This is a genomic window from Mangrovibacter sp. MFB070 (assembly GCF_000705335.1).
Taxonomy (GTDB): domain Bacteria; phylum Pseudomonadota; class Gammaproteobacteria; order Enterobacterales; family Enterobacteriaceae; genus Mangrovibacter; species Mangrovibacter plantisponsor.
Genome location: NZ_JJMI01000039.1, coordinates 1 through 57,671, shown reverse-complemented (window position 1 = coordinate 57,671; position 57,671 = coordinate 1). Strand labels below are relative to the sequence as shown.

Below are 57,671 nucleotides of genomic sequence, written 5' to 3'. Positions count from 1 at the left end.
TTCTCTTTTCCCGGCACCGGAATCAGACTATTTCACCAGGCTGTGATTAAACGCGCAGTTTTACCCAGCGGGCGCTGAGGAGTTTCAGAAAAAGAGTGAACTTTTAAAGTGTAGACAGGGAGTTAGCAGTTGTTGGTAAAAAACAGCCGGTATTGAAATTTCCTATGAAGCTGCGCTGAGCGCCTGCTGCAACAGCCGGGCAAGTGTTTGTACAGCCTGAATCTCCCGTTCCTGCCAGGGGAAAGAAGCATTAACGCGAAAACCATTAAGCCCAGCCTGGCCCACGGTAAACATACTCACAGGAGCAAGGCTAATTTGTTCACGAATTGCCGCGGTATTCAGTGCCCGGGTATCAATACCATCAGGTAAAGAAACCCATAAGAAATACCCTCCATCGTGGCGGGTGATAACACAATTTTCTGGTAAGTGCTGGCGCAAAATTTGCCATGCTTTGTGCTTACGCTCTGCAAGAACCCGCCGTAAACGGCGCAGGTGGGTGTCATAACTGCGGGTCGTCAGGTAATCAGCCAGCGCCATTTGCACCGGAGCGCTGCCAGACAGCGTGCTCATCAGTTGCAACTGTTGAATACGCCGCGCATGCCTGCCTGCGGCCACCCAACCAACACGGAACCCGGCCACCAGAGATTTAGAGAACGAAGCACAATGCAGTGTGATGCCGCCAGTATCAAAAGCCCGGAACGGGGCTGGGCGTGTGTTTCCCTGGTAGAGTTCACCATAAACATCATCTTCAATTAATGACACCTGATGCTGTGCCAGCAACGCGATTATCTGTTGTTTGCGTTCATCAGGTAATGTGAACCCCAGTGGGTTTTGGTGATTCCCCATCAGCCAGCAGGCTTTTACTGGCCAGTTATTCAGGGCCTGTTCCAGGGCTGCGAGATCAATTCCGTGGTGGGGAGAACTGGGGATAGCAATCATTTTAAGTTTGAGGCGCTCAATGGCTTGCAGAGCGCCATAGAAACAGGGTGTCTCCACCACAACCCAGTCTCCCGGTTCGGTGACTGCCTGCAAACTCAGGTTCAGGGCTTCAAGCGCACCGGTCGTAATCACTATTTCGTCCGGGGAAATTGTTAACCCATGTTGGGCGTAACGACGGGCAATGGCCTGGCGTAATGCACGGTGACCCGGCGGCAGGTTTTCCGTCATACTCACCGCACTGGTGTTACGCGCCACATGTGCAAGGGAGCGGTTAAGTTGGGCGAGCGGGAATAATCTTGGGTCGGGGAACGCGGAGCCAAAAGGCACTACACCCGGGCGGCTACTGGCCTGCAATACATCAAAAATATAACTGTTGATGTCTACGTTTTCCTGGTGAACCAGGGATGCTGGTACACCAGGCGTGGTTGCAGACGCAGGGGGCGAGACATAATAGCCTGATTGCGGGCGTGCAGTGATTAACCCCCGGCTTTCCAGCAACTGGTAAGCGTGAGTGACAGTCATAAAACTCATGCCACTATGGCCTGTTTGTTCACGTATTGATGGCAGCCTGTCGCCAGGATGCCAGACACCCAACTCAATCTGATGTGCAATACGCTCAGCCAGTTGCTGGTATTTTTTCACAGGCTAGGGTGTCTCGTCGAACAACGGTGTTGATTTGCCACTATCATCGACGGCGACAAAGTTAAACTCGCCGTGAATCACTTCTTCCCTGCCATCGGAATACATCTGCTCAAGGTAGATAGTCACAGTGACAGTGAGGCTGGTATTACCCACCCGGGTCACCCTGCCAACCAGTTCAACAATCGAACCCGAAGGGATCGGGTGTTTAAAATTGATCTTTTCGGTTGAGACTGTAACCAGGCGTTTGCGACAAAAACGGGTGGCGGCAATAAATGAAACTTCATCCATCCAGGCCAGGGCAGTACCACCGAACAGCGTTGAATGGTGGTTAATGGTGGTCGGGAACACAACTTTGGCAACACTGGTCTGTGAAAAGCGAATCTTTTCTTCTATCCAGGCCGCATCTTTTTGGTTCATCGCAAGACTTCCTGTTAACAAAAAAATCACCCACCTGGTTAATCTTCCCCGACTAAAAACGGTACAGACAGCAGGCACACTGGATTAAGGCACACAATGCACATAGCAACAGGCAGGTTCAGTGAGGCGCTATAATAACACTTTTTTAACTAACGGAAGCCACAGCTACCGCTTATATATAACAATTTTCTTTATTCTGGCATTTTTTGTGAAACTGTTATAGGAAAATACCCGTTAACTGTGGCTGCCATGTAACAACATGGCTACTTAAGATAACGCCACCACTCGGTAATTATGAGGTTTTTATCGTGGCGTTTGATGCCTTTCATCTGGCGAGGATCCAGTTCGCCTTTACGGTCTCGTTTCATATTATTTTCCCGGCTATCACCATTGGTCTTGCCAGCTACCTGGCGGTGCTTGAAGGGTTATGGCTGAAAACTCAGCACCTTCATTACCGCACGCTGTTCCATTTCTGGAGTAAAATTTTCGCGGTTAACTTTGGTATGGGTGTTGTGTCTGGACTGGTGATGGCATACCAGTTTGGCACTAACTGGAAAATTTTCTCTCAATTTGCCGGAAGTGTTACTGGCCCCCTGCTCACTTATGAAGTGCTGACCGCTTTTTTCCTGGAGGCTGGCTTTCTTGGCGTAATGTTATTTGGCTGGAATAAAGTGGGCCCGCGTTTGCATTTTTTCGCAACCTGCATGGTGGCGCTGGGGACACTAATATCCACTTTCTGGATCCTGGCATCCAACAGCTGGATGCAAACCCCGCAGGGTTATCGCATCGAACAAGGCCATGTTGTACCTGTTGACTGGTTTGCGGTTATTTTCAATCCGTCGTTCCCTTACCGCCTGATGCATATGACTGTTGCTGCGTTTGTCAGTACCGCACTGTTTGTGGGTGCAACGGCCGCCTGGCACCTGCTACGTGGGCGCAAAGATGCAACCGTACGCACCATGTTTTCCATGGCAATGTGGATGTTACTTGTATCCGCGCCACTACAGGCATTTTTGGGCGATATGCATGGGCTTAATACCCTGAAATACCAACCTGCCAAAATCGCCGCTATTGAAGGGCACTGGAAAAACACCCCAGGTGAACCGACTCCACTGTTACTGTTTGGCCTGCCCGATATGCAACGGGAAACAACGCGTTACGCTGTGGGAATTCCGGCATTAGGCAGCCTGATCCTGACACACTCGTTAACCAAACAAGTACCCGCACTAAGCGAGTTTCCTGCGGTTGACCGCCCCTGGTCGCCCCTGGTTTTCTGGTCATTTCGTGTCATGGTTGGGCTGGGTATTTTAATGATCCTGCTCAGTGTTTGGGCCTTAGTGAACCGCAGAAATAACCGGTTGTTCGCTCATACCTGGTTGCTGCGTTTTGCAGTTGCTATGGGGCCTTCAGGGCTGATAGCGCTTCTGGCCGGCTGGGTAACAACTGAAGTGGGCCGCCAACCCTGGGTGGTTTATGGCCTGCTGCGCACCAAAGATGCCGTTTCTGCCCACAGTACCCTGCATATGAGCCTTAGCCTGTTGACCTTTATTGTCGTTTACTGTGCTGTTTTTGGCGTGGGTTATCACTATATGCTGCGTTTGATGTGTAAGGGGCCGGAACAGACAGGCACAGCGGACACCGGCTCTCAGATGCATGGTACTCCTGCCCGCCCACTTTCAGCCGCAATAAGTGATAAGGAGTAATCACAATGGATTTATCACTTTTCTGGTTTGCACTGATTATTTTTGCCACGCTGATGTACATCATTATGGATGGTTTTGACCTGGGGGTGGGTATGCTGTTTGCCGTTGAGCATACGCGTTCCCGGCGTGATGTGATGGTCAACACGGTAGCACCTGTTTGGGATGGCAATGAAACCTGGCTGGTTCTGGGGGGCGCAGCCTTGTTTGGTGCCTTCCCGCAGGCTTACGCAGCAATTACTGATTACCTGGCGGTACCACTGACACTAATGCTCCTGGGGCTGATTTTCCGCGGTGTGGCCTTTGAGTTCCGGGTTAACGCAACGCACAGCCACCGAGCGTTCTGGGATAAAAGCTTTATGCTGGGTTCTTTTGTGGCAACGTTTACCCAGGGGATGGTCGCAGGCGCTCTTGTTCAGGGCTTTTCCGGGAGCAGTACGTCATTGTTCCCATGGCTAACGCCATTCACTGTGTTTTGTGGTGTTGGTCTGGTTGTAGCCTGGAGTCTGCTTGGCTCCACCTGGCTGGTCTTGAAGTGTGATGGTGAGCTGGCGTTACGTATGCGCCACATTTCAATATTGCTGCTGGGGTTATTTCTGGTCATTCTGCTGGGCGTTAGCGTTTTTTGCCCACTAACTCAGCCATTTATTGCCAGGCGCTGGTTTAGCCTGCCGGGTTTCTGGTACCTGTTGCCGGTGCCTTTACTGGTTGGCGTTTGTAGTTTTCAGTTGGCCCGGACTTTGCGGCAGAATAATACCCACCGGAATCCTTTTATTATGGCAATTATGCTCGTTTTTCTTGGGTTTGCCGGGCTTGGGGTTAGCCTGTGGCCTTTTCTGCTACCACCATCGATGACTTTATGGGATGCGGCAGCACCTGCGGCCAGCCAGCGCTTTATGTTGCCCGGAGCGTTGTTTATTTTGCCCGTTATTCTTGGCTACACCTGGTGGAGTTACCATGTGTTTCGTGGAAAAGTGACTGCTGATGGAGGGTATCACTAATGAACCCCGCTCCAGTATGGCGCAAACTTAGCTGGTTGTTGCTCATTTGGGCTGCCAGTGTTCTGGCATTGGGGGTTGTCAGTTTCCTGTTCCGGTTGCTGATGCAACTGGCCGGGCTGCATTCCCACTAAACCACACCCGCCAGGCAGGCCTGGCGGGGAACTATATTGTTATGTTACCCGGCAATACCCAGATAACCATGAACTCCCATATACACCCCAACCAGTGCAATCAGCACGCTGGAGAAGTAAGGTGCCCGACGCGCCAGCGTATTGAAACCCTGCCAGCGTTTTGCCACCTGCCGCACACTGATTGCCGCACCAACACCAACAGTTACCAGTGTCAGCGCCAGGCCAATACTAAAACAGACAACCAGAGTTGCCCCCAGCGCCAGCGCTTTTAACTGAATGCAAATCAGTAGCACGGTAATTGCGGCAGGGCATGGCAACAAACCACCGGTCAGGCCAAACAACAGAATTTGCCAGTTGGTAACTTCTTTGCCATGAAAGCGGTGGCGAATATCGTTGGCATGGGCTAATTCATGTGCGTCCTGGTACTCTTTTGAATTCACATCCAGCCCTGCAAGCATTCCATGATTATGCCCATGGTCATCTTCAGTAAATACTAATTCATACTTATGCGCATGGCTATTGTGGCCAAGTGACAGTTGCACGGTAAATTCATGGGGTTCCGGCACTGCCGCTGTCGATTCAAGATAACTGCCTTTGTTGACAAAGTTAAACACCTCCACTGTACCACCTGGTTCACGCACGGTTTCCAGCGAGACTTGTTCCGCGGACCACGCATGCCCGCTCAGCATGGCTAACCGCCAGTGCGCAGGCTGGCCTTCTTCAAAAATCGACAACCCCACCACCCCATGCCCGGTATCAATTTGCTGAATATCAGCGTGGTGATGGTGCTCGTGCTCGTGCTCGTGCTCGTGGGAATGTTCGTGCTCCTGCATAGCTTCAAGCCAGTTTTTTTCGCCCTGCCAGGTTCGCCAAAACATCCACCACGCAGTGCCCAGAATAATGGCAGCAGACACTATCTGCAGCCATGGCTCAGCCGACTCCGCAGTAAATCTATTACTGATATACATACCACCAAAGGCAATCAGCCACACCACTGCCGTATGAGATACAGTTGCAGCAAGCCCGAGCATGGCGGCCTGGCGCACAGTACCTTTGATGGCGATAATAAATGCCGCCATCATAGTTTTAGAATGCCCGGGTTCCAGACCATGCAGAACACCGAGTAATATTGCACTGGGAATAAAGAACCAGGCATTTGCTTGCTGAAGAAGTACTGTGAACTCATTCATGATAATAATTCTTAGTTAACTTATGATGGTTCGAGGATTGTACTCCCCCCCAGTAAAAAATACTACCACCCAGTATAATTGCAATGTTATAATGTACTAATGTCTGCTATTCAGGATCGCTTTATGCCCCATACCATTCGTGACAGAAAGAAACTTAAAGCCCGCACCAGCAAGATTCAGGGGCAGGTTGTTGCGCTGAATAAAATGCTTGATGAACCCCATGAGTGTGCCGCCGTGCTACAACAAATTGCGGCAATACGAGGCGCGGTAAATGGCTTACTGCGCGAGGTTATCAAGGGCCACCTGACCGAGCATATTGTCCACCAGGGTGAAGAGCTCAAGCGTGAAGAAGACCTGGAAGTTGTGCTGAAAGTGCTGGATTCCTACATCAAATAGCCCTTTCCATTCAGTAAATATTTACTGGCTGCAAACTTGCTGCTGGTTTTCTCTTGTGGCAAAATCAAAACAATCCGTATAGATTGATTGTTCAGTAAAGGAATGCCAATGGCCCGCTCCCGCAATAAAGATCCCCAGGCTTTGCGCCAGTCACTGCTGGAATTCGCCACCCACTTGATTATTACGCAAGGCCTGCATGGGCTGACTATGGATAAAGTGGTTAAAGGCACCGGTATCAGTAAAGGCGGGCTTCAGTACCACTTTCCTACCCGCCAGGCACTGGTAGATGCCGTTTTTGACACGACGATGCAACAATTTCTTGCTGAAGTAGAAGCCGAAATGGCGGCTGATACCCGGCCGGGTTTACGTGCAACACGCGCCTATATTCGCGCTTGTTGCAGGGAGATGAGTGAACAGGAAGTTGCTCTTAATCAAGGGATTATGGCTGCATTATTTGCAGACCCGGTATTGCGTGAGCGCTGGGCTGATTTTATCAACACCCGTATGCCTGCCGATGATAAAGGCAGTGATGATGGCACTACTGCCCTGTTCTGCCGCATGGCAGCAGATGGCCTGTGTTATGCCAGTTTATGTAATGTGCACCCTATGACAGCCACACAACGTGAAACCCTTGTTCAGCGCCTGTTAGCGCTGACGGAGTAATTTCTATGACCTGGTTTTATCTGAGTATTGCGATTATCAGCGAAGTTATCGCCACTTCCGCCCTGAAATTGTCCGACAGTTTTACTCGCCTGTGGCCTTCACTGGTGACGGTACTGGGATATGGCGTGGCTTTCTATTTTCTTGCCGTATCCATGCGAACCTTACCCATCGGCATTATTTATGCCATCTGGTCGGGTACCGGTATTGTGCTGATTGGCATTGTTGGCTGGTTGTATATGGGGCAAAAACTTGATTTGCCAGCAATGCTGGGAATGGGGCTAATCATCGCCGGTGTTATGGTGATCAACCTGTTTTCTCATACTGTTTCTCATTAATGCTCAGGGCTGTGCTCTGGCCTTTATTTCTGCCAGAGCCGCCATCAGCTTTTTCTGCATTTACTTTTCTTACACTCCCTTTGCAAGGTTTTGCAAAACTCCTGACAGATTGATTTTTTCTCTGCAATAGTGAGCGGGTCAGCCAGAGGGAATGTAGCAATGTGCCATGCAGCCGTTTGTTTAATCTTAATCTTTTGTTCACTGGCGACCGACCAGGTCACCGCCTGGACGCTGACACCTGAGCAGGTTGGGTTGCGCAGCCTGGATTACCAGTTGCTGCATGAAGCAGACACCGATGAGCTCCGCGCAGTAGCAGAAGAAGCGGCTCATGATTCCCGCGAACAACTCCATGAAGTGACTCACCGTAAACCAATACGTTACCAGTTTTGAGCAAAACCCCGCATATAAATGGGGTTTGCGGGTTGTTTATTTTGTTTATCACTATTTCTGGCAAATATTCCCCAGCATACCTGTTGCCCCGATATTCGGGGCAACAGATATCAAAAGCGTGAAAATTACCGCCCTTTCCGCCCTGGCAGAGTTTTCATTAACTCTTCCGGTGTCACTGATGCCACCACACTGCCCGGCAACGGCATTTTCATAATGTGGTTTTTCATTTTGCCAATGACATGCATTTCACAGGGTTTACAGTCAAATTTCAGGGTCAGCACTTCATCCTGATGCACCAGTTGCATGGGGGTGGCCCGCCCTTTAACACCCTGCACGCCTTTGGCCTGTTTTGGGCACAAGTTAAACGCAAAACGCAGGCAGTGTTTGGTGATCATTACCGGTACATCACCTTTCTCTTCGTGGGCCTCGTACGCCGCATCAATCAGTTTAACCCCGTAGCGGTGGTAAAAATCCCGGGCTTTATGGTTGTACACGTTGGCAAGAAAAGTCAGGTGTGATTCAGGATAAACTGGTGGTGGAACGCTCACCGGTTTACGGCTGCCGCGCGGGTAATTTGCCATGCGGGCATCGGTTAACATGCAGATGGTTTCACGGCGTAACTGGTTCAGTACGCTGTTGGGTACAAACAATGGGGCCGCTAAAGCCAGGTTCACTTCCCGTGGGTAATAACACGTCTGCCCCAGTTTCGCCACGCCATCATGAAGCTGGCTTTGCGCTTTTTCCGGGTTATTTGCAATATCAAACTGACCATCCAGGGTATGCGTTACACTTACGCCATCTTCGCTGGTTGCGGTTAGTACCAGTTGTTCCTGCCAGCCACTTAATTCCAGGTCTACTGCAATACGCCGTTCGCTGGAAGTTTTAAGTAAAGCCTGTTGCCAGTTGTGGTCCAGGTTGCGATTAAGCGGATGATGAGGGCGGATTTTATGTAAATCAGCAGGCATTTCATTCGGCCAGACCCGGTAACGCCCTTCTCCCGTTTTCTCAACGGTATTCACCCGGAAACCCACTACCTCGCGTTTGATCATGACATTCAGGCCATCGCCGTTAGCCAGAGGTTCACTGGTTTCCACATCGAGGTGTTTGGCCGCTACACCCAGCACTTCACCAACAGGCAAGCCAATAAATTTGGGTGAATCAAAAGCGCCAATATCCTGTTTACGTTGGTTCACAAAATAGTCTGTGCTGCCGCGGTGAAAAGTTTTATCTGGAGACGGAATAAAAAAGTGTTCAGTGCGCCCGGCAGAAGCACGAGCGAGATCGCTGCGCGCCTCAATAATGTTATCCAGCAACTGGCGATAATAAGCGGTTATGTTTTTCACATAACTCATGTCTTTATAACGCCCTTCGATTTTAAAAGAGCGCACACCAGCATTGATCAGTGCTTCCAGGTTGGCGCTTTGGTCGTTATCTTTCATCGAAAGCAGGTGTTTTTCATAAGCAACTACCCGGCCCTGGTCGTCTTTCAGGGTATAAGGCAGGCGGCAGGCCTGGGAACAGTCCCCGCGGTTAGCACTGCGCCCGGTTTGCGCATGAGAAATGTTGCACTGCCCGGAGTACGCTACGCACAACGCGCCATGAATAAAAAACTCAATGGTGGCATCGGTATTTTCATGAATATCGGCAATCTGGTTGAGATTCAGTTCACGCGCCAGAACGATTTGTGAGAAACCGGCATTACCTAAAAAGCGGGCTTTATCCACACTGCGAATATCGCACTGAGTGCTGGCATGCAGCTCAATGGGGGGAATATCCAGCTCAAGGATCCCCATATCCTGAACAATGAGTGCGTCCACCCCGGCCTGATACAGGTCAGTAATCAGCTTTTGTGCGCCAGCCAACTCATTGTCATGCAGAATAGTATTCAGTGTCACAAACACTTTGGCACCAAACTGGTGGGCAAAAGGAACCAGTTCAGCAATATCTTTCAGGCTGTTAGATGCGTTATGGCGTGCCCCGAAGTCCGGGCCGCCAATATAGACCGCATCAGCGCCATGCAGAATGGCTTCGCGGGCTATTTCGGCATCACGTGCCGGGCTGAGCAGTTCAAGTTTATGAGTTTGCAGGCGCATAATTGTCTTATTCAGGTTTATTGAAAGGCGGCTATTGTAGTCAGATTCGGGTACGAGCAAAACCGCTTTTCACGGGAAAGTCGCTCTGTTTTAAACCGTAGACGATGGATAGTGAATCAGCGACTGAAATACCGTGGTTATAGCACTATGGTTAGCATAACTGTGGGGAACATCTGCAATAAAGCGCCATGCCTCACCGGCGGAAAGTGTGTGCCATTGCCCATCAACACACAACGATAATTCGCCTGTAAGAACAACCACATGTTCAATAACACCCTGTTCATGGGGGCTGGAGTCACTTTGTGCTCCTGGTGCCAGTGTAATGCTGAACATATCGAAACGTAATACCGGGTCATATGGGAAAAGTGGTGTTACTACCATCGCCTGCTGCTGGGCATCATAGACAGGCCGTTCACTGCCTGGCGTGGTGATAAAACGCGACAACGGCACATTCAGACCAGTGGCAATTTTCCACAGCGTGGCAACTGTCGGGCTGGATTCGTTGCGCTCAATTTGCCCCAGCATAGCTTTTGATACACCCGTTTTCTCTGCGGCTTGTGCCAGGCTCCACCCGCGTTGCTGACGTAGCTGTTTCAGCGTTGATGACAACCAGGCTGCTATATCATCCATAAGTTTCTCCTGTGTGGCCGGTAAGTATAGCGCCTTGTGCGTTATAACGCACGGTGATATAGTCCGGACGTTATAACGCACAATACAGGAGCCGCTATGAGGCACACATCCCTTCCGTTCCCCACGTTAATGTCCGGTTTTGTCGCAGTATTAGTTGGCTATGCCAGTTCTGCTGCAATTATTTGGCAGGCGGCGACCGCGGCTGGCGCCACGCCTGACCAAATTGCGGGCTGGATGACCATGCTGGGAATTGCGATGGGGGCCAGTTCGTTAATTTTATCCTGCTGGTACCGTATTCCGGTGCTGACAGCCTGGTCCACCCCGGGTGCGGCATTACTGGCAACCAGCCTGCATGGGCTGACCATCAATGATGCTATTGGCGTTTTTGTGTTTACCAACTTGCTGATTGTTTTGTGCGGCGTAACCGGCCTGTTTGCCCGGTTAATGCAAATTATTCCTCACAGCCTGGCTGCCGCGATGCTGGCCGGTATTTTATTGCGCTTCGGGCTGGATGCCTTTGCTAACCTGCAAGGCCACCTGGTGTTAACCGGCACAATGTTAGCCTGCTGGGTCATAGCCCGCCGTATCGCGCCACGCTATGCCATTGTGTTCACCCTGGTTGCCGGGCTGGTTATTTGTGCCATGACCGGCAGTATAAATACCCGGCATATTGATACCCATTTTGTTATACCGCAGTGGGTAACGCCCCACTTCTCTCTTTCTGCCCTGCTGGGGGTTGGTGTGCCTTTCTTCTTGGTCACCATGGCATCTCAAAATGCACCAGGTGTGGCTACCATGAAAGCATCCGGTTACCACCTGCCTGTTTCATTGCTGATGGTGGTTACCGGCGGGTTGTCGCTGCTGCTGTCGCCATTCGGGGTGTTCTCTGTATGTATCGCCGCGATTACTGCCGCGATTTGCCAAAGCCCGGAGGCACACCCTGACGCACAACAACGCTGGAAGGCATCAGCCACGGCTGGGGTATTTTACCTGCTTGCCGGGTTATCTGGTGCCACTATTACCTCATTGATGGCCGCCGTACCCGAGGCCTGGATCCAGACGCTTGCCGGATTAGCATTGTTGGGCACTATCAGTGGGAGCCTGGTTCAGGCACTGAATATCCCCCATCAACGTGACGCCGCGATTATTACTTTTTTAATTACCGCCAGCGGGGTAACACTTGGCGGTGTGGGGAGTGCATTTTGGGGGCTGGTTGCCGGTGGCGTATGCTATGCCTGCCTGGCACCTAAAGCACGCATAGCGGAAGGTGTACAGCCATAAACAGCGCGGAAACGGTTTGAAAAATGGCTTGAAGAACTAAAACCACACTGCAGGGCGATATCGGTAAGCGGTAATTGCCCTGCTTTCACCAGTTGTTCGGCTTTGATCATTCGGCGCTGCATTACATACTGATGCGGCGCAACACCAACAGACTGGCGGAACATGCGCGCAAAATGAAATTCGCTGAGCCCTGCCTGTGCCGCCAGCCTGTCCAGAGTAATTGCCGTATCCAGGTGATGTTCCACCCACTCCACAGTCTGGCGTAAAACCACTGGTGCCAGACCACCTTTTACCGGGGGCAACTTCCACTGAACGGTGCTGTAACGCTGCACAATATGAGTAAGCAGCAATGTGGATGCGGTACTGAGCACCAGGTGGTTTGCCTGTTCCCCCCAGGCGTTATTAAGCAAAAACTGGCGGTAAAGTTGGGTAATCTGGGCATCTTCGGCAAACGTCCGTTCATCCAGCTGAATACTGGCCGGGCTGCGGTCCCAAATCTCTTCCGCGATTGTGCGTAAATGCGTATCGGTACAATAAAGGTGGACAAACGAAAGGGCTGCCCGCACATCCCAGGTGGACTCACTCTGTTCTGGCATCAGGCAAAACCTGTCTGGCCCGCCGCCGTTTTTCCAGCCCTGATGTGTTTTGTGGTAGGTTTCGTACCCGTCTGCCACATACAAACTTAATGTATGGTGGTCGCTCATCTGCGTGATGGTGTCATGCTTATTTGACCAGGATGCCAGTTGTACCCCGGAGTTAAGCTGCACACTGTCGTGTAATACCGCCTTGTGCTGGCGCAAATTTTCGAATGCGTGGTAACCCATATTGATCTGCCATTGCTTCATCTGTTTGACAGTCTACGGTGGCAATTTCTCCCCTGCCAGCCATTACCAGAAAAAAAAGCGCAAGAATATGCAAGTGCACCACAACCTGCTGCAAGCCGCTTTGCGCAGGCCACGGCACACTACTGGTTACTTTTTCAGGGTAATGAGGCTGGTTATGAACGCAGTACTGTATATTTTGGTCGTTGTTATTTGGGGAACTACCTGGATTGCCATTGCCATGCAACAAGGGCCGGTCGCTGTACCCGTTTCTATTTTCTGGCGGTTTGCTGTGGCTTGTGCCGTGTTATGGCCAGTGATGCTGATGACCCGCCGCCTGAAATCTATGCACAAAGAAGACCATTTATTCTGCCTGCTACAAGGGTGCTGTGTTTTCGGTTTCAACTTCTTCTGCTTCTACCATGCAGCCGCCTGGATAACCAGTGGGCTGGAATCAGTGATTTTCTCTATGGCCGTACTGTTTAATGCAGTGAACAGTTTTCTGTTTTTTGGCCAGCGCCCGGCACCGCGTTTTTATGCTGCCGCGCTACTCGGACTGGTGGGTATGGTGGTGTTGTTCTGGGACGATGTAGTAGGCCAAACGCTATCCCTGACGCTACTTGGTGGTATTGGGTTAAGCGCACTGGGTACCTATGGTTTCTCGCTGGGAAATATGATCAGTGCCCGCCACCAGAAACGTGGGCTGGATACACTCACTACCAACAGTTGGGCTATGCTGTACGGTACGCTGGTGATGGGAGCAATTGGCCTGTTCAGTGGCAGCCATTTTATGCCTGAATGGGATCCCCGTTATATTAGCGCACTGCTTTATTTGGGGATTTTTGGTTCAGTGATTGCATTTGGTGCTTATTTTACGTTGGTTGGGCGTATTGGCCCGGCAAATGCGGCCTGGAGTACCCTGCTGTTTCCCCTGGTGGCATTAACTATTTCAACCGTTTTTGAAAATTACCAGTGGAAAAGTAATGCGGTTATTGGCCTGGTTCTGATCCTTGCGGGCAACCTGGTGATGTTTGTGCCGGTCAATAAATTACGTGTCGGGTTGCGGCTGAAGAGCGCCTGACACCCGAAGTAGCGGGAAAAGTGTGGCGCGTGTAACACAAAGGCACTTTTGACAACACAGGCAAACCAGAAACTGCAACACTGCATAAAGTACTGTCAATAAAGGGCCTTCACAATGAACACGCCACATTTACGCATTGCCAGACCGGTTACCTCTCTGACACAAAGTGAAACGCTCTACTGTACAGGGCTTGGGTTGGAGGTAACGGGGCGATTCAGTGAGCATAATGGTTTTAGTGGCATTATGCTGTCGCTCCCGCAGGCTGCATGGCACCTTGAGTTTACAGTGTGCCACCGCCACCCTGTTATACCTGCACCCGGGAGCGAGGACTTACTGGTTCTCTATTACCCGGACCCAACCAGCTGGCGGCAGCGCTGCGAAAAAATGCGCCTTGCCGGTTTTAATGCCATTAACAGTTACAACCCTTATTGGGACCATCACGGGCAGACGTTTATAGACCATGATGGCTACCGTACTGTTATTCAGCAAAGCGCATGGCCGGTTACACCTTCTGAGCAAGCAGCGTCGCAAATCTGAGTTTAATGCGGTTCCCGTTGCTGTCAGTTTTATGCAATTCCCCCACATCTTCATTGTATTTATGCAGGTTCCAGCCTGCATAATACGCCGCCAGCTCACCTTCTTTGAAGGTAAAAGGGAAGCCAACGGAACATGGGAAATCAGCGGTACTCATTGCTGAGACAATTAAATTCAACCCACCCGGGCGTGTAGCTTCCTGCATCTGGTTAATCAGCCGCGGAATAGTCGCAGGCTCAAGGAACATCATAACCACTGTTGATAACAATAAATCATACGCGCCGTGAAAACTGACCTGGTTCAGGTCAGCCACTGCTGCTTCGAGATTCCCCAGTTTTTCCTGCCGGGCAATACGCTGCAGGTTTTCTATGCTGGCAACGTTTTTGTCCCAGGCCTGAACCTGGTGCCCTGCATCTGCCAGGTAGAGGCTGTTGCGCCCGTTACCACAGCCCAGGTCCAGCACCTGGCTGTGGGGTGTCAGCCGGTTAACAGCACTTCGCAGTTCAGAGTGAGGTAAAGTCAGCCCGTAATTTTCATGAAAATAGTTTTCTGTGCGCATGGTTTTCTCCTGCCACCGCCGGTAACCAGTGGCAAAGCCTTTATCGTCTGCCAAAATTAATACAATAACCGGAGATGATAATGAAAAAATACCAGTTGAGCGACCAATCCCGCACGCTTATTTCGCCACAGGGAGAAAGCATCACCCTGTTTCAGATACGTGCATTGGTGCACTTTGGTTCGGTATGCGCAGGCCAGTTGGGCGGCTGGGTAGAAGGGCCAGACAACCTGAGTCAGCAAGGTAGCGCCTGGCTTGAAGAACAAGTTGAAGTCTTTGGTGGTGCACAAGTGAGTGGTGATGCGCAAATTCTTGGCCTCACCCGGTTAACCGGTAAACTGAATGTTACAGACCGCGCACGGGTAAAAGATTGCCAGGTAGATGGCCCGGCGCTTATTAGCGGGGAAGCGCAACTGTACGACACCCGCATCATAGCCTGTTTGGGATTTACCGCAGACCCTGACCAAATCCTTACTGTCAGCGGCAATGCGCATATCAGGCGGAGTTTACTGGCTCACCAGGTGTGTGTCTGCGGGCATGCATATATTGATTTTGGTTTTCTTGAACACCGGGCTTGTGTCAGTGGGTATGCCATTATTCAGGGGAACGAAAACTGTAATGTCTGGCTGTGTGACAATACCAGTGTGAGTGACCATGCCCGTATTGTTGCCGGGCAGGATGCAGATGCTATCCCTGTTTTGCGCGGGCGTGCGCGGGTTGCTGATTATGCGGTGGTTGAAGGCAACTGTGTTCTGTCCGGCTGTGTGGCTCTGCTTGATTACGCAAACCTGCACGGCGGCCCGGTAGTATTATGCGACCATGTCACCGTTCGGGGGCACGGGCGTATTGCGGGAAATGTTCGCCTGGAGAATGCCACAGAACTCCGTGATAACGCCTGTATTGAAACCTGGGATAACGAAACCGTTTTATTGCGCGACTCAAAAATACTGACAGGTGACCAGCGCATCACCCGCGCCAGCCCTTTCCTGCCTTTTGAGTGTTAATTTACTCTGCTTTGTTCGCCTGGCTGGCATCAATAATCCGCCCGTAGATGTTCTGGTCGTGATATTCGCCATTAAGAAATTCTGCTTCACGCAACCGGCCTTCAAGAGTGAAACCATTACGCTGGGCAACCTGGTTGCTGGCCGTGTTGGTTACAATGCATTTAATAACAAAGCGGCGTACCAGCCCTTCACGGGCATATTTCATCATCATTGCGTTTAACGAACGGGACAAAATACCTTTACCCTGAGCCGCTTCGTCCAGCCAGTAGCCAATATAGGCAGCTTTATTTGTTGGTTCTATCAGGTTAAAAGACACCACACCAACCAGTTTTGACTTACTCAGAATCATAAACATTTTGGTGATATTGCGGTGGTGCAACAGATAATTACCCTGAACCGTTTTCACGGTATCTTCCCGTGCATTGACAAATTGCGGCCAGTTCATACTTTGTTGCAGCCAGTCTTTGTTACGCAGAATCAGTTCAAACAGAGGATCAACAAAGCGTTCATGAACTGAATGCAATTGAATATGCGAATCCACAGAAATCACTTCATCCTGCCATGATTGGGGCGTATTCACAGGTATACCTCTTTTCTTTTCACTATTTTCAAAGACTAAGGGATTCTTAATGAAAAGTCTTGCGCTTTATCCGCCCCTTTATTGTGCGCAATTGTTGTTATTGCACCACAAGCAGGCAACGGCAGGCTCTGCAACTCTCTGCCATGATTGTAGTTATGTTATTGAAACCATTGGTGCGCTATGTAACTAAAGTTTCAATCATGTGATAACCGAACCTGGTACAGAAATTGCAAAATTTCTGTTACAGAACAGGAGACAAGCATGAAAGCAGTCATAATTGGTGGTGGCATTGGCGGTTTATCCGCAGCGATTGCTCTGAAACGTTGCGGCATCGAAACCGAGGTGTATGAAGCCGTAAAAGAAATTAAACCTGTTGGTGCAGCAATTTCAATCTGGCCAAACGGGGTAAAATGCCTGAATTATCTTGGCCTTCATGAAAATATCACTGCCCTTGGCGGCAATATGGCATATCTCGCTTACAATGACGGGCACAGTGCAACTACCCTCACCCGTTTCAGTCTGTCGCCGCTGGTTCAGGCGGTGGGTGAGCGGCCCTATCCTGTAGCGCGCGCAGAATTACAAAACATGTTGCTGGAGCAATATGGCAAAGACGCGGTGCAATTCGGTAAACGGGTTACCCATATAGAAGAACAGCAAGATGGTGTTTGTGCCTGGTTTGAAGACGGGCACAAAGCAACGGGTGACCTGCTGATTGCAGCCGATGGCACCCACTCTGTTATCCGTAACTGGGTACTGGGTTACCAGACGGAACGCCGTTATGCGGGTTATGTAAACTGGAACGGACTGGTTGATATTGATGAAACTATTGCTCCGGCAGACCAGTGGACCACTTTTGTTGCAGAAGGGAAACGCGTTTCCCTCATGCCGGTTGCCGGTAACCGTTTTTACTTCTTCTTCGATGTCCCTTTACCCAAAGGGCTGGACGAAGACAGAGATACTCTCAGGGGCGATCTTAAACGCTATTTTTCTGGCTGGTGCCCACCCGTTCAAAAGCTGATTGATACACTGGACCCACAAACAACGAACCGCATAGAAATTCACGACATCGAGCCATTTATGCAGCTGGTACGTGGCCGGGTGGCGCTGTTAGGTGATGCCGGGCACAGTACCACTCCGGATATTGGCCAGGGCGGTTGTGCGGCGATGGAAGATGCGGTGGTGCTCGCAATTGCCCTGCAAACCAACTCGCTGGGAATTGAAGATGCTCTGCAGCGGTACCAGGAAAAACGCAATGAGCGGGTAAAAGACCTGGTTCTGAAAGCACGTAAACGATGCGATGTGACACACGGTAAGGATCTACAGGCAACACATGCCTGGTATGATGAACTGAAAACGGAAACCGGAGAGCGCATTATGGCGGGAATTGAAGATACCGTGATGGGCGGCCCGTTGGCCTGACCCTGCTTTAATTATAAAAAAACCGCGCAGGCAGCAAACCTTGCGCGGTTTTTTTTACCCTGCGGTATTAACGCATTTGGCGTTCATCAACATATTTGCGTTTATCTGGTGCTGGCGGGAAATACTGGTAAAGCCAGGTTTCACTAATGGCTTTCCCCTGGCAACGCAGGAACATGCGCATTTCTACCGGGTCTACGGAATCAGAATTTGGATACCAGTCGAACAGAATACGGTAGCCATCAAATGGCTCAACGTACAGGATTTCTACCTGACGCGCTTCACCACTGGACAACGTGATAACTGGCTCAATGCCTTTAGGCGCAGCATCTTTCAGGTCTCCACCAACGAAATCGATGGCAAAACGGCGGGACCATTTTTCCGGGTAGTGTTCACCAGGTGCCCAGCCTTCCGGGAAGCTCCCCATACCTGTGCGGGTTGCATAGACTCGCGCCATATTGGTGTGATAAGGCGGCTCCCCGCTCCAGTACAAACGGTACTGGAAGTTCAGTGTGTCACCTGCTTTGACCGGTTTTTCCGGCTGCCAGAAACACACGATATTATCCAGTGTTTCACCTGTTGTTGGGATCTCCATCAGGCAAACATGGCCTTTACCCCAGGCATTGCGCGGTTCAACCCACAGGCTTGGGCGTTTGTTATACCAGCCCATTACATCCTGGTAGCTTTCGAAGCGGTGGTCGAGTTGTAACAACCCAAAACCTTTCGGGTTTTCGTCCATAAATGCGTTGAACTGCAGGCGTTGCGGGTTATTGAGTGGGCGGCAAATCCACTCACCATTACCACGCCACATAGACAGGCGGTCTGAGTCATGAATTTGTGGGTGAATGGTGTCGCACATTTTGCGTTCATTAGTGCCGCAACTGAACATACTGGTCATTGGGGCTATCCCCAGTTGCCTGATGTCCTGGCGTGCATACAGGTGATTTTCGACTTCCATAATCACCTGGGTTTCTTCGCACTGAATGGTAAATTTGTAAGCGCCAGTAGCACTTGGGCTGTCCAGCAAGGCATATACCACAAAAGTGGTGTCGCTGGCTTTGGGGGTTTCAAACCAGAATGCCGTAAAATCAGGAAACTCTTCTGGTTTATCTGTAAAGGTATCAATTGCCAGTCCACGGGCAGACAGGCCATATTGCCAGGTGTTGTCTACTGCACGGAAATAGCTCGCCCCAAGGAATGAAACCACATCACGACGTGCCAGTTCAGGTGCTTTAAACACTTTAAAACCAGCGAAGCCAAGGTCTGGCTGCCCTTCCAGTTGGCTGACATCCACGCCGGCATCGTGGTAGTTGAATAAATCCGGGCGGAAATGCACTTCCCTGGCCTGGTGGGTTGCCGGGTCGAGAGAGAACATTCTTACCCGGCGGCGAAAGCCCATGCCTACGTGGAAAAACTGCACATCCAGTTGGCGGTCTTCAATGTTGTGCCACAAAGAATGCGCTGCATCATACTGAATGCTGTTGTATGCCTGAGGCGTTAAATCGGCCAGCGTTTTCGGCAACGGACGAGGTGCGCCACCCCAGGCCTTTTGCGCCAAATCATGGGCCATAGACTGCAACACGGAAAAATCGAAAGTGCGGGTACTGCCATCCGCAATTCCTGACTCTTGTGCCCACGCAGCGCGCGAGAAGAAAGTGGCAAGTGCTGGAGTGCCACAGGCAGCGGCCAGCGCCATAGAAGCTTTTATAAAACGTCTGCGATTCATGCCGGATTCATCGTCCTTTTTGTCAGGATAGTAGCGTTAAGTTAACGGGCATTCCCACTATGCACTCAAGCCCGTTGCCATGACACTCTAGACAAAATTTATTGTGAATCCAACAACACAACGCTGCGACCCGCACGAGCGCCTGTTTTTCAGACATGTCTCCCTGAGGTCGCAGCAAAAACGGTGTTATTTCACACTCACGTCAATACCAGGGAAATATTTTTTCGCCAGGGTGGTGACAGTGCCATCGGCCTGTAATTTGCTGATAGCCGCATCCAGGCGTGCTTTCGTTTCAGCATCGCCTTTGCGCAGGCCAAAACCAATCCCACTCCCCAAAATTTTGTCATCACTGACCGGCTTGCCGATAAAGCCAAAACCTTTACCCTGAGGCTTGCTCAGGAACCCGGCCTGGCCTGCCGCAGACATTACCAGTGAGGCATCAATACGGCCATTAAGTAAATCGGCCCATGCCATGTTCTGGTCTTTATATGAAACAACAGTTACACCCTGTTTTTCCCAGTGCTCTTTGGCATAAACTTCCTGGATAGAACCTTGCAATACGCCAATGGTTTTACCTTTCAGAGATGCCACTGTTGCATCCATCCCACTGCCTTCTTTACCTACCAGTTGGGTTGGTATCCGGTAAATTGGGTGAGTGAAGTCGATGCTTTTTTCACGCTGCTCCGTGATATTCATTGCGGAGTTAATAGCGTCGAATTTTTTTGCCATCAGGCCCGGTATCAGGGCATCAAATGACGTTTCCACCCATTCGCATTTCAGTTTTGCTGTTTGGCAAACAGCTTTGCCCAGGTCGATATCAAACCCTTCCAGCTGGCCTGCGGCATTACGGCTTTCAAACGGTGGGTATTCAGCTTCCAGCCCAAAGCGCAGCGTGTTTTCTGCAGCAATAGCAGATAAAGAAGATAACAACCCAGCGGCTAATAACAGTGATGTGATTTTTTTCATGAATAACCCTGCTTAACGTGGCTTAACCTGGCATAACGCTTGTGCGCCAGCCTTTAATGTCGCATCGTCTTTCGCAAAAGAGAGGCGAATCAGTTTATTGTCTGTACCATCGGTGTAAAACGCAGATAACGGAATGGCAGCTACACCATGCTCCACAATCAGACGTTTTACCATCTCGCTGTCGGGTTCGTCACTAAAATGCCCGTAACTGGCGAGCATAAAGAATGACCCGGCACTCGGTAATAATTTGAAGGGTGAATCGGCCAGCAAAGACTGGAGTAAATCGCGCTTACGCTGGTAAAACGGCCCCAGGCTTTGCCAGGTGACCGGGTTCGTCATGTAGTCGGCAAAGGCATACTGCATTGGGGTGTCTGCTGCAAACATTAAGAACTGGTGCACTTTGACTATCTCGTCCATCAATACTTTTGGCGCAACACAGTACCCTACGCGCCAGCCTGTAACGTGGAACGTTTTGCCAAACGAAGAAATAATGACACTGCGCTCTGCCAGGCGTGGGTGGGTAGCCATACCGTGGTGGCGTGCACCATCAAAAACGATATGCTCATACACTTCATCTGCCAGCAAAATGATATCGGTACCCTGGGTTAACCGAACCAGTTCGCTCAAATCTGACTCACTCAGCACCTGGCCACTCGGGTTGTGCGGGGTATTGATAATTATCATGCGGGTACGGCTGTTTATCGCGGCCGACACTTCATCCCAGTTAATCCGGAAATCAGGCTGAGTCAGTTTGACAGCAACAGGTGTTGCCCCCTGCAAACGTACTACCGGCGCATAGCTGTCGAAGGAGGGTTCAAAGTAAATTACTTCATCGCCCGGGTGAACCAGGCCACTGATAGCAGAGTAGATCCCTTCACTGGCGCTGGCAGTGACCAGCACTTCATCTGCGGCATCATAATGCTGGCCATAAGCCAGTGCGACTTTTTCACTAATCAGTTGTTTGAGAAGAGGTAAACCCGTCATTGGAGCGTACTGGTTACGGTTTTCCTTCATCGCTTTTGTTACGCCATCGACCAGTGCCGGGTCACACGGAAAGCCTGGCGCACCCTGGGAAAGGTTAATAGCATTGTGCTGGGATGAAAGTTGCCCAATTACGGTAAAAATGGTGGTACCTACATCCGGCAGTTTTGACTTGCACTGTACCGGGGATTGCATGGACATGGCTGCTCCTGTGATAGCTACGAATTGCATAACTATTCAAGCGGTACGGCATTGCAAGCACAACCGAATTGTTGTCATAATAGCCATGCAAAAATTGCATAGCTGGAGATGTGTATGTCCCGCCATTCCCTGCCACTGAATGCGCTTGAAGCCTTTATTGTTACCGCCCGGCACCTTAACCTGACTCATGCAGCGAAAGAGCTTTACCTGACTCAGGGCGCAGTAAGCCGCAAAATTGCCTCACTGGAAAACTGGTTTGGCTTTGCGTTATTTGAACGCCACGCCCGGGGTTTGCACCTGACCCCTCGGGGGAAAGCGCTGCTCCCGGAACTTGAACAGGCCTTCAGGCAAGTGCATATAGTAGCTGAGCAGGCACGCCAGAAACCGCAATCAGTACGCCTTAAAGCGCCAACCTGCGCTATGCGCTGGTTATTGCCCAACCTTCTTGCCATTGAACACCACCACCCGGACCTGGATGTAGTGTTAACCACCACAACCGATCACGGAATTAATTTCCATGCCGAACCCTTCGACGCTGCAATTGAATATGGGAAAGCTGAACGTGGTGAATTACTGTTTGATGAGTGCCTGACTCCGGTAGTAAGCCCGGTGCTGGCAAAACAACTGGCAGCACAACCTGAAAGCTTATCCCGCCTGACATTTTTACACCCCACCCGGGATAAAACTGACTGGTTATTGTGGTGGAACAGCCAGCCCCGCCCCTGGCCGGTAATGCGTAAAAACCAGCACTTCGATACCATGGATCTGGCTATCAGCGCCGCAATTCAGGGCTTTGGTGTTGCAATTGCCGATGAACACCTTGTTGCTGCGGATATTAATGCCGGGCGGCTGGTGCGGCTGTCTGAACAGGCAGTTCCTACGGGGGCGGCATACCGTCTGGTGTTGCGCAAGCCTGGTAGCGAAGCAGGCAATTTAAACGACTTCCGCCAGGCGTTACTTAGTCCAGATTTACATGGTGTTTCATCACCCGTTTAAACAACCGCAGGCGCAAAGGCATAAACCAGCGGCGATGGCGAAAACCAAACTGCCGCCGCTGGCCAATTTGTAAAACGCCTTGTGCCGGCCAGGCGACCGGCCCGGCAAGAGCATGCGCTTCTCCATTCTTCTGGCTGGCGAATGCGGCCCAGTAATCAGCAAGAATCGCGGCAACTTTTTGGTCTGCCCCAGTAGTGGTTATCATGGTTGCCAGCGTATCAAACACATAAGCAACTTCATTACCGTGCGACGCGCCAAAAGGCAGGCTGTCCCGTTCACCTTCACTGACATAATCGAACCAGTAACGCCAGCAAGCCTGGCCTGCTCTCTTTTGTGCATCACTGATAATCAGACCCAGTGTGGTGAACGCCATATCACGGCAAACCTCGCGCCCTAGCACATCATCCTGTAAAGCATGCGGGTAAAGCGTGCGTATCAGGGCAAGTCCGCCCCGGTGAGTTTTGCGCATCTGGCGGATTTGTTGTGCGGCATCCACACCAAACACAGAGAGCACGCTGGCTTCATCGCTGTTACTTCCTACGATGACCGGTACCGGATGCTGCCTGCCCTCCATAAAGCAGTCCAGTGCCGGTTGGGGAAGCACGATATCACCACTTATTGGCACAGGTGCTGGTGAATAAGGTGCGGCCAGAGGCCAGAAGGCATCGCCCGGTAATTCTCGCAGCTGTTCAGCAGTGGCGTGTTTTAACCCCAGAACTGCCGCTACTTGTTCACCATTGTGTAATGCCTCTGGCCGTGGAGTGTCTGGTAACGTGTAACCGCTTTGAATTATCGCCCGGTGAAATAACCCGCTGGCAAGTGGTGAGGCCATCAGTGACATCACACTTCGTGCTCCTGCAGATTCGCCGAACAACGTTACCTGCTGTGCATCACCACCAAAAGCCGCGATGTTCTCCCTGACCCAGTTCAGTGCCGCAATTTGGTCAAGTAAACCAAAGTTGTGTAACGGGCCTCGGGGGTCCTCCCCGTCTAACGCCGGGTGGGCAAAAAAACCGAGATGCCCAAGGCGGTAATTCACGGTAACCAGGATGATACCGCGCCGGGTTAAACCGTGGCCTTCATAAGGCGGTAGCCCACCGGCGCCAATGGTAAAACCGCCGCCATGCAGCCAGACCATAACCGGCAAAGGATGGGTTGGTGGTGTTGCCGGAGCCCAGATATTTAAATACAGGCAGTCTTCACTAAAACTACCCGGGTCCCCGCCACCCAGTTCGCGGCAATATTCTTCACTCTGCCAACTGGCCGGCCCATATTCATATGCCTGTTTTATTCCCTGCCAGCCGAAAGGTGGTTGAGGCGCCCGCCAGCGCAATTCCCCAACAGGTGGTCTGGCATAAGGAACACCACGCCATACCCGAACACCCGCTTCACACTTCCCTTCAAGCAATCCGTTGGTTGTCATAACCTGACAATTATCCACTGAGTGTGCCAGTATCATGTTTCCCGCTTTCCCTTTCATACGCATTTAGTTCATGAATAAAATCAATAAAGGCCCGCAATGGCGCGGGCACCAGGCGGCGGTCCGGGTAATAGAGCCACGGGCCGCTGAATTCAGGCCACCAGGGCTCCAGCACCGGCTTGAGTTCGCCACGGGCGATTGCCGGGGCCAGCCAGTCTTCGAAAAGCATAATAATTCCCGCGCCTTTAATCGCTGCATCCACAGCCAGGTCAACGGCGGCACCGATGCTGACGACCAGGGGACCTTTTACCTGAACCCGCACTGTTTCATCGCCTTTGTGAAATTCCCAGTCTGAAATAACTCCACTATGGTAGCGGCAACGAATACAGCGGTGTTGCATTAATTGCGTCGGGTGTTCGGGCTGGCCTGCAAACGCCAGGTACTCAGGTGAGGCCACTACCGCGAACCGTTGAGTGCGCGGCCCAAAGGGAACGGCAATCATATCCTGTGCCAGGCTCTCTTCATAACGGATCCCGGCATCGCAACCGGCACTGAAAATATCGACCAGGTTACTTTCAGCAATGATGTCTACGTCAATCTCCGGGTAACGGGCAAGAAATGCAGGAATGATATCTGGCAGGATCAGCCGGGCGGCACTTACGGGTACGTTCAGGCGCAATGTGCCACGCGGGGTATGGCGAAAACCGTTGATTTTATCCAGCGCTGTTTCGACTTCATCCAGCGCCGGGCGCAAGTTTTCAACCAAAGCCCGCCCTGCTTCAGTCAGGGCGACTGTGCGGGTAGTTCGGTTGAACAAGCGCACGCCCAGTTGTTGTTCTGCTCGCCGTACTGCATCACTGAGCCGCGACGGATTAGTGTTGAGATTACGGGCTGCTTCACGAAAACCGCCCGCCCTTGCAACAGCAACCACCGCCTGCAGGTCGTTCAAATCATATGCCATTGTGCGGATTCCCGTACATAGTGTCGTGATTAACTGGAATAGTCGCACAAGACTGGCTTGCCTACAATTCAGAGTACACTAACAGGAGGTATCCCATGACAACCGTTCAACTGGCAGGCACCCGGCAATTAGGCGATAAGCAAGTATTCAGGATGGGTTATGGCGCAATGCAACTCGCCGGCCCTGGCGTTTTTGGCCCCCCGGATAACCCGGAACAGGCAATTGAAGTTCTGCGCCTGGCTATCGAGCAAGGTATTAACCATATTGATACCTCAGATTTCTATGGCCCGCACATTACTAACCAACTGATCAGGCAGGCACTCCATCCGTATCAAAAAGAGTTATGCCTGGTGACGAAAGTCAGCGCCAGGCGTGATGATAAAGGGAACTGGATACCAGCGATGTCGGAAAGTGAACTGACCCGGGCAGTGGAAGAAAACCTGGAAAACCTCGGACTTGACCAGTTAGAGATAGTCAACCTGAGAAGTATGTATGATGTGCATAAACCAGCCGAAGGTAGCCTCGAAGGCCCGTTAACGACATTGCTTAACCTGCAGTCTCGGGGGTTAATTCGCCATATTGGGCTCAGCAATGTTACACCCACGCAAATCAAAGAGGCGCTGGCATTAACCCCTGTCGCCTGCGTACAAAACTGTTATAACCTGGCTGAACGTAGTGATGACGCGCTGATTGACTGGCTCGAACAACGCGACATCCCATACGTACCTTATTTCCCGCTCGGTGGCTTTACGCCGCTACAATCGGCCGAACTCAGCGCTGTTGCCAGTGAACTCTCGGCCTCCCCCATGCAAGTAGCGTTGGCCTGGTTATTACAGCGGTCGCCTAATATTTTGTTGATTCCGGGCACCAGCAAGCCAGCGCATTTGCTGGCAAATATTGATGCCGCGAAGTTGCAACTGCCTGAAGCGCACATCGAACGCCTGAATGCGCTTTAGTCGGTATCCGTTAGCCTGTTAACCGGAGCCAGCCCGCACAGGCGACGGCTGCGGTTTTCAGTGTCCTGATATAAAGCAAACGGATCTTTCACCGCACAGCCCAGTGCTGTTTCAAAGGCTTGCTGGCTGGCATGCCCCTGCTCCCTGACCTGTGTTTCCGCTCCCAGGTTGGACTGAAAAATCCCGGCGGCACTGACAGGCAGGAAATCTTCATAAGTAACAGGGGATGCAGCAAGCCAGCCTCGTTCAATTAGTGCCTGTGGGTTGTCGTCCAGTTTAATCGCCTGGCGGTTTGCGTCTCCGGCAGGTAATAACCGGTATCGGTACCAGGCGAGCCCGTCCTGGCGCAGTGTCGCTTCGTCATCGGGGAACCGGGCAAAGGTATTACGTAACTGATTTTGGTGTGCAAAATTATCCGCAGCGACACCCGCCTCAGCTAACAGAGAATCATACAACCGCCGCCCTTTCGGGGTCAGGGCCACTCCTCGCTGCTCTATTTCACCAAAACGTGCGGTATGCGCTCCCTGAGCCCCTTCGCCAAATACCACTTTTTCTTCCAGTGCCCGGAAACTGGTCTGGCGTAAAAGAATGGGGTATACACGGCGCGGCGGGCCTTCAATCACATTCTTGGGCGTAATGCCATATTCAGGCATCAGTGCCTGTACCCGGTCAATATCCAGTGTACGGGGTGTCAGGTGATTAATATGGCACCCGGGGAAACTGACAATGTCGGCCACCAACCGGTGCGCACTGTTCAGTGCCTGGTATGTTTGCGCATCCACACAGGCCTGCTGGCGCCAGCGAAACGTTTCCAGAGCTTCACTGACAAAGCGCTGCGCCTGCACGGCGGTTAAACCACCTTGTTGTGCGTGGGTATCTACCAGTTCACGGCAGCCTGGCGTAAAAATTGAACGCTGCGCCAGAATATGCAGTGCCTGTTCCCGGAGCGTTGTGTCTTCAATCAGTTCCGGGCGCAGTAATGAGGTAAAAACACGAAATGGATTACGTGCCAGCGCGGCGTCTTCTGTGGGGCGAAACGCGGTTGAATGTACAGGTATCCCGGCAACAGACAAATCATAGTACCCCACGGGGTACATACCCATGATGGCAAAAACCTTGCGCAACCCCGCCAGTTCTTCTGGCGTGCCAACACGAATAGCGCCATGCCGCTCAACATTGAGCCGACCAATTTCTCCATCGTTTGTCAGTTGTTCAAGCAACATGGGGTGTTTTTCCAGCACACCAATGTTGACGTCGGCAACCAGGTCCAACAACGTGCCATACTGCGGTACTTCTTGCTGATACATCACAGACATCGCCTGTGCGAACATTTCCCGAATTTCATCTGCACTGACATACTCGCCCATGTTATTTTCCTCAGGTCTTTTCCCAAAGGTTAGATAACACCTTTGCGCCACACTGAAATTATTCAGCTTTTGTGATCCTGGCAACGCGCCAATTTAGTGGTCTTATCCCCCTGCTGTCTTCGTTTATATAACCGGAGCATATGGTTGCCTGGCACATAAAAATTACCGGCGTTGATTTGCCTCGATTCAGCCGGGCAACCCGGAACGTCAGCGTAGCCAGAATCCGCACTTTGTTTAAAAATTGCGATGTTTGTTAATGTAATTTTGCAATGAAGTTATCAGAATACAGCTAAGTCACTTGAAAATAGCAAAAAACTGGTTTTAACATCCGTTATGGAAAATTATGGTCACTTCATGCAGCGCATTCGCTTGCGCCATTTACACACTTTCGTTGCCGTCGCTCAGCAGGGAACTCTTGGGCGCGCGGCACAAACGCTTAACCTCAGCCAGCCGGCATTATCCAAGACATTAAATGAGCTGGAAAATTTGATTGGGGTCCGCCTGCTTGAGCGGGGGCGTATGGGGGCACATCTCACCCCCACTGGCGAGCAATTTTTGACCCATGCACTGCGCATTCTTGATGCACTCCAGGCCGCTGGGCACTCTTTGCATTCCGCCACACAAGGCGAGCCTCAGACAGTACGCCTTGGTGCACTGCCAACGGCACTACTGGGGTTATTGCCTGCTGTAATTGGCCAGTTCCATCGCCATCAAATTGGTGTCAGCCTGCAAGTGGCAGCCATGAATAACACCATGATTTTATCCGGGTTAAAAAGTGGTGAACTGGATTTTGGAATCGGCCGCATGTCTGACCCGGAATTAATGGGTGGATTAAGCTACGAATTGCTGTTTCTGGAATCACTGCGTCTGGTGGTTCACCCGGGGCATCCACTACTCAACGAAACCCTGACATTTCGCCGTATTCTCGACTGGCCAGCCGTTGTGCTGCCTGAAGGTACACCGCCCAGGGACAGAACTGAAGCCTTGCTTAAAGAACAAGGTTGTACACTTTCGCCCTGCCATGTTGAAACCTTGTCTGCTTCACTTTCCCGGCAACTCGCGATTGACTACGACTACGTTTGGTTTGTGCCCTCTGGCGCGGTAAAAGAAGATCTTAAAACGGGTGTACTGGTCTCATTACCTGTTGCCATACCGGGAAATGGCGAACCGGTTGGCATTCTGACCCGTGTCGACACCCCGCTTTCTGTTCACGCCGTAACATTAATTAATGCCATTCGCCAAACTATTGCCTGATTGTATTGTGTTGCGCAAGTTGCATGATAAGTAACACTGTTAGAACGTTCAGGAAACAATAACCGCACATTGTTGCGCGAATGTTGGGAATTTGCGGCGTATACTGCATGTATTGATTACGCACACTATTGCGTAAATTTCCAGTATGGACGTCACACTATGAAATTTAAAACAGCGATTAAACCTTATCACGCGGCCGCAGGTGGCTGGGGATCACTGGAAGCCACAACCCGGTTTGTGTTTGACAGCAAACGCGCAATTAAGAATTTGCGCAACCTGATGCGCATGAACAAAGCCAAAGGCTTTGACTGCCCCGGCTGTGCCTGGGGTGATGATAATAAAAGTACATTCAGTTTTTGTGAGAATGGCGCTAAAGCTGTTACCTGGGAAGCCACCCGTCGCCATATCACCGCAGAGTTTTTTGCCCAACATACAGTCGGCGCGCTACGCAAACAAAGTGACTATTTTCTGGAGTACCAGGGCCGCCTGACAGAACCGTTGTGTTACAACCCTGAAACCGATCACTACGAAGCCATCACCTGGCAGGATGCTTTTGCACTGGTTGCCCGCCATATTCAGGAAATGGACACCCCTAACCAACTGGAGCTTTACACCTCCGGGCGTGCAAGTAATGAAGCTTCTTATCTCTACCAGGTGTTCGGGCGGATGCTGGGCACCAATAATTTCCCCGATTGTTCGAATATGTGCCATGAGGCCAGTGGTAGCGGGCTGAAACGCAGTATTGGCGTTGGTAAAGGCACAATTCGCCTCGATGATTTCGACAAAGCAAACGCCATTTTTGTCTTTGGCCAAAACCCTGGTACAAATCACCCGCGTATGCTTCACAGCCTGCGCCATGCAGCTGAAAACGGTGCCAGTATTGTAACGTTCAATACCCTGCGTGAACGTGGGCTTGAACGGTTCGCTGACCCGCAAAAACCGCTTGAAGTCGTCACCCCTTTAGCTGGAAACATCAGCTCTACGTATTATCAGCCGAATTTGGGTGGCGATATGGCAGCGGTGCGCGGCATGGCAAAAGCACTGCTGGAAACCCACCGGCAACACCTGGCAGATGGCTTACCTGGCATTTTTGATGATGCTTTTATCAGTGAGCACACCCAGGGGATTGAACAGTGGTTTGCTGAAATCGATAACACCAGTTGGGACTTTATCACTCAGCAATCTGGCCTGAGTGAGCAGCAACTGCGTGAAGCCGCCGGTATCTGGCAAAATGCCGAACGGGTTATCTGCACCTGGGCGATGGGTATTACCCAACATAAACATTCGCTGGATAGCGTACGGGAAATTGTTAACCTGCAATTGCTGGGTGGGCATCTGGGCAAACCCGGCGCTGGGCTATGCCCGGTGCGTGGGCACAGCAATGTTCAGGGGAACCGTACAATGGGGATTGATGAAAAACCCTCTGCTGCATTACTCGACAGCCTGGCGAAGCATTTCGACTTCACGCCACCACGAGCACCAGGCCATAACACGGTTGAAGCAATTGAGGCCATGCTGCGTGATGAAGTTCGGGTTCTGATAACACTGGGTGGCAACCTTGCCGCCGCAGCGCCTGATAGTGAGCGTACCGCTGAAGCCTTATCCCGGTGTGGGCTGACAGTACATATCAGTACCAAGATGAACCGTAGCCACCTTTATCCTGGCGATGCAGCACTGATCCTGCCCACGCTTGGGCGCACTGAAGAAGATCTTCAGGAAAGTGGCCGTCAGTTTATTACTGTCGAAGATTCTTTCAGTATGGTGCATGCATCTGAAGGGATAGGCAAACCACTGGCAGCCACGCAACGCTCTGAAACGGCAATTGTTGCCGGAATCGCCGCGGCGACACTGGGATGTGAGAAACTGGACTGGCTTGCCCTGAGTGCTGATTACAACCTGATTCGTGACCATATTGCAGCCACTATACCTGGGTTCACTGATTTCAATGAGAAATGTGCAGAGCCTGGCGGATTCTGGCTGGGTAATGCGGCGGCAAGTTACCGTTTTGCCACACCGAGTGGTAAAGCAGAGTTCAGCCCGGCTCCATTGCCGCAGTCAGTAACCCCGGTGGAAGCACCGTTCATATTGCAGACATTGCGTTCTCATGACCAATATAACACGACAATTTATGGTCTGGACGACCGTTATCGTGGCGTTTACGGTCAGCGTGAAGTGTTATTTATGAACCCCGATGATATTGCAGCACTTGGGCTGGAACCGGGCGATGACGTTGATATCGAAACCCACTGGAATGACGGTATTGAACGAAAAGTTACTGGGTTCAAACTGGTCAGTTATGCCATTCCCCGTGGTAACCTGGCAGCTTACTACCCGGAAACTAACCCGTTAATTCCATTGTCCAGCTTTGGTGATGGTACAGGGACTCCTACTTCCAAATCTGTACCGGTGAGTATCACTGCTTCGCAACCGCATCCAGATTTGCGCCTGGTTTAAATAAACAACCCACAGGCATCTGCTTGTGGGTTGCATTCAGCTAATGGCGAGCGGTGTTAAAACGTCTCCCAGTTCTCCTGACCAGCTGATGAAGCCTGTGGTAATGCGGCCTGCGTTTTTTTCGCCCGCCCGGGCGCAGTACGCTCACTGTGGCTGTCACCAGATAACCGGAAGATACCGACAGCCTGAGACAGTATCGCGGCCTGTTCTTCAAGGGAACGGGCTGCAGCAGATGCCTCCTGAACCAGAGCTGAGTTTTGCTGTGTGGCATTATCCATTTCAGTAATAGCCTGGCCTACCTGTTCTATACCACGGCTTTGCTCATCGGATGCAGAAGCAATTTCCTGCATAATGCCAGTCACGCTTTTCACCGACTCTACAATACCGGTCATTGTACTGCCTGCTTCCCGCACTTCACCGGAACCCTGTTCAATGAGTGAAACAGATTCATTAATCAGGTTCTCAATTTCTTTGGCCGCCTGTGCGCTGCGTTGTGCAAGAGTGCGAACTTCGCTGGCTACCACAGAGAACCCACGCCCCTGCTCTCCTGCACGCGCAGCTTCAACTGCAGCATTCAGTGCCAGAATATTGGTCTGAAACGCGATGCTATTAATAACCGATGTGATTTCTGAGATTTTCCGTGAACTGGCTGAAATATTGTTCATGGTAGAAACCACACCGGTAACAATCTGCCCACCGTGCGAGGCCTTTTGTGAGGCCTCTCCAGCGAGTTTGCTTGCATGGTGCGCGTTTTCCGCATTTTGCTTCACGGTTGCCGTCAGTTGCTCCATGCTGGCGGCCGTTTGTTCAATTGCTGCCGCCTGTTGCTCAGTTCGTGAAGCTAAATCGACGTTGCCGGCAGAGATATCACTGGTGCCCTGGTAAATGCCACTGGCGCCATCACGCACGGTGGTGACGGTTCTCACCAGAGAGCGCTGCATGTGTTGCAGGTGTTTGCTGAGCAGGCCTATTTCACTGCGGCTGGTTAATTCTTCTGGCTGTGTGAGATCCCCCCCGTCAATAGCCTCAATTCGCTTAACCGCGCGCTGCAGTGGGTTTATCACAATTTTGCGCAACATAACAAAGGTTACGCCGGTCATAAATAAGGCCAGGATAAAAGCACCGCCCATCACTACCAGACCAATATTTGTATCACGATGAGCCATAGTGTTAAGTTGCTGGGAGCGCGCAGTACGAATGGCAATCGCCTTCAGCAAAACCTCATTATAGTCATCATCCAGTTTGCGTAGTTGTTCGTTTTCCTGAGTGATAATCGCTTCAAACATGCCATTTTTGGCATATTTGATCATTGGCTTCATGCCCTTTTCAACATAGTCGTCAAAACGGGTTTTCAGCGCGCCATCCAGTGCGGTGTCTTGCGGTGTTTTCGACCGGCGGTCCATGTAAACAGCAAACCCTTCCTGAGCTTTTTTAATACGCGCTTCTGCATCAGCAATGTCTTTGCTCATGACATCCATATCTGCGACACGCCCGGCCGCCCCGGCATGAATTAATAAAATACGGGCGGTACGCAGGTGGTTGGAGCTGTTGGAGATGCCCATGCGCACCTGTATTTCATCGGTCACATCACTGAGTGAGCTATTACCCTGAACCAGGAAATAGCCAGCAAGACCGATACATAACGCAAACAGTAGTAACACCCCGCCCAGAATGGCGGAAAAGAGGGGAACCAGACGGATGTGGTGCCAGAAACGAACAGACCCGGATATAGTTTGTGCAGATGTCGTTGCCCTTTCCATAATAACTCTCTTTAAATTTATAAGGGGTACAAAGAAAGCAATACCAATGACATCGGCATCCGTAGCCGTTTTATTACGCCTTAAAAGACATTTTGCGTAGCGTTAACAAGATTATGCCGGGAGGATCACACTTTCCCGGCGAGAGGAAAACAGAGGAATGCAAAGTGCGTTATAAATGGTCTATGTCTGTCGGTTTACCAAATAAAAAGCCCTGGATCTCACTACACCCTTCTTCCTCCAGAATGCGTAATTGCTCAGCAGTTTCTACGCCCTCGGCAATCAGTGGCGTATTGATGGAGTTACCCAGTGAAATGATGGCTCGCACAAAAGAACGTGCTTCATAGCTTTTCTCAACGTTATTGAGAAAGCTTTTATCCAGTTTTATCACATCAAACTGGAACTCCCGCAGAGTACTCAAAGAAGAATATCCAGTACCGAAATCATCCAGCGCAATACTTATTCCCATTTTTTGAAATTGATGCAACACATTGAATGTTAGCTTTTTATTAACAATAAACGCTGTTTCCGTTACCTCGAATTCCAGCAGGCTCAGGGGGTAAGCAGAACGTTGCAACAATGTGCGTACTCGCTCAATAAAGTTGGGGTGGCGTAATTGCACTGGTGAAATATTGATAGATATTTTCTTATTAATTTCCCTGTCCATCGCTTCCTGGCATACGGTACTTATCACCCAGTAGCCTAATGGAACAATCGCGCCACTTTCTTCAGCGATAGGGATAAAAACATCAGGTGAAACCGGCCCAAGGCGGGGATGATTCCAGCGTAACAGTGCCTCATAACCTGAAATCTCTTTATCTTTGATGGCGCGTTTTTCCTGGTAATGTAGATAGAACTGCCCTTCTTTAATGCCCTTGCGGATATCGCCTGCCAGCATATTGCGATAACGTGTTTCTTCATCCATGTCTTTTTCATACCAGCATATTTTCACGTCCGTTGCCTGCTTTGCCCGGTACATTGCAAGGTCTGAATTACTGAGGAGCTTTTTAATATCCGTTGCATCATCAGGGTAAACCGCAACGCCCATGCTGGCTGACACAGAAAATTCGGTTGTGGCAAATTTTTGCAACCCGGAAAAACAGGCATATAAGCGGGAAGTGAACGCGCGTGCTTCCAGGCGGTTGTTGTAACCTTTTACCGCAACAAACTCATCACCGCCAAAACGGGCAACAATTTCGTCTTTACCCAGTATTTTGAGGGTTTGTGCGGCAACTCGTTGTAAGAGCTGGTCGCCGATATGGTGGCCTTCGATATCGTTTATATCTTTGAACTTATCCAGATCAATAGTGCAAACCGCAATACGCTGGTATTCGCTATTGTTCAGTAACTGTTCGACAAACGAGAAAAACTCAACACGGTTTGGCAGACCGGTTAGTGCATCGTACCGCGCCATCCAGGAGATTTTGTCATTGATCTCTTTTTGTTCGCTAACGTCCCGGGTGATTTTGGCAAAGCCAAGATGCACACCTTCTTCATCGTAAATCGGGTCGATAACCACATGAGCCCAGAAACGGGAACCATCTTTTCGGTAGCGCCAGCCTTCTCCTTCATACTGACCATGTTCTAAAGCTAGTTGAAGGTTACGTTGTGGCAAACCCGCATTGCGGTCCTGTTCACTGTGGAAAATACCGTAATACTGGCCGACGATTTCATCGCTACTGTAACCTTTTGCCCGGTGTGCACCTTCATTCCAACTGGCGACCGTTCCGTCAGGATTCAACATGTAAATGGCGTAATCCTTTACTTGCTCAATAAAATGGCGATAGACAAAATCACTCAGTCGCTTGTGGCTCATGTAAGACGGCCCCTGTTCCAGGTATTGTAATTAGTAAAATAAAAACTTTTTCTCACAAGCTTTATCGCCTGTCACTCGTTTTTCTTTATGTTTTTCGCCCGGATAGATTATTTACACCCGTGCTGTTTTGTAGCGCAGTTCACACTGTGTGTATGGCCCACAAACCGCGCAGCGGGTATCGGACAGACAGAGTATTTAACCAGGTTTACAGTCTGGGTCGCAGAAAAGAACGAGAGAATGCTTCAGGAAAAACCTGCCACCGATTTGCCAGTGTGCAGCGGCAGGTTTCAGAGGTGATTAACTGGATTTTTTACGCGGCATCATGCGCAACAACGTGTTGTCTTTCCAGAAGTAATGGTGCGCAAGTGCGGCAGCGGCATGGAGACCAATAATATAATATCCGACAGTTGCCACCAGCTCATGGATATCTTTTACCTGCCAGGCGAAATCTTCATTCGGTGTGGCGGAGACTGGCATGGGCAGGCCGAAAATCGCCCAGTCATTACCGCGATAGTAACGATAAATAACACCTAATAGCGGCAGTGCGATAAACATCAGGTACAGCACCAGGTGTGCCAGGTGAGATAACCCCGTCACCATGGGCGATGGTTTAGGCTCAATCGGTGGGGTTGGCCAGATGGCCCGCCCGGCGAGGCGCGCTACCATCAGCACCATCACAAGGATCCCTGAACCATAGTGCAGACTGCTGAGTACGGGACGGAAACTCCGCGGGAAGAAGCCCCGCAACTCCATGGAGCAGTAAGCGATAATCACCAATAAGAAAACCAGCCAGTGCAGCGTTATCTGAACCGAACTGTACTTTCCACGCATAACGACATCCTCAATATTCAGTGAAGTGTTCAACATACTGATTACGCATTAAGAATTCATTAGTTTTTCTTTGCTTTCAGTGCGAAAAAACGGTGTTTTGCATAAGTAACAACCGTTTCAGGGTTAGTGGTAAGCTGTTGTTTACCCGTTGAGAGCACAAGTTATGCTTTGAGAAGGACACATATGCCCCCTGATTACCAAACTATAGCGCGCCTGGAGCCAGACGAAACATTTACCATCTGGCCTGCGGGCGAAGCACCGGGCGCACATACCAGCCCGGCGCACTATGTTCTTACTGAACGCAGTACACTCGCCAGTTTGCCAGACCGTGCCGCAACTGGAATCAGGGCGCCACTCATCAGCGCCTGGCGGCCAAAGGAGCCTAATGGGGTTGCACTATTAGTGGCACCCGGTGGTGGTTATAACCGTGTGGTGGTTGATAAAGAAGGCAGCGACCTGGCAGCACGCTTTACAGCACAAGGGTATACATTGTTTGTCATGACCTACCGCATGCCCGATGGCGGCCACAGTGAAGCCAGCCTGGCGCCACTTGCAGACATTCAACGTGCCATCAGGGTTATTCGCACACGCTCACCAGAGTGGGGGTTAAATGCACAACGCATTGGTGTTCTTGGCTTTTCTGCCGGGGGGCACCTTGCCGGCAGCCTTGCAACACACTTTGACTACCCTGCTTACCCGGCAATGGATGAAGCAGACAGCCTCAGCGCACGCCCGGATTTCGCTGCGCTGATGTACCCGGTTATTACCATGGATGCAGCGTTAACTCACCCGGGTTCAGCCCGTGCTTTACTGGGCGCAACTCCCGAGCCACTCTGGCGGCAACACCATTCACTGGAATTACAGGTTCGTGCTGATATGCCCCCCGTATTTCTTGCCCATGCTGCTGATGACCCTTCGGTGCCTGTCGCAAACAGCCTGCTAATGTTTCAGGCGTTACTTGCCCACAAGGTTCCTGCCGAAATGCATATCTTCCAACAAGGGCAGCATGGTTTTGGTATTCGCGGCTGCCTTGATTTACCTGCCCAAAGCTGGCCTGAACTGCTCATGAACTGGGTCGAAGCGCAATACCCGTGATGCTATGCAAGTTTGCGTGCAGCAAGCATGCCCCGCAGAGGCTCGCAGGCAGATAAACGTTGCCACGCCAGCATGATTTCTTCAGGTAGAGGCACATGGGCAATAAAACCTTTACCTGCGGGCCCATAGCCATTGTTGTCATCATACAGGCGTGGCAGTTCCCCCATGACCAGCTCAATAAAACGGTTAACCGGCCATAAACCTGTGGCTTCATTTTCAAATGCAATATCTTCGCATTGGCCGGTTAACCTGGGCACAAACCCTGGCGATGACACACAGTCTGGCAGGATGGAAACCTGGTTTTTCAGGCGGGCAAATGTAGCCATTGTACGCCGTTGCATGGTTGGGTCCTGAACCACAACCAGTTGCTGTGGTGCCAGGCCGCGTAATTGCATTAAACGCCACGAAAAATCAACATTTTCACCGCAGTTGGTCGCCTCACATTCGAGTAATATTTGCTCGGGCGGCAGGCCAGCAACGGTGGCTGCCATTTCACCAATCACTGATGCTTCGGTACGCCCACCAGTATGAATGTGCTGGTAGCGAGAGCTTTGCTGCACCGCCTGATATAACCACCCCGTAGAATGGCCGACACCACCGGTTATCAGCAAGAGTGCCTGTAATTCACGGGCCTGATGAAAAGCATGTTCAATAACTGGCAATACAGCATTGCCAGCCAGTACAACTATTGAAGAACGTGATGTATCAATATCAGTATCCTGCCGGGCAAGCCAGTTACTGACCAGGTTAAGGTCTTCAACCATATTGTAATTTTTTCCATGTGCTGCCATAACGCTGCCTGAAGATGCTTCCAATGGTTCTCTCCTGCGCTGTTTGTCCCGGTAATGAGGACGATGAATTATTCGGCATAACCGATCACTTCACCCCAAAACCATGCTTGTGCCATCTTATTCTTTTTACGAGTAAAAAAGCCAGAATCCTCCAAAAAATACCGGGTTGCACCTGGATCAACCCCTGATTTTTAATTCTTTTTAAGAATTTAGTTACCTGTTGAGATATTTAGACAAAATTTATCGCCACTAATTTTCACTTTCTCACTGAAATTAACATTCAGATAACTTGATTAATCATTTTTACATACCTAACTTGCTAAAGCGTTAACAAATATTTTACACAAGGTCGCACCCGGCTAAACAGGCCAGTGGTTTTACTTTGTATTACTTCATTCACGTGGCGAGGATATTTATGGTTACACATGAAAGCAGCACCACGATTTTACGGAAAAACAAAAAGGTGCTGATTGCCAGCCTGACTGGTAGCGCAATTGAGTGGTTCGATTATTTTCTTTATGGCACGGCAGCCGCACTGATGTTTAACAAATTATTCTTTCCCATGGTGGATCCGGTTATCGGGATGATGCTTGCCTGGTTGTCTTTCTCACTCACCTTCTTCATTCGCCCAATTGGCGGCGTAGTGTTTGCACATATTGGCGACCGAATCGGGCGCAAAAAGACGCTGGTACTGACCCTTTCTCTTATGGGGGGTGCCACGGTAATGATTGGTTTACTGCCGGACTACAACAGTATTGGTTTGTGGGCTCCAGCCTTACTGATTTTATTGCGGATTATTCAGGGAATGGGTATTGGTGGTGAATGGGGTGGCGCATTGTTACTGGCCTACGAATACGCACCTGCATCGCGTAAAGGTTTCTTTGGCAGTATTCCTCAGGCTGGGGTCACCATTGGCATGTTGATGGCGACATTCATGGTATCTCTGATGACCTTATTCAGCGAAGAGCAATTCCTGGCGTGGGGATGGCGAATTCCGTTTATTTTAAGTGCCGTACTGGTGCTGTTGGGGCTTTGGATCCGGAAAGATATTGATGAGACACCTGATTTCAAAGCAGTCAAACAGTCAGGGAAACTTAGTAAGACCCCATTACGTGAAACACTGAAATACCACTGGAGACAAGTGTTAATCGCTGCCGGGTTGAAGGTAGTGGAAACGGCACCATTTTATATTTTTTCAACGTTTGTGGTTAGCTATGCCACCGGCATTCTTACCTATGAAAAATCCCAGGCACTGGAAGCCGTCACACTCGGGGCATTAGTCGCCACAGTGATGATTCCGTTGATGGGTTTGCTTTCGGACAAAATTGGCCGGGCGCGCATGTATACCGTCAGCGTTATCATGTTGGGAATTTTTATTGTGCCCTGGTTTATGTTGCTCAATACCCACACCACCTGGGGTATTGTGGTTGCTACGGTAATTGCGTTCGGTATTTTGTGGGCGCCGGTCACGGCAGTGCTCGGCACACTGTGCTCAGAGATTTTTGACGCAAATGTGCGTTATACGGGGATTACGCTGGGGTACCAACTTGGTGCGGCACTGGCAGGTGGCACTGCGCCACTGATAGCCACCGCGCTTCTCGCGCAATCAGGCGGTGACTGGCAGCCTGTCGCTATTTACCTGGGCATTACCGTGCTTATTTCACTGGTCGCCATTTATGCTGCCACCCGCTCCAGGCATTGCGGAGCTCTGCATACAGAACCAGAGTCGCTATCTTAGCTGCCGTGCCGCCACTGCGCGGCGCATGGTAAATGTTCACAGAGGGCGGGCAAAACAGACTGCGTCTTCCCGCCCCTGGTATGGCCCGTAGTTTTCCCTAACCTGAAACCCCTGCCGTAGCCAGAACTGAACTGCGCGTTCATTAACTTTGCGTGTTTCCAGCCACAATGCGGTGAACCCCTGCAGACGGGCATGGTCGACCAGACTGACAACGAGACTGGTGCCTACGCCTCTGTATTCAGGTACCACATACATACGCTTAACCTCAGCAATACGGGCCTGTATATCCAGTGGGCGGCATGCCACGCAGCCGACTGCTTTGTGTTCCGCTGTGCGGGCAATCAGGAAAAAACCGTCACTGCCTGCAAGACTGGTTGCTGAAAAACGTTGCGCTCCACTACTGCCAGTGATAGCAGATAATTCCAGCGATAACGCCTGTTGTAATGCCAGGGCATCGTAGCTGGTTGCAGACTCAGCCTGGATGCTAATTACGATGTCACTGTTCTTCATTATTTTTATGTATAGTGGTTGTTGAATTTTTGTTAGGTTAATCCCTGCGAGGTGAACAATGCAAGAACAGTGGTCAGCTGTAGATAACTGGTTAATGTCAGCGTTACTGCCGCAAGATGAGATACTGGAACGGGTGTTGAAAAATAACCAACAGGCAGGCCTGCCTGCCATTGATGTTTCCCCAGCTCAGGGACAATTTCTTGCAATGCTGATTACTATTTCTGGTGCACAACGTGTTCTGGAAATTGGCACTCTGGGTGGCTACAGTGCTATCTGGATGGCAAGAGCATTACCTGAAAGCGGTAAAATTGTCAGCCTGGAATTTGACCCGCACCACGGGCGTATTGCACAACAGAATATTGATTTAGCCGGTGTTACTGGCAAAACAGAAATTATCATTGGCCCGGCGCTGGAGTCGCTGCCGAATCTGGCTCAGCAACCGCCATTTGATTTTATTTTTATAGACGCAGACAAACGCAACAACCCGGCCTATTTAGACTGGGCACTGCGGCTGTCGCGCCCTGGCACACTGATTTTTGGCGACAACGTGGTGCGCAACGGCGCAATTACCGATGCACAACACCCCGATCCCCATGTTAAGGGTATACAGGCATTTTTGCAGGACGCAGGGCAATCGGGAAGGTTAACCGCCACTGCTCTACAAACCACAGGGATCAAAGGATGGGATGGTTTTATGCTGGCGCGGGTTAACCATTAAGCAGGCTGCATACTGGCAGGGCTACTGAACCGCTCAGTAGCCCTGTAGTTAGTAACGGAGTAGTTAGTAACGGAGTAGTTAGTAACGATATCGTTAGTACCTGTTTTCAGATACCTGTGTTGCAATACCTCAGGTAACCGGTTATTCCGTTATGGCATCCATCGCCTGGAGAATCCGTTTATCGGATACCGGAAAAGGCGTGCCCAGTTGCTGGGCAAAATAACTCACCCGTAGCTCTTCTATCATCCAGCGAATTGCCAGCACATCTTCGTCTTCACGGCGGTTGGCAGGTAATTTGTTGAGCCATTTCACCCACGCCTGCTGCACCTGGTCCACTTTCAGCATTTGCGCCCGGTCACGATGCGGGTCAATGGCCAGTTTTTCGAGGCGCTTTTCGATAGCCTGTAAATAGCGCAGTGTATCGCCCAGTCGGTTATAACCGTTTTGTGTAACAAACCCACGGTAAACCAGCCCTGACAACTGCGATTTCACATCGGAAAGAGCCAGTGCCATGGTCATATCCACCCGCCCTTTCAGGCGCTTATTGACAGCGAAAACGGCCGTCAGGATCTGCTCAACCTGGCTTGCGATATCTACCACCTGGTCATTCAATTCCGCACGCACTTTTTCATGCAACGCCTGGAACCCCGCGTCATCCCAAACCGGCCCTCCGGCATCTGCAACCAGCTTGTCTACACCACAGGCAATGCAGTCGTCGATTAAATCCAGCACCTTACCGTAAGGGTTAAAATAGAGCCCAAGTTTGGCTTTATTGGGCAATTTTTCATGCAGGTATTTAATGGGCGATGGGATATTGAGCAGCAGTAAACGCCGCAGCCCCAGGCGCATAGCCTGCTGTTGTTCATGGGGGTTATCAAACAAACGAATGGCAACACTGTCTTTGTCATCCACCAGTGCTGGCCATGCTTTTACCCGGTAGTTACCGCGTTTTTGCTCGTAACTTTCAGGTAAAGCGCCAAAGCTCCAGACATGCAGGCCACTTTGCTCAATGCCATCATCAGCAACCGCAGACAGCGTTTCCTGAACTTTTGCTTTCAGAGTTTCTTTGAGTGCATCTAAATCCCGGCCTTCACGCAGTTTCTGGTTTTTGTCATCAACCACACGGAAAGTCATTTTCAGGTGATCAGGAACCTGTTCCCAGTGCCACGACTCGCGGTCAACAGTGACACCGGTCATTTTGCGTAACTCACGCTCCAGGCTGTCGAGTAATGGTTGCTGGCCATCGGTGCGGCCCAAAAATGCCTCGGCATAGTTCGGCGCAGGGACAAAATGACGGCGTACTGGCTTAGGCAAGGATTTAATCAATGCAATAACCAGTTCACGCCGCAACCCGGGGATTTGCCACTCAAACCCGGCTGGCGAAACCTGGTTAAGCAGTGGTAACGGGATATGCACTGTCACACCATCGGCATCATTACCCGGTTCAAACTGGTAAGTCAGGCGTAGTTTCAGTGCACCCTGATGCCAGAAGTTCGGGTAATCAAGCTTGCTGACCTGCCCGGCACCTTCTTTGATCAGCATGCCTTTTTCGAAGCTGAGCAAATCAGGCGACGCTTTACTGGCTTGTTTCCACCAGGAGTCGAAGTGGCGTGCAGAGATAGCTTCGTGGCTGATACGCTGATCATAGAAATCAAACAGTGTGTCGTCGTCTACCAGGATGTCGCGGCGGCGGGATTTATGCTCCAGCTCTTCCACTTCCGCACGCAGTTTCTGGTTTTCACGAAAGAAACTGTGCCTGGTTTGCCAGTCGCCTTCCACTAGCGCGTGGCGGATAAACAACTCACGGCATAATACCGGGTCAATCGGGCTGTAATTAACCGGCCGGGCAGCAACAATAGGTAAGCCAAACAAAGTGACTTTTTCTGTTGCCATAACGGCACCCTGTGCCCGTGACCAGTGCGGTTCACTCCAGCTGCGTTTAATCAAATGCTGTGCCAGCGGCTCAACCCACTCTGGTTCAATTTTTGCAGCAATTCTGCCCCATAAGCGGCTGGTTTCAACCAGTTCAGCCACCATTACCCAGCGCGGCGGTTTTTTAAATAACCCGGAGCCCGGGAAAATAGCAAAGCGGGCATTACGAGCACCAGTAAACTCCTGCTTTTCGGCATCCTTCATGCCAAGGTGAGATAACAGGCCGGTAAGTAACGCGGTATGTACGGCGCGGTAATCACCCGGTTCGCTGTTGACCGGTAAGCGGAAAGTTTTAACTACCTGGCGTAACTGGGTATAGATATCCTGCCACTCTCTTACCCGCAGGTAATTGAGGTATTCAGCACGGCACAAGCGGCGAAACTGGCTGGATGAAAGCGCACGTTGCTGCTCACCCAGGTAATTCCACAGATTTACCCAGGCCATAAAATCCGATTCTTTATCATGGAAACGGCGATGTTTTTCATCTGACGCCTGCTGTTTCTCTACCGGACGCTCGCGCGGGTCCTGAATAGATAAGGCCGATGTGATTATCATCATTTCGCGCACACAGCCTTGTTTCGCACCTTCCAGAACCATACGCGCCAGACGCGGGTCTACAGGTAACTGTGCCAGTTGGCGGCCTTCTGCTGTCAGCCGCCAGCCATCCCCTTGCTTATTGTGGGTAATAGCACTGAGTTCTTCCAGTAACCGTACGCCGTCCTGAATGTTGCGTTTATCCGGCGCCTCAACAAAGGGAAAAGCTGCAATGTCACCCAGCCCCAACGAAGTCATCTGCAATATGACTGAGGCCAGATTGGTGCGCAGGATTTCCGGGTCGGTAAACTCAGGGCGCGAGAGAAAATCGTCCTCACTGTACAGACGAATACAGATCCCTTCAGATACACGCCCACAACGGCCTTTCCGCTGGTTAGCTGAAGCCTGAGAGATGGGTTCAATGGGCAGGCGCTGAACTTTGGTACGGTAACTGTAGCGGCTGATACGCGCAGTACCCGGATCAATCACGTATTTAATGCCTGGCACTGTCAGTGATGTTTCTGCCACGTTGGTTGCCAGTACAATGCGCCGCCCGGTATGAGACTGGAATACCCGGTTCTGTTCACTGTTAGACAAACGGGCATACAACGGCAGAATTTCTGTGTGCGGCAAGTCCAGTTTATTAAGACCGTCTGCAGTATCACGGATTTCCCGTTCACCACTCATAAAAATAAGAATGTCACCCGGGCTTTCACGGCCCAGTTCATCCACTGCATCAAAAATTGCCTGCAGCTGGTCACGTTCGGTGTCGTCTTCTGTATCCACAATCGGGCGGTAACGCACTTCAACCGGGTAAGTGCGCCCGGAAACCTCAATAATGGGCGCATTATTGAAATGGTGGGAAAAGCGTTCCGGGTCAATGGTTGCCGAGGTGATAATAACTTTTAAGTCCGGGCGGCGAGGCAGTAACTCTTTTAAGTAACCCAACAAGAAATCGATGTTCAGGCTGCGTTCGTGGGCTTCATCAATAATTAATGTGTCGTACTGCATCAGCATGCGGTCTTGCTGAATTTCTGCCAGCAAAATACCGTCGGTCATCAGTTTGACATGTGTCTGTTCGCTCACCTGGTCGGTAAACCGCACCTTGTATCCAACGCACCCACCGGGTTCAGTGTTGAGCTCTTCCGCAATACGGTTGGCAACAGTGCGCGCTGCAAGGCGCCGTGGCTGAGTATGGCCAATCAGGCCTTTCACACCCCGCCCTAACTCCATACAGATCTTAGGTAACTGGGTTGTTTTCCCGGAACCGGTTTCCCCGGCCACAATGACGACCTGGTTATCGCGCACTGCCTCAAAAATAGCCGCTTTTTTTTGGCTGACTGGCAGGTTTTCCGGGTAGGTTATCTCCGGGCGGCTTGCCAGGCGTTGTAACACACGCTCCTGAGCCTGGTTCATCTCTTCAGCGAGCGTAGTCAGAATGGCTTCGCGGGATTCCGGACGGGTCTTTTTAACCCCATGCAGACGGCGAGAAAACGCCTGGCGGTCACGCAACATCAAGTTATCAAGCTGCGCAAATAACGCATTCAAAGTTATAGTTTTATTGTCCATATATTCTGTATCGACGCGGCCCGTTGCAGGTTTGCCGGGCCCAATAACAAGCATGCCTTCAGGGTAACACATTCAGCAGCAATACGCCTTGTTCAAAAAATTCGAACATACAGTTCGATTAATTGCACTATCTCTGCCTGCCATTTGTAAATAGAGTGAGATGATTCCGCGCGTTTACGCGCCCACTCGTATCAAAAAGGAAGTATGAATGAGCAAAGTGCTTGTTTTGAAGAACAGTATTCTGGCCGGTTTTTCCCAGTCCAACCTGTTGATTGACCACCTGACCACTCAGTGGCAGGAAAAACACAGCGCCGATACCATTACGGTACGTGACCTGGCGACCGATACTGTGCCGGTACTTGATGGTGAGTTAGTAGGCGCGTTACGCCCCAGTGAAGCTCCGCTTACCCCACGCCAGCAGGATGCACTGAACCTGTCTGATACGCTGATCAATGAACTTAAAGCACACGATGTGATTGTTATTGCCGCACCGATGTATAACTTCAACATCACGACTCAGCTTAAGAACTACATCGATTTTATTGCTCGCGCAGGTGTAACTTTCCGCTATACCGAAAACGGCCCGGAAGGTTTGCTGACCGGTAAACGCGCAATTGTCGTGACTACCCGTGGTGGTATCCATAAAGATTCCCCGACCGACCTTATCACCCCTTACCTGAAATTGTTCCTCGGGTTTATTGGCATTACTGAAGTTGATTTTATTTACGAAGAAGGTGTGGGTTACGGCCCGGAAGTTCTGGCTAAAGCCCAGGCTGAAGCCAAAGCCGCCATTGATGCACTGGTGTAATATTTATACCCGTTCATAAATTAGCTTTATAAATGCAAAAAGGGAAAAGACTTCTTTTCCCTTTTTTGTTCTTTGCTGTATGGCTTCGGGCCGGGTATGTATCAGTGCTTTTGTACCCACAGGCCATTTACGCCCCGCACATACTCACCTGGTTTTGCTCTTTCAACCAGTTTGCTGCCAGCCAGGCGGGCGACATCATCCTGCGGAACATTGTTTTGAGCAGCCAGTTGCCGGTAGCTCTCTGCCCGCGCCTGGTTAATTTTAGCCACCAGGGCTGTTGTTTCGCGGTCATTGCTGCGCGCGGCGATATACCCACTGAAGGTTTCGCCCACTTTACCTTGTTCACGAGCCTGTTGCAGTGTCAGCGCCATTACCGGCGTGCTTAACACTAACAGTACCAGCCCTGGTATGGCTCGCTTAAAACAGGTCGCTGCGGTTTTTAAGGAGTGTTTCCACGTCCTTGTCCACCTTGATATGGATCTCATGTTCAATTTTCACGTTCATATTGATAGTAATTGGCGCTTCAGGGGCAGCCAGCTCAATTCTTGGGGTACAGCCAGCCAGCATCACTGCCAGAACAGGCAACCAGAAAGCCTGTTGTTTCATTGTTTCTCCTTACATTGATGGCTGCCAGTGCAGCGCTGTTCAGTCAATTGTGCATTTTGCTCCAGCCATGACTCCAGATTGTCGGCAAAACGCAAACTTCGCCACAGCGTAAAAATATTCTCTTCATGGTGGTAATTCAGGTTAACTTTCGCTGATTTACCTTCACTATAGCTGGTGCCCTGAACCTGGGTTGATAACCGCAGCACGCCCAGGTTATCGACATTGATATTGCTCCATGAATGGTTAATTTCCATATAGCGCAGCCAGTTTATCGCCGAGCCAGCCGTTACGTTGTCACGCACTATTGCATCGGCCATATCTTTGTCGAGCCGGAAAGTGAGAGGCCCGGGGTTGGTCAGCCAGCCATCTTTCACAATCCACTGCGGATTATTCAGCCACAGTGGCAACCCGCCACTGATACGGCCTGAGACCGCTAACTGTTTGGCATGTACCGCCGTGAGAAGTTCACTGGAAGACAGATTATTAAGGCGCAACAACGCGGCGTCATGCTGTGGCAGGCGTAACTGGCGCATCTCAATTTTGCCGCCCAGCACTTCAACACTGACATTGCTCAGTTGCAACGGATGGCTGTCGTCCCATGGGACCCAGCCCTGTAAATCCGCATTTAAATGGGTTGCCGTAAACTGGCTGGACACCTTGCCTACCTGCAAACGCACCGGGCCACGGGTCCCCAGGTGCCATACCCCCTGAGAGAAACGGAAAGGTAAGGTGAAGTTAACATCGCTGATTTCGTTATCAGGCAGTTGTGCTGCGCCTTTACGGATAACGCCATGCCCACCGGCTTCAAAACCCTGGCTGACAGCCGCAGAAAACGCAACCTGGGCCGCCAGGCCACCATCAGTGAGGTGTAACTTCATATCCGGAGGAATAAGTGACTGGAAATGAGACAACCCCTGTACTGGCCACCACGCTTTACCCCGCAAACGCGTACCATCCCAGCGAGAATAGACCGTGACAGACCCCAGTTTCCCGGCTACCAGTTCGCCACGCAGATTAAACGCGTCAGGGTTTTGCCCCATTAACTGGAAGGTGAAACTTGCCGGGTCAAGATAGCTGCCGTTACTAAACGTTGTTTTCCCCGTTTCGAGCGCCAGTTTCCCGGCAAAAGCTGGCAACTGTGGGTTACGTTGCCAGCTCAAAGGTTCACTCAGCGTCAGGCGAGGTTTGGATACTGTCATGCTGCCATAACGCAACTGGTCAAAACCTGTGGAGAGCGTATTCAGGGTAATCAGGCTGTCATGCCATTCACCTTCGCCCTGCACATCCCAGCGAGCCTGCATAGGGTCAAACACGCCGTTACCCCAGTAACGCCAGCGCCAGCGGCCATTGTCTGGCAAAAAGTCATTCGCCACACCATCCAGGTGAATAACAAATGCACCCAACTGGTTTTCATGGGCTTTCAGAATTGCCTGTAACCTGCCAGCAACGCCATTGCGAGTCAGTTGTACACCAGCAAGTGGCAGACGGACATCATCGATATCCAGTGAATCAACCAGCCTGCCACGAGAACGCAGCAGCGCACCGGGCAGGAAATGCAACACAGAGGATTGCAACGGGCCACTCAGCATTACAGGCAACCCCACATAGAAAATCATGTTGCCCTGTTTTATTTCACCTGTGAGGCGTGCGGGCAGCGCACTGTCAACCAGGCTCAGTTTACCCGGCCCCAAAGTCATTACCAGGTTCCCTTTCCCGGCATCCCCTTCAGTGAGTGCATTAAGGCGCCCGGATACCACCGCCAGCTCAGGGCCGCCAGACCAGTTGTCTATAGTCAGGTAAATTTGCCCTTTTGCCTTGCGGTTATATTCACTCCACTGCCACTGACCATGTTCAATACTTATTTGTTGAGGTGACACTTTCCACGGTAGTACCAACAGTGGTTGTTTACCCGGCACGGATGCCCGAATTTCTCCCTGATTTCCCTGCCAGTGAAATTCGGCCAGCACGGGTTCAGGTAAATCCGGCACAACAAAGTGGGCATACAATTCACCCTGTTCGGGCAAACCATCTGGCACCAAATTTAGTGAAACTGCGCCTTGTAAAGTAACCGGCTTGTCCTGCCCTGGCACAACAACCGCCATATCACTGATAGTGAGTAATTGCCCGGCAAGCCGGGCATGTAATTTGAGCTTATCGCCCTGCCAGGACAGCAGTTGACGCTCAGAAGAAACCGAAAGATGTACCTGCCCGCCGTATTGCTGCCAGGGCACAACGTTGACATGTTTTATCCACAGGTCGCCTCTGGGCAACAATTGCTGTATCCGGGTTAATGTTTGTGGCGGTTCACTCCCTGGTTGTGCGGGTAAACCAGCAGCACACTGCGGGTCTGCCGTCAGAGAATTTGCTGAAAGGCGCCAGTATTGGGGGTGTGAAAGTTGTAACTGGCTGACATCAACCAATGTACAGTCTCCCACTTTGAGCTGGAGACCAGGCAAGGTTAGCTGGCGTAAAGTGATTTTGGGTTCAGCGGTTAAGACCAGTTGCATACCTGTTGGCAGCCACAAACGGGCAAGCGCAGGGAGCCACACTTGTACGCTCGCAAACAGCACAAATGGCAGCAAGGCAACCAGCAAAGCCAGTGTAATAATTATCTTATAAGAACCCTTCATGGGTAGCCGCCGTCCTTCTTCGCCAGGTAAATCTGTCGCCAGTTGGTACCCGGTTATTTTTACATGATTGGGCAGTGCTTTAAACCCTGTCGTCGGCCAGTTGCTGGCTGACCAGTCTTAACATGGAAATATCTTAATTAAACCACTTTTAACTATTTGTTTAACTTATTAAATGGTGACAGAATTTATATAAACTTCGATTGGAGAAACCCGATGAAACTTGCGGTCTACAGTACCAAACAGTATGACAAAAAATACATAGAGCATGTGAACAAGGATTTCGGTTTCGGACTGGAATTCTACGACTTTCTCCTGACCGAAAAAACGGCAAAAACTGCAGTTGGGTGTGATGGCGTGTGCATCTTCGTTAATGATGATGGCAGCCGCCCGGTTCTTGAGGAACTGAAAAGTCTGGGTGTCAAATTTATCGCCTTGCGTTGTGCGGGCTTTAATAATGTTGACCTCGATGCCGCAAAAGAACTTGGGCTTGCTGTTGTACGTGTGCCGGCTTATTCACCGGAAGCGGTTGCTGAGCATGCCATTGGCCTGATGATGAGCCTTAATCGCCGTATCCACCGTGCGTATCAGCGTACCCGCGATGCCAACTTCTCTCTGGAAGGCCTCACAGGTACTACTTTGTTCGGCAAAACAGCGGGCGTGATTGGCACCGGGAAAATTGGCGTTGCTATGCTGCGCATTTTGAAAGGCTTTGGTATGCGCCTGCTGGCGTTTGACCCATACCCTAATGCGGCAGCACTGGATATGGGTGTGGAATATGTGGATTTGCAAACACTGTATTCCCAGTCCGATGTAATTTCTCTGCACTGCCCGCTTACGCCCGAAAACTACCATTTATTAAACCACAGTGCTTTCGACCAAATGAAAAATGGTGTGATGATTATTAACACCAGTCGTGGCGGGTTAATTGACTCACAAGCGGCAATCGATGCACTGAAAACACAGAAAATTGGTGCGCTGGGCATGGATGTTTATGAGAATGAACGCGATCTGTTCTTCGAAGATAAATCCAATGATGTCATCCAGGATGATGTCTTCCGCCGTCTTTCTGCATGCCACAATGTGTTGTTTACCGGGCATCAGGCGTTTTTGACTGCTGAAGCATTAATCAGCATTGCGGAAACAACCTTGAATAATCTTAAACAACTGGAAGCGGGCGAATCCTGCACCAATCAGATTGCCTGATTTGCTACACTAAGTCTGTTGCCGGATAGTTAGCTGTTGCTGGCAGCGTAACGGCAGTACGTATACGTTGCCGGCATACCTTATCCTGTGAATAACGGACATGGACACTCTCAGGGAGTAATAAAATGAAGAAAGTGATACCCGCTTTACTGGCTATGGTGGCTCTGGCTGGTTGCGCTCAGGAAGGTTCGGCCCCTGTAGGCGCACAACTTGCTGACCAGTCGTTTGTACTGAAAACATTCAATGGCAAACCACTGGCAGATAACTCGCGCCCGGCAAGCCTGCGCTTTAGCAATACGCTGCAAGTATCAGGCAATATGTGTAACCGCTTTATGGGCCAGGGTAGCCTTGAAGGTAATACCCTAACGGTTGCAGGAATGGCAGGCACCAGAATGCTGTGCGTTGACCCACAAATGAACCAACTGGATAATGTTATCGGCAAGATGCTAACCCAGGGCGCAACAGTAACATTAACTGCTGATACGCTTACCCTGAAAGCTAATGACGATACTCTGGTTTACCAGCGTATGGCAGGTACCGGTAAATAATCAGTACGTTCCACAATTACCCGCGGCAAGTGCGTTCTCGTTACAGCGTTTGCCGTTGGGTAATGCACAAGTGCCAATCATGGAGCCATCAAGCTGGCGTGCCGCAAGTACCATTCCGCCTACCATTGCACAGTTTGCCTGGCCTGTGCCGGACATGACTGATTCGAGTGGGCTGCGGGTATGTGCCGCAGTTGCTTGTTGTACCGGTTCATTACTACTGCATGCTGTGAGAAAAAGAAGCGCCACCCCTGCCGCCACAATAAAACCTGCCTTCATGCGTTTTCTCCTGTCCACCCGGGCTGTGTCTGTATAGTCTTTTTTGACAAAACCTTTGCATCATAGGCCACACTTTTCACTACGTCGACCCTGAAACCCGCGAGTTTTCAGGGTTTTTGCTATTTTTTTTGTTACGGCGCACGTTTTTAACTCATGCATTAAGTGACAGTGTCACGAATTATTCTGTAACGAACAACCAAAACGCCAGGACACGGGGAGAAAAATTGCTTCGCTTCGGGTTTGCTAGACTCAAAACATAATGACAAAAAGCCTGCACTATGCAGGCCTTATGAATGCAATGTTGAGGAACTTTTATGATAACCACTGATGGCAATGGCGCTGTTGCGTCCGTCGCGTATCGTTTAAATGAAGTTATCGCCATTTACCCCATAACCCCAAGTTCCGTGATGGCGGAACAGGCAGATGCCTGGTCTGAAAATGGGGTAAAAAATGTTTGGGGTGATGTCCCCAGAGTTGTCGAGATGCAATCTGAAGGTGGTGCGATAGCAACAGTTCATGGTGCGTTGCAAACCGGTTCGCTGGCCACCTCTTTTACCTCATCTCAGGGGTTGTTGTTAATGATCCCAACGCTTTATAAACTTGCCGGGCAACTTATGCCCTTTGTGCTGCATGTGGCAGCAAGAACCGTAGCAACCCACGCGTTATCCATTTTTGGCGACCATTCGGATGTCATGGCTGTCCGCCAGACCGGTTGTGCGCTGTTGTGTTCGTCCAGCGTACAAGAAGCTCAAGACTTTGCCCTAATTTCGACCATGGCAACTCTTGAAAGCCGGGTGCCTTTTGTGCACTTCTTTGATGGTTTCCGTACTTCCCATGAGATCAATAAAATCTCGCCGCTAAGCGATGATACATTGCTCAAACTGATACCTGAATCAGCCATCCAGGCTCACCGCGGGCGGGCACTGGACCCGGAGCACCCGGCTATTCGTGGTACATCGGCTAATCCGGATACCTGGTTCCAGGCCCGGGAAGCCACAAACCCGTGGTATGACAGGCTCAGTGGTATAGTTGAGCAGGCCATGGAAGCATTTGGCGAGCAAACCGGGCGGCACTATCAGCCCTTCGATTATTACGGGCACCCACAAGCTGAACGTGTGGTGATTATCATGGGTTCAGCCATCGGTTGTTGTGAGGAAGTTGTTGATTACCTGGCCGCCAGAGGTGAGAAAGTCGGATTGCTCAAAGTCCGGCTATTCCGCCCTTTCAGTGCGCACCATTTTTTATCCGCACTCCCCGGTAGCGTTACTGATATTGCGGTAATGGATCGCACCAAGGAACCGGGTGCTGTTGCTGAACCCCTTTACCTTGATGTCATGACAACGCTGGCCCAGGCCTGGCAACAGCACCAACGGGCGACACTGCCCCGGGTTATCGGTGGCCGCTATGGGTTATCTTCTAAAGAGTTCGACCCGCGTTGCGTGCTGGCTATCTTTAATGCACTTAGCCAGGCCGAGCCCCCCACCCGTTTTACTGTGGGGATATTTGATGATATTACTCACCTTTCTTTGCCGTTACCTGATGAATCCCTGCCATCGTCCTCCCGCCTTGAAGCCCTGTTTTATGGCCTGGGCAGCGATGGTTCTGTATCAGCAACCAAAAATAACATCAAAATTATTGGCAACAGCACCCCCTGGTATTCACAAGGTTACTTCGTTTATGACTCCAAGAAGGCCGGCGGGCTGACAGTTTCGCACCTGCGTATTGCGGATACACCGGTACGCTCTACCTGGCTGGTAGAAGAAGCCGACTTCATTGGCTGCCACCAGTGGCAATTCATTGATAAATACTCAATGGTGGACAAACTGAAACCTGGCGGTATTTTCCTGGTAAATACCCCTTACCCGGAAGAGGAAGTGTGGCAACGGCTTCCACAGGAAGTGCAGGCGGTATTGCGCCATAAACAAGCCCGGTTATGGGTTATCAATGCTGCAAAAATCGCCCGCGAGTGCCAGCTAGGCGCACGGATAAATACGGTCATGCAAATGGCTTTTTTCCATTTAACGCAGTTATTACCGGGCAGTAAGGCACTGGATGCTTTACGGGAAGCCATTGCGAAGAGTTACCAGAGTAAAGGCCAGGAGCTGGTAGAGCGCAACTGGCAAGCTTTAGCACTGGCCGAATCATCGCTTCATGAAGTACCAACAGGTGATGTTGACAATGGCAGCCACCACATGCCGCCGGTGGTCTCGCACACCGCACCGGACTTCGTGAAAACCGTCACCAGTGCCATGATTGCCGGGCTTGGAGATAAACTCCCGGTTTCCGCATTTCCACCAGATGGCACATGGCCCGTTGGCACTACACGCTGGGAAAAACGCAATATTGCTGAAGCGATTCCCATCTGGAATCCGGGAATTTGTACCCAGTGTAACCACTGTGTTGCCGCCTGCCCACACTCCGCAATACGAGCAAAAGTTGTCGAACCTGAAGCCCTTGATGCAGCGCCGGAAACATTGCAGTCACTCGATGTTAAATCACGGGATATGCGGGGTCAGAAGTACGTATTGCAGGTAGCACCGGAAGATTGCACAGGTTGTGATTTGTGTGTTGAAGTTTGCCCGGCCAAAGACCGTGAAAACCCGGATATTAAAGCGATCAACATGCAGCCACGTCTTGTGCATGTTGAGCAGGAAAAACAGCATTACGACTTCTTCCTGTCGCTGCCAGACCGTGATCGCAGCACACTTGAGCGGATTGATATCCGCACGTCACAACTGCTTACTCCATTGTTTGAGTATTCCGGAGCCTGCTCCGGTTGTGGTGAAACGCCTTATATCAAGCTGCTGACGCAGCTTTTCGGCGACCGTTTGTTGGTAGCCAATGCCACTGGCTGCTCTTCTATTTATGGTGGCAACCTGCCAACCACACCATGGACAACAGATGCCAATGGCCGCGGCCCGGCATGGGCAAACTCGTTGTTCGAAGATAACGCTGAATTTGGTTTGGGCTTTAGGTTATCCCAGACTCAGCATCGCAAACGGGCTGAACGCCTGCTGGCAGAGCTGGGTGGCACAGTACCTGACACCTTACGCAGTGCGTTAAGTGAACCGGTAAGTATTGAGGAACGCCGCGAGCAAATCAGCCAGTTGCGCGCTCTTCTTCCTGATATTGCCTCACCCGCAGCGGCTGAACTGCTGCATGTGGCGGACTACCTGGCAGAGCGCTCTGTATGGCTGATTGGTGGCGACGGCTGGGCTTATGATATTGGCTATGGCGGGCTGGACCACGTGATGAGCCTGACCGAGAACGTTAATGTGCTGGTGCTGGATACCCAGTGTTATTCAAATACGGGTGGGCAGGCATCGAAAGCCACACCGCTGGGTGCGGTGACTAAATTTGGCGAGCGCGGCAAACGCAAGGCACGTAAAGATTTGGGCGTGAGTGTGATGATGTACGGGCATGTGTATGTTGCACAGATTTCTCTGGGAGCCCAGTTAAACCAGACAGTTAAAGCCATTCAGGAAGCGGAAGCATGGCCCGGGCCGTCGCTGATCATTGCTTACAGCCCTTGTGAAGAACATGGCTACGACCTGGCCCTGAGCCACGACCAGATGCGCCAACTGACTACCAGTGGTTTTTGGCCGCTATACCGGTTCGACCCGCAACGGGCAGAACAAGGGAAAGTCCCTTTACAACTTGATTCCAGACCACCTTCAGATGCACTACGGGAAGCATTACTCAATGAGCAACGTTTTAAGCGCCTGAACAGCCAGCAACCTGAGGTGGCAGAGCAATTGTGGCAGGAAGCAGCGCATGACCTGCAAAAACGCTACGACTTCCTGGCGATGCTGGCCGGGAAAGGCGGGCCAGGCCAGCCCGCTGAATAAGAGTAAACCCCGGGTGTTGCCCGGGGAAAAATCAAAATGCAATACGGAAACCAGCAGTGCCTTCAATGGGTGACTCTATATAGCGCCCTTTCTGGTAAGCTGCTTCAGCATAAATATGTGTGTGGGCACTGAGCGCCATTATGGTGCCTGCACCATATCTTGCTGAGGTACCATCTGTATTATTGGTAATATGGTGCTGCCCGTTGATAACAACTTTATTGCCTTTGGCAAACTCCTGTACCACCGCCACATGGGCATAAGGCTTAACTGACCAGGTATTTGCCTGCCATTGCGTCCCTACCCGCGTTCCCGCTTCCAGTTTACTGGACAGGCTGCGGCCCGTTTGTGCCGTCATCCCATTGGTTAATGACACATCGCCATTGCGCACCTGAAAACGCGTGCCACGCACATAAGGTGTGAGATTTACCGGTTGTGATTGCATTAGCCGCCAGCCAGCTTCGCCATCCAGTGTGTAACCATAGCGTAGCCAGTGGCCTGTTGTACGCTGGCCGTTCGTCATGGTTGCGCTTAACTGATTTTTAAAGCGATGTGTTTTTACTGCAGCATCAAGGTAGAAGCCGGAATCCTGCAACCACGAGGTGTACAGGCCACCAGAAGCACTGGTGATTTTGCTTTTACCACCCCGGGCATGCTCAACATGGTTATCGGAAAACGCAATATAGCTACCCAAAACCCAGTCTGCGCTCTCAAAGCGATTACGCCTGTCTGCCCCAATGCCCATACCATGTTGTTGCATGCTGAATGCAGCGCCATTATCGGCATTAACCCGGCTGTAGCCTCCCAGATAATGCCCCCATATATGGCGGTCTTCATCATTACGCATTGGGAGTGTTTGCCGGTATGCTCTGAGTGCATCCAGTTCATGGCTCATCACATTGAGTGGTGCTGTTGCCATATTGAGGACGGCGTCAGTTGAGGGTGTGGTAATGGGTTTTCCACCGCCATTTTCATTCCCATTATTGCCGTCCCCGCCACCGCCGTCTCCACCATCACCTCCGTCTCCACCATCACCTCCGTCTCCACCATCACCCGGCTCGTCGGTCAGTGCACCCAAATACCAAATGTTGCCGTTCAGATTGTCTTTGTCTTGTTGGTTGTAAAGCGTATACATATACGCGCCGCCATCAACAGCGTATCTTGCGGTACTTTGTTCATTGCCAAGGTAAAAATCAATATCACCCTGTTTGTCCTGAATAAGGTTGACAGTCAAATCATTATGGTCACTAATTTCTCTACCGGAGTCGTTAACTATTACACCAAAGGTTCCGGAGCCCTGTTCAATGGTGACAAAATTAGTCGTGCGGTCTGCTAATGAGGTATTAAACATAAACTGCCCATTACCTTCTATATTACCTATCGTCAGTGCCGGGAAGTTTTCGTGGCTGTTATCCGGCAGAAAAGCAATAATGCCATTTTCGACATTCAGATTATCAATATGCGCAGACTCCCAGGCGGAACCAGCGTTAATACCGGTAATAACCAGTATTCCTCCATGATTAATCACCGAATCAGCTGTTGCGCCGTCATCCATCCATAACTGACCATTGTTATTCAGGTTAACGTTATTTACCGCCTGCGCACCAGATTCAAGCCAGGTTTTGCCGCCCTCATTAATTGTTGTACTTACCGTTTTCCCCCCGGCGTTTACTACCTGTAACCCGCCCTCATGAAGCGTTGTGCTGTTCGCTACCGCTCCGGCCCGGACGGTTTGCTGGCCACCATAAACCCGGGTGTCTGTTGCCTCGCCCCTGACATCCTGCATACCGGCCAACATAATTGTTTCAATGGCCAGGCCACTAACCAACTGAGTCCCCCCGTGGATCTCTGTGTTTTCCGCTTTGCCATCTACCAGCACATTTTGATCGCCACCGCTGTAAATTTTGGTGGAATATGCACCGCCATAAACTTCCTGAAAACCACCGAATTCAATGGCTGTATCAAATGATACGCCTCCATTTAAGATGCTTTGTTTACCGCCATCTTCTATTACTGTGTTTGTGGTGAAGCCGCCATCCTGAATAGTTTGTGTACCACGGTAATTAATGGTAGTTTCATGAGCATTACCATAGATATATTGATTAGCACCAGAATTAATAGTTGTTACTTTCGCTTCACCAAAAACATTCTGTACATCACCCGCACCGAGAATGATGTCAGTGACACTTTCACCAACATTGATGTCCCCGATATTTTGAGCGGAGATTTTTGCAGAAAAAAACACACTTCCCACGGCAAGTGACAACGCCAAAGGTTTCATTGCGTACTGTTTCATTAAGCCTCCTGCTTTTATTAAGAAATCTTTTCACATCAAAAACGGCGCCATCCTATAGTTTTATTATTTTTTTGAAAACCAGGCAGGGATCAATTTTCTAAATCTTTACGTCTAAATACTTAATCAGTTATTTAAATAATATCTGGTTATTAATTACCTATAAAACCTATTCAGTGGATTTATAGATAAATTAATTTTACAGACTGCATTGAGCCACTCCAGCTGGTTATACATCGGCCCCACCACCCGGGCTGGCCAGTTAGCTGTTGAATCAGCCACACTCAGAAATCAGGCGATAATCAACAGCAAAGCCGCAGGCAGACTGCTGGCAACTGGTGGGCTATATAATGGTAATATTGAAGGCTTCCGGCGTACTGCCGAGCAGTTAGGCGGCGATGCTGCAAAAGGTTATGATCAGGTACTCAATCAAACGACCTCAGGATTGCTAATATCGGCAGCATCACTTCTGGTCGTAAGAAACCCAATGGCAGCAGAAGAACTTACAAGTTATCTTGGGAAATACAAGCAAGCCCATGTTCTTTTGGATGACATGAATGTTCAGCAGATAAATTATCTCAGACGCGACCGTGGTGAATATGCATTGCTTCGTAATCAATTTAATAGTTCAGTCCGACCTAATTTTCTAAAGTCACTGTCCGAACATCCTGATGCATTGTCAACGTTTGATGCTGGTAGTCTGGAAAGGCTTGCAGGTGGTAAGACTCCCGCTGGGTGGCAGGTTCATCACAAGATCCCTCTTGATGATGGTGGAACCAACGATTTTGATAACCTCGTTCTCATCCAAAATTCACCCTATCATTCAGCACTAACAAAAACACAGGCGATCATAACTAAAGATCTTCCGTATAATTCAGGTACAGATGTTTTGTGGCCCTCGCCGAATGGCGTCATTTACCCAGTAGGGAAATAGGTGATCAATGTGAACGATACCAAACAGTGTATAAACCAATTTAAGAAGCTTATGGTTGCCGACAAGTATCACGTAACTAATCCTGTACCTGCTAAAGTTATGTCAGACTTGATGCAAAGCCTCCCCCCTGCCGATTGGGATGAGACCAAACAAAA

General features: G+C 50.6%; 49 protein-coding genes. 24 read left to right on the top strand and 25 right to left on the bottom strand.

Features of this window, described 5'->3' with window-relative positions:
• Positions 1-162: 162 nt before the first annotated feature.
• A complete protein-coding gene (locus DT73_RS18515) occupies positions 163-1,581 on the bottom strand; it encodes a PLP-dependent aminotransferase family protein (RefSeq protein WP_036113040.1) in 1,419 nt (472 codons plus the stop codon).
• Between the two features lie 3 nt (positions 1,582-1,584).
• Positions 1,585-1,998 (bottom strand): acyl-CoA thioesterase, encoded by a 414-nt coding sequence (locus DT73_RS18510; RefSeq protein ID WP_036113036.1) that lies wholly within the window; start codon positions 1,996-1,998, stop codon positions 1,585-1,587.
• 305 nt (positions 1,999-2,303) lie between these two features.
• Between DT73_RS18510 and DT73_RS18505 the strand changes: the two genes are divergently transcribed.
• Genes DT73_RS18505 through DT73_RS25680 form a run of 3 tightly spaced genes read left to right on the top strand, consistent with a single transcriptional unit; the run spans position 2,304 to position 4,830 of the window.
• Positions 2,304-3,701 (top strand): cytochrome ubiquinol oxidase subunit I, encoded by a 1,398-nt coding sequence (locus tag DT73_RS18505; RefSeq protein ID WP_036113033.1) that lies wholly within the window; start codon positions 2,304-2,306, stop codon positions 3,699-3,701.
• Positions 3,701-4,699, top strand: coding sequence for a cytochrome d ubiquinol oxidase subunit II (gene cydB, locus DT73_RS18500; protein WP_036113032.1), 999 nt, complete (start codon positions 3,701-3,703; stop codon positions 4,697-4,699). The genes DT73_RS18505 and cydB overlap by 1 nt, the downstream gene beginning before the upstream one ends.
• Positions 4,699-4,830: a DUF2474 domain-containing protein gene (locus DT73_RS25680; RefSeq protein WP_072006991.1), complete on the top strand. Its 132-nt coding sequence runs from the start codon at positions 4,699-4,701 to the stop codon at positions 4,828-4,830. The genes cydB and DT73_RS25680 overlap by 1 nt, the downstream gene beginning before the upstream one ends.
• Positions 4,831-4,874: 44 nt before the next feature.
• Here the strand turns inward: DT73_RS25680 and DT73_RS27105 are convergent, their stop codons facing one another.
• Positions 4,875-6,020, bottom strand: coding sequence for a nickel/cobalt efflux protein RcnA (locus DT73_RS27105; RefSeq protein WP_036113029.1), 1,146 nt, complete (start codon positions 6,018-6,020; stop codon positions 4,875-4,877).
• Positions 6,021-6,143: 123 nt separating this feature from the next.
• On the opposite strand from DT73_RS27105, the gene rcnR reads away from it, so the two are divergent.
• The 4 genes from rcnR (at position 6,144) to DT73_RS18475 (ending at position 7,804) form a co-directional block, all read left to right on the top strand.
• Entirely contained in the window at positions 6,144-6,416 is a 273-nt protein-coding gene (rcnR, locus tag DT73_RS18490) for a Ni(II)/Co(II)-binding transcriptional repressor RcnR (protein WP_036113026.1), read from the top strand.
• 108 nt (positions 6,417-6,524) lie between these two features.
• On the top strand, positions 6,525-7,079 hold the full coding sequence (locus DT73_RS18485; protein ID WP_051691466.1) for a TetR/AcrR family transcriptional regulator: 555 nt from the start codon (positions 6,525-6,527) through the stop codon (positions 7,077-7,079).
• Positions 7,080-7,084: 5 nt separating this feature from the next.
• Positions 7,085-7,414, top strand: coding sequence for a multidrug efflux SMR transporter (locus tag DT73_RS18480; protein WP_072006990.1), 330 nt, complete (start codon positions 7,085-7,087; stop codon positions 7,412-7,414).
• Positions 7,415-7,573: 159 nt separating this feature from the next.
• Positions 7,574-7,804, top strand: coding sequence for a DUF2554 family protein (locus DT73_RS18475; protein WP_036113018.1), 231 nt, complete (start codon positions 7,574-7,576; stop codon positions 7,802-7,804).
• A gap of 125 nt (positions 7,805-7,929) precedes the next feature.
• Here the strand turns inward: DT73_RS18475 and DT73_RS18470 are convergent, their stop codons facing one another.
• Entirely contained in the window at positions 7,930-9,897 is a 1,968-nt protein-coding gene (locus tag DT73_RS18470) for a U32 family peptidase (protein WP_036113015.1), read from the bottom strand.
• A gap of 90 nt (positions 9,898-9,987) precedes the next feature.
• Positions 9,988-10,527 (bottom strand): helix-turn-helix domain-containing protein, encoded by a 540-nt coding sequence (locus DT73_RS18465; RefSeq protein ID WP_036113012.1) that lies wholly within the window; start codon positions 10,525-10,527, stop codon positions 9,988-9,990.
• A 96-nt stretch (positions 10,528-10,623) separates the two neighbouring features.
• On the opposite strand from DT73_RS18465, the gene DT73_RS18460 reads away from it, so the two are divergent.
• A complete protein-coding gene (locus DT73_RS18460; protein WP_036113009.1) occupies positions 10,624-11,808 on the top strand; it encodes a benzoate/H(+) symporter BenE family transporter in 1,185 nt (394 codons plus the stop codon).
• Here the strand turns inward: DT73_RS18460 and DT73_RS18455 are convergent.
• Positions 11,757-12,653 carry a helix-turn-helix domain-containing protein gene (locus DT73_RS18455; protein WP_235234542.1) on the bottom strand — a complete coding sequence of 299 codons (897 nt, stop codon included), beginning with the start codon at positions 12,651-12,653 and terminating at the stop codon, positions 11,757-11,759. The genes DT73_RS18460 and DT73_RS18455 overlap by 52 nt on opposite strands.
• A 154-nt stretch (positions 12,654-12,807) precedes the next feature.
• Between DT73_RS18455 and DT73_RS18450 the strand changes: the two genes are divergently transcribed.
• Positions 12,808-13,710, top strand: coding sequence for a DMT family transporter (locus DT73_RS18450; protein ID WP_036113614.1), 903 nt, complete (start codon positions 12,808-12,810; stop codon positions 13,708-13,710).
• A gap of 114 nt (positions 13,711-13,824) precedes the next feature.
• Positions 13,825-14,247, top strand: coding sequence for a VOC family protein (locus DT73_RS18445; RefSeq protein WP_036113006.1), 423 nt, complete (start codon positions 13,825-13,827; stop codon positions 14,245-14,247).
• Here DT73_RS18445 and tehB read toward each other — a convergent pair.
• Positions 14,213-14,803: a tellurite resistance methyltransferase TehB gene (gene tehB, locus DT73_RS18440; RefSeq protein WP_036113003.1), complete on the bottom strand. Its 591-nt coding sequence runs from the start codon at positions 14,801-14,803 to the stop codon at positions 14,213-14,215. The two genes, DT73_RS18445 and tehB, sit on opposite strands and share 35 nt — an antisense overlap.
• 80 nt (positions 14,804-14,883) lie before the next feature.
• Between tehB and DT73_RS18435 the strand changes: the two genes are divergently transcribed.
• Entirely contained in the window at positions 14,884-15,804 is a 921-nt protein-coding gene (locus tag DT73_RS18435) for a hypothetical protein (RefSeq protein WP_036112999.1), read from the top strand.
• Position 15,805: 1 nt separating this feature from the next.
• Here DT73_RS18435 and rimL read toward each other — a convergent pair whose 3' ends face one another.
• Positions 15,806-16,384 (bottom strand): 50S ribosomal protein L7/L12-serine acetyltransferase, encoded by a 579-nt coding sequence (gene rimL, locus DT73_RS18430; protein ID WP_036112997.1) that lies wholly within the window; start codon positions 16,382-16,384, stop codon positions 15,806-15,808.
• Positions 16,385-16,645: 261 nt separating this feature from the next.
• Between rimL and hpxO the strand changes: the two genes are divergently transcribed.
• Positions 16,646-17,803 (top strand): FAD-dependent urate hydroxylase HpxO, encoded by a 1,158-nt coding sequence (gene hpxO / locus DT73_RS18425; protein ID WP_036112994.1) that lies wholly within the window; start codon positions 16,646-16,648, stop codon positions 17,801-17,803.
• A 67-nt stretch (positions 17,804-17,870) separates the two neighbouring features.
• Here hpxO and DT73_RS18420 read toward each other — a convergent pair whose 3' ends face one another.
• The 3 genes from DT73_RS18420 to DT73_RS18410 form a co-directional block, all read right to left on the bottom strand.
• Positions 17,871-19,526 (bottom strand): glucan biosynthesis protein D, encoded by a 1,656-nt coding sequence (locus DT73_RS18420; protein ID WP_036112992.1) that lies wholly within the window; start codon positions 19,524-19,526, stop codon positions 17,871-17,873.
• 186 nt (positions 19,527-19,712) lie between these two features.
• Positions 19,713-20,492: an ABC transporter substrate-binding protein gene (locus DT73_RS18415; RefSeq protein WP_036112988.1), complete on the bottom strand. Its 780-nt coding sequence runs from the start codon at positions 20,490-20,492 to the stop codon at positions 19,713-19,715.
• 12 nt (positions 20,493-20,504) lie between these two features.
• Positions 20,505-21,674, bottom strand: a complete 1,170-nt coding sequence (locus tag DT73_RS18410) for a methionine aminotransferase (protein ID WP_036112985.1) — start codon at positions 21,672-21,674, stop codon at positions 20,505-20,507.
• A 114-nt stretch (positions 21,675-21,788) separates the two neighbouring features.
• Here DT73_RS18410 and DT73_RS18405 point away from each other — a divergent pair, with 114 nt between their 5' ends.
• Positions 21,789-22,670, top strand: coding sequence for a LysR family transcriptional regulator (locus DT73_RS18405; protein WP_036112982.1), 882 nt, complete (start codon positions 21,789-21,791; stop codon positions 22,668-22,670).
• On the opposite strand, the gene DT73_RS18400 is transcribed toward DT73_RS18405, so the two are convergent.
• Both DT73_RS18400 and DT73_RS18395 read right to left on the bottom strand, forming a co-directional pair.
• Positions 22,633-24,129 (bottom strand): carboxylesterase/lipase family protein, encoded by a 1,497-nt coding sequence (locus tag DT73_RS18400; RefSeq protein WP_036112978.1) that lies wholly within the window; start codon positions 24,127-24,129, stop codon positions 22,633-22,635. The genes DT73_RS18405 and DT73_RS18400 overlap by 38 nt on opposite strands.
• A complete protein-coding gene (locus tag DT73_RS18395; RefSeq protein WP_036112976.1) occupies positions 24,104-25,051 on the bottom strand; it encodes a LysR family transcriptional regulator in 948 nt (315 codons plus the stop codon). The genes DT73_RS18400 and DT73_RS18395 overlap by 26 nt, the downstream gene beginning before the upstream one ends.
• A gap of 95 nt (positions 25,052-25,146) precedes the next feature.
• Between DT73_RS18395 and DT73_RS18390 the strand changes: the two genes are divergently transcribed.
• A complete protein-coding gene (locus DT73_RS18390; protein WP_036112974.1) occupies positions 25,147-26,007 on the top strand; it encodes an oxidoreductase in 861 nt (286 codons plus the stop codon).
• On the opposite strand, the gene DT73_RS18385 is transcribed toward DT73_RS18390, so the two are convergent.
• Positions 26,004-27,374: a VOC family protein gene (locus DT73_RS18385; RefSeq protein ID WP_036112972.1), complete on the bottom strand. Its 1,371-nt coding sequence runs from the start codon at positions 27,372-27,374 to the stop codon at positions 26,004-26,006. The two genes, DT73_RS18390 and DT73_RS18385, sit on opposite strands and share 4 nt — an antisense overlap.
• A gap of 333 nt (positions 27,375-27,707) precedes the next feature.
• Here DT73_RS18385 and DT73_RS18380 point away from each other — a divergent pair, with 333 nt between their 5' ends.
• Both DT73_RS18380 and DT73_RS18375 read left to right on the top strand, forming a co-directional pair.
• On the top strand, positions 27,708-28,628 hold the full coding sequence (locus DT73_RS18380; RefSeq protein ID WP_036112969.1) for a LysR substrate-binding domain-containing protein: 921 nt from the start codon (positions 27,708-27,710) through the stop codon (positions 28,626-28,628).
• 159 nt (positions 28,629-28,787) lie between these two features.
• On the top strand, positions 28,788-31,082 hold the full coding sequence (locus DT73_RS18375; RefSeq protein ID WP_036112966.1) for an FdhF/YdeP family oxidoreductase: 2,295 nt from the start codon (positions 28,788-28,790) through the stop codon (positions 31,080-31,082).
• 56 nt (positions 31,083-31,138) lie between these two features.
• Here DT73_RS18375 and DT73_RS18370 read toward each other — a convergent pair whose 3' ends face one another.
• The 3 genes from DT73_RS18370 to cybB form a co-directional block, all read right to left on the bottom strand.
• The gene (locus DT73_RS18370; protein WP_036112963.1) at positions 31,139-32,842 is read right to left on the bottom strand and encodes a methyl-accepting chemotaxis protein; all 1,704 of its coding nucleotides are present in this window, start codon (positions 32,840-32,842) and stop codon (positions 31,139-31,141) included.
• A gap of 169 nt (positions 32,843-33,011) precedes the next feature.
• On the bottom strand, positions 33,012-34,655 hold the full coding sequence (locus tag DT73_RS18365; RefSeq protein ID WP_036112959.1) for a bifunctional diguanylate cyclase/phosphodiesterase: 1,644 nt from the start codon (positions 34,653-34,655) through the stop codon (positions 33,012-33,014).
• A 297-nt stretch (positions 34,656-34,952) separates the two neighbouring features.
• Positions 34,953-35,486, bottom strand: coding sequence for a cytochrome b561 (gene cybB / locus DT73_RS18360; protein ID WP_036113612.1), 534 nt, complete (start codon positions 35,484-35,486; stop codon positions 34,953-34,955).
• 183 nt (positions 35,487-35,669) lie between these two features.
• Here cybB and DT73_RS18355 point away from each other — a divergent pair, with 183 nt between their 5' ends.
• Positions 35,670-36,581: an alpha/beta hydrolase gene (locus DT73_RS18355; protein WP_036112956.1), complete on the top strand. Its 912-nt coding sequence runs from the start codon at positions 35,670-35,672 to the stop codon at positions 36,579-36,581.
• Between the two features lie 2 nt (positions 36,582-36,583).
• On the opposite strand, the gene DT73_RS18350 is transcribed toward DT73_RS18355, so the two are convergent.
• On the bottom strand, positions 36,584-37,372 hold the full coding sequence (locus DT73_RS18350; protein ID WP_072006996.1) for a YdcF family protein: 789 nt from the start codon (positions 37,370-37,372) through the stop codon (positions 36,584-36,586).
• 415 nt (positions 37,373-37,787) lie between these two features.
• Between DT73_RS18350 and DT73_RS18345 the strand changes: the two genes are divergently transcribed.
• Positions 37,788-39,110, top strand: a complete 1,323-nt coding sequence (locus tag DT73_RS18345; protein WP_036112951.1) for an MFS transporter — start codon at positions 37,788-37,790, stop codon at positions 39,108-39,110.
• A 36-nt stretch (positions 39,111-39,146) separates the two neighbouring features.
• Here the strand turns inward: DT73_RS18345 and DT73_RS18340 are convergent, their stop codons facing one another.
• On the bottom strand, positions 39,147-39,620 hold the full coding sequence (locus DT73_RS18340; RefSeq protein WP_051691464.1) for a GNAT family N-acetyltransferase: 474 nt from the start codon (positions 39,618-39,620) through the stop codon (positions 39,147-39,149).
• 58 nt (positions 39,621-39,678) lie between these two features.
• On the opposite strand from DT73_RS18340, the gene DT73_RS18335 reads away from it, so the two are divergent.
• Positions 39,679-40,338 carry an O-methyltransferase gene (locus tag DT73_RS18335; protein ID WP_036112950.1) on the top strand — a complete coding sequence of 220 codons (660 nt, stop codon included), beginning with the start codon at positions 39,679-39,681 and terminating at the stop codon, positions 40,336-40,338.
• A gap of 141 nt (positions 40,339-40,479) precedes the next feature.
• Here DT73_RS18335 and hrpA read toward each other — a convergent pair whose 3' ends face one another.
• Positions 40,480-44,373 carry an ATP-dependent RNA helicase HrpA gene (gene hrpA, locus DT73_RS18330; protein WP_036113603.1) on the bottom strand — a complete coding sequence of 1,298 codons (3,894 nt, stop codon included), beginning with the start codon at positions 44,371-44,373 and terminating at the stop codon, positions 40,480-40,482.
• 208 nt (positions 44,374-44,581) lie between these two features.
• Between hrpA and DT73_RS18325 the strand changes: the two genes are divergently transcribed.
• Positions 44,582-45,181: an FMN-dependent NADH-azoreductase gene (locus tag DT73_RS18325; protein WP_036112947.1), complete on the top strand. Its 600-nt coding sequence runs from the start codon at positions 44,582-44,584 to the stop codon at positions 45,179-45,181.
• 101 nt (positions 45,182-45,282) lie between these two features.
• On the opposite strand, the gene DT73_RS18320 is transcribed toward DT73_RS18325, so the two are convergent.
• Genes DT73_RS18320 through DT73_RS18310 form a run of 3 tightly spaced genes read right to left on the bottom strand, consistent with a single transcriptional unit; the run spans position 45,283 to position 48,417 of the window.
• Positions 45,283-45,552 (bottom strand): YdbL family protein, encoded by a 270-nt coding sequence (locus DT73_RS18320; protein WP_072006995.1) that lies wholly within the window; start codon positions 45,550-45,552, stop codon positions 45,283-45,285.
• A gap of 46 nt (positions 45,553-45,598) precedes the next feature.
• Entirely contained in the window at positions 45,599-45,787 is a 189-nt protein-coding gene (locus tag DT73_RS18315) for a YnbE family lipoprotein (RefSeq protein WP_036112943.1), read from the bottom strand.
• On the bottom strand, positions 45,784-48,417 hold the full coding sequence (locus DT73_RS18310; protein WP_036112941.1) for a YdbH family protein: 2,634 nt from the start codon (positions 48,415-48,417) through the stop codon (positions 45,784-45,786). The genes DT73_RS18315 and DT73_RS18310 overlap by 4 nt, the downstream gene beginning before the upstream one ends.
• A 213-nt stretch (positions 48,418-48,630) precedes the next feature.
• Here DT73_RS18310 and DT73_RS18305 point away from each other — a divergent pair, with 213 nt between their 5' ends.
• Both DT73_RS18305 and DT73_RS18300 read left to right on the top strand, forming a co-directional pair.
• Positions 48,631-49,620, top strand: a complete 990-nt coding sequence (locus tag DT73_RS18305; protein WP_036112937.1) for a 2-hydroxyacid dehydrogenase — start codon at positions 48,631-48,633, stop codon at positions 49,618-49,620.
• A gap of 125 nt (positions 49,621-49,745) precedes the next feature.
• Entirely contained in the window at positions 49,746-50,168 is a 423-nt protein-coding gene (locus DT73_RS18300) for an META domain-containing protein (protein ID WP_036112933.1), read from the top strand.
• Here the strand turns inward: DT73_RS18300 and DT73_RS18295 are convergent, their stop codons facing one another.
• A complete protein-coding gene (locus DT73_RS18295; protein WP_036112929.1) occupies positions 50,169-50,444 on the bottom strand; it encodes a DUF333 domain-containing protein in 276 nt (91 codons plus the stop codon).
• A gap of 314 nt (positions 50,445-50,758) precedes the next feature.
• Between DT73_RS18295 and nifJ the strand changes: the two genes are divergently transcribed.
• The gene (nifJ, locus tag DT73_RS18290) at positions 50,759-54,292 is read left to right on the top strand and encodes a pyruvate:ferredoxin (flavodoxin) oxidoreductase (protein WP_036112926.1); all 3,534 of its coding nucleotides are present in this window, start codon (positions 50,759-50,761) and stop codon (positions 54,290-54,292) included.
• 31 nt (positions 54,293-54,323) lie between these two features.
• Here nifJ and DT73_RS18285 read toward each other — a convergent pair whose 3' ends face one another.
• Positions 54,324-56,585, bottom strand: a complete 2,262-nt coding sequence (locus DT73_RS18285) for an autotransporter outer membrane beta-barrel domain-containing protein (RefSeq protein ID WP_036112923.1) — start codon at positions 56,583-56,585, stop codon at positions 54,324-54,326.
• 208 nt (positions 56,586-56,793) lie between these two features.
• On the opposite strand from DT73_RS18285, the gene DT73_RS18280 reads away from it, so the two are divergent.
• On the top strand, positions 56,794-57,516 hold the full coding sequence (locus DT73_RS18280) for an HNH endonuclease signature motif containing protein (RefSeq protein WP_235234541.1): 723 nt from the start codon (positions 56,794-56,796) through the stop codon (positions 57,514-57,516).
• The last annotated feature ends 155 nt before the right edge of the window (positions 57,517-57,671 follow it).

Coding starts and splice junctions, on each gene's coding strand:
- DT73_RS18390 (WP_036112974.1), top strand. CDS start 25,147: ATGACAACCGTTCAACTGGCAGGCACCCGGCAATTAGGCGATAAGCAA.
- tehB (WP_036113003.1), bottom strand. CDS start 14,803: ATGCGCACAGAAAACTATTTTCATGAAAATTACGGGCTGACTTTACCT.
- DT73_RS18305 (WP_036112937.1), top strand. CDS start 48,631: ATGAAACTTGCGGTCTACAGTACCAAACAGTATGACAAAAAATACATA.
- hpxO (WP_036112994.1), top strand. CDS start 16,646: ATGAAAGCAGTCATAATTGGTGGTGGCATTGGCGGTTTATCCGCAGCG.
- DT73_RS18320 (WP_072006995.1), bottom strand. CDS start 45,552: ATGGCGCTGACACTGCAACAGGCTCGTGAACAAGGTAAAGTGGGCGAA.
- DT73_RS18385 (WP_036112972.1), bottom strand. CDS start 27,374: ATGGGCGAGTATGTCAGTGCAGATGAAATTCGGGAAATGTTCGCACAG.
- DT73_RS18345 (WP_036112951.1), top strand. CDS start 37,788: ATGGTTACACATGAAAGCAGCACCACGATTTTACGGAAAAACAAAAAG.
- DT73_RS18380 (WP_036112969.1), top strand. CDS start 27,708: ATGGAAAATTATGGTCACTTCATGCAGCGCATTCGCTTGCGCCATTTA.
- DT73_RS18400 (WP_036112978.1), bottom strand. CDS start 24,129: ATGATACTGGCACACTCAGTGGATAATTGTCAGGTTATGACAACCAAC.
- DT73_RS18475 (WP_036113018.1), top strand. CDS start 7,574: ATGTGCCATGCAGCCGTTTGTTTAATCTTAATCTTTTGTTCACTGGCG.
- DT73_RS18370 (WP_036112963.1), bottom strand. CDS start 32,842: ATGGAAAGGGCAACGACATCTGCACAAACTATATCCGGGTCTGTTCGT.
- DT73_RS18415 (WP_036112988.1), bottom strand. CDS start 20,492: ATGAAAAAAATCACATCACTGTTATTAGCCGCTGGGTTGTTATCTTCT.
- cybB (WP_036113612.1), bottom strand. CDS start 35,486: ATGCGTGGAAAGTACAGTTCGGTTCAGATAACGCTGCACTGGCTGGTT.
- DT73_RS18335 (WP_036112950.1), top strand. CDS start 39,679: ATGCAAGAACAGTGGTCAGCTGTAGATAACTGGTTAATGTCAGCGTTA.
- DT73_RS18455 (WP_235234542.1), bottom strand. CDS start 12,653: ATGAAGCAATGGCAGATCAATATGGGTTACCACGCATTCGAAAATTTG.
- DT73_RS18375 (WP_036112966.1), top strand. CDS start 28,788: ATGAAATTTAAAACAGCGATTAAACCTTATCACGCGGCCGCAGGTGGC.
- DT73_RS18295 (WP_036112929.1), bottom strand. CDS start 50,444: ATGAAGGCAGGTTTTATTGTGGCGGCAGGGGTGGCGCTTCTTTTTCTC.
- DT73_RS18445 (WP_036113006.1), top strand. CDS start 13,825: ATGAACACGCCACATTTACGCATTGCCAGACCGGTTACCTCTCTGACA.
- nifJ (WP_036112926.1), top strand. CDS start 50,759: ATGATAACCACTGATGGCAATGGCGCTGTTGCGTCCGTCGCGTATCGT.
- DT73_RS18285 (WP_036112923.1), bottom strand. CDS start 56,585: ATGAAACAGTACGCAATGAAACCTTTGGCGTTGTCACTTGCCGTGGGA.
- DT73_RS18510 (WP_036113036.1), bottom strand. CDS start 1,998: ATGAACCAAAAAGATGCGGCCTGGATAGAAGAAAAGATTCGCTTTTCA.
- DT73_RS18365 (WP_036112959.1), bottom strand. CDS start 34,655: ATGAGCCACAAGCGACTGAGTGATTTTGTCTATCGCCATTTTATTGAG.
- DT73_RS18310 (WP_036112941.1), bottom strand. CDS start 48,417: ATGAAGGGTTCTTATAAGATAATTATTACACTGGCTTTGCTGGTTGCC.
- DT73_RS18395 (WP_036112976.1), bottom strand. CDS start 25,051: ATGGCATATGATTTGAACGACCTGCAGGCGGTGGTTGCTGTTGCAAGG.
- hrpA (WP_036113603.1), bottom strand. CDS start 44,373: ATGGACAATAAAACTATAACTTTGAATGCGTTATTTGCGCAGCTTGAT.
- DT73_RS18325 (WP_036112947.1), top strand. CDS start 44,582: ATGAGCAAAGTGCTTGTTTTGAAGAACAGTATTCTGGCCGGTTTTTCC.
- DT73_RS18460 (WP_036113009.1), top strand. CDS start 10,624: ATGAGGCACACATCCCTTCCGTTCCCCACGTTAATGTCCGGTTTTGTC.
- DT73_RS18350 (WP_072006996.1), bottom strand. CDS start 37,372: ATGGCAGCACATGGAAAAAATTACAATATGGTTGAAGACCTTAACCTG.
- DT73_RS18340 (WP_051691464.1), bottom strand. CDS start 39,620: ATGAAGAACAGTGACATCGTAATTAGCATCCAGGCTGAGTCTGCAACC.
- DT73_RS18435 (WP_036112999.1), top strand. CDS start 14,884: ATGAAAAAATACCAGTTGAGCGACCAATCCCGCACGCTTATTTCGCCA.
- DT73_RS18405 (WP_036112982.1), top strand. CDS start 21,789: ATGTCCCGCCATTCCCTGCCACTGAATGCGCTTGAAGCCTTTATTGTT.
- DT73_RS25680 (WP_072006991.1), top strand. CDS start 4,699: ATGAACCCCGCTCCAGTATGGCGCAAACTTAGCTGGTTGTTGCTCATT.
- DT73_RS18450 (WP_036113614.1), top strand. CDS start 12,808: ATGAACGCAGTACTGTATATTTTGGTCGTTGTTATTTGGGGAACTACC.
- DT73_RS18410 (WP_036112985.1), bottom strand. CDS start 21,674: ATGTCCATGCAATCCCCGGTACAGTGCAAGTCAAAACTGCCGGATGTA.
- DT73_RS18470 (WP_036113015.1), bottom strand. CDS start 9,897: ATGCGCCTGCAAACTCATAAACTTGAACTGCTCAGCCCGGCACGTGAT.
- DT73_RS18480 (WP_072006990.1), top strand. CDS start 7,085: ATGACCTGGTTTTATCTGAGTATTGCGATTATCAGCGAAGTTATCGCC.
- DT73_RS18315 (WP_036112943.1), bottom strand. CDS start 45,787: ATGAAACAACAGGCTTTCTGGTTGCCTGTTCTGGCAGTGATGCTGGCT.
- DT73_RS18420 (WP_036112992.1), bottom strand. CDS start 19,526: ATGAATCGCAGACGTTTTATAAAAGCTTCTATGGCGCTGGCCGCTGCC.
- DT73_RS27105 (WP_036113029.1), bottom strand. CDS start 6,020: ATGAATGAGTTCACAGTACTTCTTCAGCAAGCAAATGCCTGGTTCTTT.
- DT73_RS18300 (WP_036112933.1), top strand. CDS start 49,746: ATGAAGAAAGTGATACCCGCTTTACTGGCTATGGTGGCTCTGGCTGGT.
- DT73_RS18355 (WP_036112956.1), top strand. CDS start 35,670: ATGCCCCCTGATTACCAAACTATAGCGCGCCTGGAGCCAGACGAAACA.
- rcnR (WP_036113026.1), top strand. CDS start 6,144: ATGCCCCATACCATTCGTGACAGAAAGAAACTTAAAGCCCGCACCAGC.
- DT73_RS18465 (WP_036113012.1), bottom strand. CDS start 10,527: ATGGATGATATAGCAGCCTGGTTGTCATCAACGCTGAAACAGCTACGT.
- DT73_RS18485 (WP_051691466.1), top strand. CDS start 6,525: ATGGCCCGCTCCCGCAATAAAGATCCCCAGGCTTTGCGCCAGTCACTG.